The organism is Bythopirellula superficialaquae (assembly GCF_059632245.1).
Genome location: NZ_CP197426.1, coordinates 3574278 through 3631948 on the forward strand (window position 1 = coordinate 3574278; position 57671 = coordinate 3631948).

General features: G+C 54.1%; 55 protein-coding genes (1 of these 55 only partly in view). 18 read left to right on the plus strand and 37 right to left on the minus strand.

Annotated elements, in window-relative coordinates; translation table 11 throughout:
- Window positions 1-938, plus strand: partial view of a CoA-acylating methylmalonate-semialdehyde dehydrogenase gene (locus SH678x_RS14645; RefSeq protein ID WP_496919197.1) — the 3' portion only. It extends 577 nt beyond the left edge of the window; only the last 938 of its 1515 coding nucleotides appear in the window; its start codon lies beyond the left edge, outside the window; its stop codon occupies window positions 936-938.
- Between the two features lie 192 nt (window positions 939-1130).
- Window positions 1131-1661: a YcxB family protein gene (locus tag SH678x_RS14650; protein WP_496919198.1), complete on the plus strand. Its 531-nt coding sequence runs from the start codon at window positions 1131-1133 to the stop codon at window positions 1659-1661.
- Here SH678x_RS14650 and tyrS read toward each other — a convergent pair.
- Complete coding sequence (gene tyrS / locus SH678x_RS14655) at window positions 1658-2950, minus strand: tyrosine--tRNA ligase (protein ID WP_496919199.1); 1293 nt, start codon at window positions 2948-2950, stop codon at window positions 1658-1660. The genes SH678x_RS14650 and tyrS overlap by 4 nt on opposite strands.
- A 219-nt stretch (window positions 2951-3169) precedes the next feature.
- Window positions 3170-3907 carry a 2-C-methyl-D-erythritol 4-phosphate cytidylyltransferase gene (gene ispD / locus SH678x_RS14660; protein WP_496919200.1) on the minus strand — a complete coding sequence of 246 codons (738 nt, stop codon included), beginning with the start codon at window positions 3905-3907 and terminating at the stop codon, window positions 3170-3172.
- Between the two features lie 304 nt (window positions 3908-4211).
- Between ispD and SH678x_RS14665 the strand changes: the two genes are divergently transcribed.
- On the plus strand, window positions 4212-5858 hold the full coding sequence (locus SH678x_RS14665; protein ID WP_496919201.1) for a sigma-70 family RNA polymerase sigma factor: 1647 nt from the start codon (window positions 4212-4214) through the stop codon (window positions 5856-5858).
- 81 nt (window positions 5859-5939) lie between these two features.
- Here SH678x_RS14665 and SH678x_RS14670 read toward each other — a convergent pair whose 3' ends face one another.
- The 4 genes from SH678x_RS14670 to uvrA form a co-directional block, all read right to left on the minus strand.
- Entirely contained in the window at window positions 5940-6857 is a 918-nt protein-coding gene (locus SH678x_RS14670; RefSeq protein WP_496919202.1) for a serine/threonine protein kinase, read from the minus strand.
- A gap of 244 nt (window positions 6858-7101) precedes the next feature.
- Window positions 7102-8133 carry a ThiF family adenylyltransferase gene (locus SH678x_RS14675; RefSeq protein ID WP_496919203.1) on the minus strand — a complete coding sequence of 344 codons (1032 nt, stop codon included), beginning with the start codon at window positions 8131-8133 and terminating at the stop codon, window positions 7102-7104.
- Between the two features lie 7 nt (window positions 8134-8140).
- Entirely contained in the window at window positions 8141-8986 is an 846-nt protein-coding gene (locus SH678x_RS14680) for a hypothetical protein (protein WP_496919204.1), read from the minus strand.
- Between the two features lie 2 nt (window positions 8987-8988).
- A complete protein-coding gene (gene uvrA, locus SH678x_RS14685) occupies window positions 8989-11841 on the minus strand; it encodes an excinuclease ABC subunit UvrA (RefSeq protein WP_496919205.1) in 2853 nt (950 codons plus the stop codon).
- 330 nt (window positions 11842-12171) lie between these two features.
- Between uvrA and SH678x_RS14690 the strand changes: the two genes are divergently transcribed.
- The 6 genes from SH678x_RS14690 (at window position 12172) to SH678x_RS14715 (ending at window position 16230) form a co-directional block, all read left to right on the plus strand.
- Window positions 12172-12543, plus strand: coding sequence for an FxLYD domain-containing protein (locus tag SH678x_RS14690; protein ID WP_496919206.1), 372 nt, complete (start codon window positions 12172-12174; stop codon window positions 12541-12543).
- An 18-nt stretch (window positions 12544-12561) separates the two neighbouring features.
- Entirely contained in the window at window positions 12562-12858 is a 297-nt protein-coding gene (locus SH678x_RS14695; RefSeq protein ID WP_496919207.1) for a hypothetical protein, read from the plus strand.
- 2 nt (window positions 12859-12860) lie between these two features.
- Window positions 12861-13247, plus strand: coding sequence for a cupin domain-containing protein (locus tag SH678x_RS14700; RefSeq protein ID WP_496919208.1), 387 nt, complete (start codon window positions 12861-12863; stop codon window positions 13245-13247).
- Between the two features lie 80 nt (window positions 13248-13327).
- Window positions 13328-15622, plus strand: a complete 2295-nt coding sequence (gene ligA / locus SH678x_RS14705; protein WP_496919209.1) for an NAD-dependent DNA ligase LigA — start codon at window positions 13328-13330, stop codon at window positions 15620-15622.
- 88 nt (window positions 15623-15710) lie between these two features.
- Window positions 15711-15953 carry an addiction module protein gene (locus SH678x_RS14710; RefSeq protein WP_496919210.1) on the plus strand — a complete coding sequence of 81 codons (243 nt, stop codon included), beginning with the start codon at window positions 15711-15713 and terminating at the stop codon, window positions 15951-15953.
- A complete protein-coding gene (locus tag SH678x_RS14715) occupies window positions 15940-16230 on the plus strand; it encodes a type II toxin-antitoxin system RelE/ParE family toxin (protein WP_496919211.1) in 291 nt (96 codons plus the stop codon). Before SH678x_RS14710 ends, SH678x_RS14715 begins: the two co-directional genes overlap by 14 nt.
- A gap of 148 nt (window positions 16231-16378) precedes the next feature.
- On the opposite strand, the gene SH678x_RS14720 is transcribed toward SH678x_RS14715, so the two are convergent.
- The gene (locus tag SH678x_RS14720) at window positions 16379-18727 is read right to left on the minus strand and encodes a tetratricopeptide repeat protein (protein ID WP_496919212.1); all 2349 of its coding nucleotides are present in this window, start codon (window positions 18725-18727) and stop codon (window positions 16379-16381) included.
- A 299-nt stretch (window positions 18728-19026) separates the two neighbouring features.
- Between SH678x_RS14720 and SH678x_RS14725 the strand changes: the two genes are divergently transcribed.
- Window positions 19027-19899, plus strand: coding sequence for a hypothetical protein (locus tag SH678x_RS14725; RefSeq protein ID WP_496919213.1), 873 nt, complete (start codon window positions 19027-19029; stop codon window positions 19897-19899).
- Window positions 19900-19923: 24 nt separating this feature from the next.
- Here SH678x_RS14725 and SH678x_RS14730 read toward each other — a convergent pair whose 3' ends face one another.
- The 10 genes from SH678x_RS14730 to trxA all read right to left on the minus strand — a co-directional run bounded on the left by SH678x_RS14730 (window position 19924) and on the right by trxA (window position 25919).
- Window positions 19924-21603, minus strand: a complete 1680-nt coding sequence (locus SH678x_RS14730; protein ID WP_496919214.1) for a coiled-coil domain-containing protein — start codon at window positions 21601-21603, stop codon at window positions 19924-19926.
- Between the two features lie 299 nt (window positions 21604-21902).
- The gene (locus SH678x_RS14735) at window positions 21903-22160 is read right to left on the minus strand and encodes a hypothetical protein (RefSeq protein ID WP_496919215.1); all 258 of its coding nucleotides are present in this window, start codon (window positions 22158-22160) and stop codon (window positions 21903-21905) included.
- Between the two features lie 164 nt (window positions 22161-22324).
- Entirely contained in the window at window positions 22325-22522 is a 198-nt protein-coding gene (locus tag SH678x_RS14740; protein ID WP_496919216.1) for a cold-shock protein, read from the minus strand.
- Between the two features lie 313 nt (window positions 22523-22835).
- Window positions 22836-23084 carry a BON domain-containing protein gene (locus SH678x_RS14745; RefSeq protein WP_496919217.1) on the minus strand — a complete coding sequence of 83 codons (249 nt, stop codon included), beginning with the start codon at window positions 23082-23084 and terminating at the stop codon, window positions 22836-22838.
- Complete coding sequence (locus tag SH678x_RS14750; RefSeq protein WP_496919218.1) at window positions 23068-23301, minus strand: hypothetical protein; 234 nt, start codon at window positions 23299-23301, stop codon at window positions 23068-23070. Before SH678x_RS14750 ends, SH678x_RS14745 begins: the two co-directional genes overlap by 17 nt.
- A gap of 32 nt (window positions 23302-23333) precedes the next feature.
- Window positions 23334-23681, minus strand: coding sequence for a hypothetical protein (locus tag SH678x_RS14755; protein ID WP_496919219.1), 348 nt, complete (start codon window positions 23679-23681; stop codon window positions 23334-23336).
- A 320-nt stretch (window positions 23682-24001) separates the two neighbouring features.
- Complete coding sequence (locus SH678x_RS14760) at window positions 24002-24526, minus strand: hypothetical protein (RefSeq protein WP_496919220.1); 525 nt, start codon at window positions 24524-24526, stop codon at window positions 24002-24004.
- 102 nt (window positions 24527-24628) lie between these two features.
- Window positions 24629-24802 carry a hypothetical protein gene (locus SH678x_RS14765; RefSeq protein ID WP_496919221.1) on the minus strand — a complete coding sequence of 58 codons (174 nt, stop codon included), beginning with the start codon at window positions 24800-24802 and terminating at the stop codon, window positions 24629-24631.
- A gap of 133 nt (window positions 24803-24935) precedes the next feature.
- Complete coding sequence (rbp, locus tag SH678x_RS14770) at window positions 24936-25274, minus strand: RNA-binding regulator (protein WP_496919222.1); 339 nt, start codon at window positions 25272-25274, stop codon at window positions 24936-24938.
- Window positions 25275-25592: 318 nt separating this feature from the next.
- A complete protein-coding gene (gene trxA / locus SH678x_RS14775; protein WP_496919223.1) occupies window positions 25593-25919 on the minus strand; it encodes a thioredoxin in 327 nt (108 codons plus the stop codon).
- 333 nt (window positions 25920-26252) lie between these two features.
- Here trxA and SH678x_RS14780 point away from each other — a divergent pair, with 333 nt between their 5' ends.
- Entirely contained in the window at window positions 26253-26825 is a 573-nt protein-coding gene (locus SH678x_RS14780) for a thioredoxin family protein (RefSeq protein WP_496919224.1), read from the plus strand.
- 10 nt (window positions 26826-26835) lie between these two features.
- On the opposite strand, the gene SH678x_RS14785 is transcribed toward SH678x_RS14780, so the two are convergent.
- The 6 genes from SH678x_RS14785 to fliW all read right to left on the minus strand — a co-directional run bounded on the left by SH678x_RS14785 (window position 26836) and on the right by fliW (window position 34750).
- Window positions 26836-27702, minus strand: coding sequence for a menaquinone biosynthesis family protein (locus SH678x_RS14785; protein ID WP_496919225.1), 867 nt, complete (start codon window positions 27700-27702; stop codon window positions 26836-26838).
- A gap of 109 nt (window positions 27703-27811) precedes the next feature.
- A complete protein-coding gene (locus SH678x_RS14790; RefSeq protein WP_496919226.1) occupies window positions 27812-28270 on the minus strand; it encodes a flagellar export chaperone FliS in 459 nt (152 codons plus the stop codon).
- A 33-nt stretch (window positions 28271-28303) separates the two neighbouring features.
- On the minus strand, window positions 28304-31069 hold the full coding sequence (fliD, locus tag SH678x_RS14795; RefSeq protein WP_496919227.1) for a flagellar filament capping protein FliD: 2766 nt from the start codon (window positions 31067-31069) through the stop codon (window positions 28304-28306).
- 162 nt (window positions 31070-31231) lie between these two features.
- Window positions 31232-33355, minus strand: a complete 2124-nt coding sequence (locus tag SH678x_RS14800; protein WP_496919228.1) for a flagellin N-terminal helical domain-containing protein — start codon at window positions 33353-33355, stop codon at window positions 31232-31234.
- Between the two features lie 545 nt (window positions 33356-33900).
- On the minus strand, window positions 33901-34140 hold the full coding sequence (csrA, locus tag SH678x_RS14805) for a carbon storage regulator CsrA (RefSeq protein WP_496919229.1): 240 nt from the start codon (window positions 34138-34140) through the stop codon (window positions 33901-33903).
- A gap of 169 nt (window positions 34141-34309) precedes the next feature.
- Entirely contained in the window at window positions 34310-34750 is a 441-nt protein-coding gene (fliW, locus tag SH678x_RS14810) for a flagellar assembly protein FliW (protein ID WP_496919230.1), read from the minus strand.
- A gap of 442 nt (window positions 34751-35192) precedes the next feature.
- On the opposite strand from fliW, the gene SH678x_RS14815 reads away from it, so the two are divergent.
- On the plus strand, window positions 35193-36293 hold the full coding sequence (locus SH678x_RS14815) for a BBP7 family outer membrane beta-barrel protein (protein ID WP_496919231.1): 1101 nt from the start codon (window positions 35193-35195) through the stop codon (window positions 36291-36293).
- 27 nt (window positions 36294-36320) lie between these two features.
- On the opposite strand, the gene SH678x_RS14820 is transcribed toward SH678x_RS14815, so the two are convergent.
- Window positions 36321-37421 carry a DUF1559 family PulG-like putative transporter gene (locus tag SH678x_RS14820; protein WP_496919232.1) on the minus strand — a complete coding sequence of 367 codons (1101 nt, stop codon included), beginning with the start codon at window positions 37419-37421 and terminating at the stop codon, window positions 36321-36323.
- 26 nt (window positions 37422-37447) lie between these two features.
- Between SH678x_RS14820 and SH678x_RS14825 the strand changes: the two genes are divergently transcribed.
- The 6 genes from SH678x_RS14825 to SH678x_RS14850 all read left to right on the plus strand — a co-directional run bounded on the left by SH678x_RS14825 (window position 37448) and on the right by SH678x_RS14850 (window position 41429).
- Entirely contained in the window at window positions 37448-37963 is a 516-nt protein-coding gene (locus SH678x_RS14825; RefSeq protein ID WP_496919233.1) for an ArsR/SmtB family transcription factor, read from the plus strand.
- A gap of 100 nt (window positions 37964-38063) precedes the next feature.
- Window positions 38064-39482 carry a permease gene (locus tag SH678x_RS14830; protein WP_496919234.1) on the plus strand — a complete coding sequence of 473 codons (1419 nt, stop codon included), beginning with the start codon at window positions 38064-38066 and terminating at the stop codon, window positions 39480-39482.
- 18 nt (window positions 39483-39500) lie between these two features.
- A complete protein-coding gene (locus SH678x_RS14835; protein ID WP_496919235.1) occupies window positions 39501-39737 on the plus strand; it encodes a thioredoxin family protein in 237 nt (78 codons plus the stop codon).
- Between the two features lie 49 nt (window positions 39738-39786).
- Window positions 39787-40260 (plus strand): nitrophenyl compound nitroreductase subunit ArsF family protein, encoded by a 474-nt coding sequence (locus tag SH678x_RS14840; protein WP_496919236.1) that lies wholly within the window; start codon window positions 39787-39789, stop codon window positions 40258-40260.
- A gap of 39 nt (window positions 40261-40299) precedes the next feature.
- On the plus strand, window positions 40300-40752 hold the full coding sequence (locus SH678x_RS14845; protein WP_496919237.1) for a nitrophenyl compound nitroreductase subunit ArsF family protein: 453 nt from the start codon (window positions 40300-40302) through the stop codon (window positions 40750-40752).
- Complete coding sequence (locus tag SH678x_RS14850; protein ID WP_496919238.1) at window positions 40749-41429, plus strand: aromatic aminobenezylarsenical efflux permease ArsG family transporter; 681 nt, start codon at window positions 40749-40751, stop codon at window positions 41427-41429. The genes SH678x_RS14845 and SH678x_RS14850 overlap by 4 nt, the downstream gene beginning before the upstream one ends.
- Window positions 41430-41451: 22 nt before the next feature.
- Here the strand turns inward: SH678x_RS14850 and SH678x_RS14855 are convergent, their stop codons facing one another.
- The 13 genes from SH678x_RS14855 to SH678x_RS14915 form a co-directional block, all read right to left on the minus strand.
- Window positions 41452-44394: a flagellin N-terminal helical domain-containing protein gene (locus tag SH678x_RS14855; protein WP_496919239.1), complete on the minus strand. Its 2943-nt coding sequence runs from the start codon at window positions 44392-44394 to the stop codon at window positions 41452-41454.
- Between the two features lie 17 nt (window positions 44395-44411).
- Entirely contained in the window at window positions 44412-46130 is a 1719-nt protein-coding gene (flgK, locus tag SH678x_RS14860) for a flagellar hook-associated protein FlgK (RefSeq protein ID WP_496919240.1), read from the minus strand.
- Between the two features lie 65 nt (window positions 46131-46195).
- The gene (gene flgN / locus SH678x_RS14865; RefSeq protein ID WP_496919241.1) at window positions 46196-46681 is read right to left on the minus strand and encodes a flagellar export chaperone FlgN; all 486 of its coding nucleotides are present in this window, start codon (window positions 46679-46681) and stop codon (window positions 46196-46198) included.
- A 27-nt stretch (window positions 46682-46708) separates the two neighbouring features.
- Window positions 46709-47089 carry a rod-binding protein gene (locus SH678x_RS14870; protein WP_496919242.1) on the minus strand — a complete coding sequence of 127 codons (381 nt, stop codon included), beginning with the start codon at window positions 47087-47089 and terminating at the stop codon, window positions 46709-46711.
- 29 nt (window positions 47090-47118) lie between these two features.
- Window positions 47119-48168 (minus strand): flagellar basal body P-ring protein FlgI, encoded by a 1050-nt coding sequence (locus SH678x_RS14875; RefSeq protein WP_496919243.1) that lies wholly within the window; start codon window positions 48166-48168, stop codon window positions 47119-47121.
- 95 nt (window positions 48169-48263) lie between these two features.
- Window positions 48264-48935 (minus strand): flagellar basal body L-ring protein FlgH, encoded by a 672-nt coding sequence (locus SH678x_RS14880; protein WP_496919244.1) that lies wholly within the window; start codon window positions 48933-48935, stop codon window positions 48264-48266.
- A 17-nt stretch (window positions 48936-48952) separates the two neighbouring features.
- On the minus strand, window positions 48953-49957 hold the full coding sequence (gene flgA / locus SH678x_RS14885) for a flagellar basal body P-ring formation chaperone FlgA (RefSeq protein WP_496919245.1): 1005 nt from the start codon (window positions 49955-49957) through the stop codon (window positions 48953-48955).
- 77 nt (window positions 49958-50034) lie between these two features.
- On the minus strand, window positions 50035-50838 hold the full coding sequence (gene flgG / locus SH678x_RS14890; protein WP_496919246.1) for a flagellar basal-body rod protein FlgG: 804 nt from the start codon (window positions 50836-50838) through the stop codon (window positions 50035-50037).
- Window positions 50839-50865: 27 nt separating this feature from the next.
- The gene (locus SH678x_RS14895) at window positions 50866-51621 is read right to left on the minus strand and encodes a flagellar hook-basal body protein (protein ID WP_496919247.1); all 756 of its coding nucleotides are present in this window, start codon (window positions 51619-51621) and stop codon (window positions 50866-50868) included.
- Window positions 51622-52047: 426 nt separating this feature from the next.
- Window positions 52048-52572: a hypothetical protein gene (locus SH678x_RS14900; protein WP_496919248.1), complete on the minus strand. Its 525-nt coding sequence runs from the start codon at window positions 52570-52572 to the stop codon at window positions 52048-52050.
- A 297-nt stretch (window positions 52573-52869) separates the two neighbouring features.
- Complete coding sequence (locus SH678x_RS14905; protein WP_496919249.1) at window positions 52870-54939, minus strand: WD40 repeat domain-containing protein; 2070 nt, start codon at window positions 54937-54939, stop codon at window positions 52870-52872.
- Window positions 54940-55934: 995 nt separating this feature from the next.
- The gene (locus SH678x_RS14910; RefSeq protein WP_496919250.1) at window positions 55935-56372 is read right to left on the minus strand and encodes a peptidylprolyl isomerase; all 438 of its coding nucleotides are present in this window, start codon (window positions 56370-56372) and stop codon (window positions 55935-55937) included.
- A gap of 99 nt (window positions 56373-56471) precedes the next feature.
- Window positions 56472-57605 carry an LptF/LptG family permease gene (locus tag SH678x_RS14915; protein ID WP_496919251.1) on the minus strand — a complete coding sequence of 378 codons (1134 nt, stop codon included), beginning with the start codon at window positions 57603-57605 and terminating at the stop codon, window positions 56472-56474.
- Window positions 57606-57671: the final 66 nt, after the last annotated feature.

Sequence of the window (57671 nt, forward strand, 5' to 3'; positions counted from 1 at the left end):
TGGGCGAGCTCCTTGTCGAAGCAGGACTTCCCGATGGTGTGTTCAACATCGTGCACGGAAATAAGTCTTGTGTTGACGTGTTACTCACACATCCCAAGGTGGCGGCGATTTCGTTCGTTGGTTCCACGGGAATCGCCAAGTATATCTACGAAGTCGGCACAAAGAATGGCAAGCGCGTTCAAGCGGCTGGTGGTGCCAAGAATCATCTGATCATCATGCCCGATGCCGATCTCGATCAATCGGTGAAGGCCCTCTCGGCATCGGCGTTTGGTTGTGCGGGTCAGCGCTGCATGGCGGGGAGTGTGGCGGTGGCCGTGGGCAATGCCGGCGATCCGCTCGTGGACGGGCTCGTTGATTACGCCGGCAAATTCCGGGTTGGCCCCACCGATGGGAATGAAAACGTCGACATGGGTCCGTTGATTCGCCAGGACCACCTCAACCGCGTGGCTGGCTATTTGGAAGTCGCCGCTCAGGATGGTGCCCGAGTCGCTCTCGATGGTCGCCGGGAATTCGACAGCGAGGGTTTTCTGCTGGGTCCCAGCGTGATCGACCAAGTCGAGCCTTCGATGCGCGTTGCGCAGGAAGAAATTTTTGGCCCCGTGCTCTCGGTGATTCGCGTAACCGATCTGGAAAGCGCCCTCGAAGTCGGCCGCCAGTGTCCTTACGGCAACGGTGCGTCGATCTTCACGTCGAGTGGCTACGCCGCGCGAGAATTTAAGCGACACTTCAACGCGGGCATGATCGGCATCAACGTCGGGGTGCCCGCCCCCATGGCGTGGTTTCCATTCACGGGCTGGAATCAATCCTTCTTCGGCGACTTGCATATCCAGGGCACGGAAAGCGTTCATTTCTACACCCGGCAAAAGATGACGCTCACGCGCTGGTTTGCCTCGGCCCAGGAATCGCACCAAGACCCGGTGTGGAAGACGGGGCGGTAGGAGGTTAACCACGAAAGACATGAAAGACACGAATTACACGAATTACACGAAAGATAATTCTCATCGCGATTGTCATTCCGAGGGGAGTTCTACGACCAGAGGAATCTAGGTTGACCCAGACTACGATGTAGCTTGGCTTTCAGCCGAGTTTGAGCTAAGCCATCGAGATAAAGCCATCGCGGAAAGCACGTCATGTCATTTGTACTCGAGTACAAAAACACAAAGGACGATCTGCGTGCGCAATACGAGCTTCAAATGGCTAAGCACTTCAAAGCGGCAAGGCCACAATACCTTCGTACTGTTTTGTTCTCGACCGCACTGTTGGTTATGGCTAGCTATTGTGCCTATGAGGCAACTCTTTACGGATTTCTTATTGCTTTCTTAGTCTTAATGGTCAGCTACCTTTTCAAATCCCTTCCCTACTCTCGCAATTGCCAAGCATCAATTGAGAAATTCTTGACGAATCACAGCGATACGCAAATTCGACTGGAAGTGAAGGATGATGGCTTGCTAGAAACTGAGGAAGGAATACAAAGTTTCGTTCCTTGGACGTCTATCAAAAGCTTCACTGAGTTTCGCAGTACTTTGTTTATCAATCTGAATGCTGGGTTGTATGCAATGATCCCTCGCAACTCCGTTAGCACAGGCCCGATGGCAGTTGATCAGTTAATTGCCGTACTACGCGAAAAAGGCATAACAGAAGAGTTGAATGCCTCAACTTAAATAAACCGCAACAGCGCGTACTTCTTCTTCCCGCTCCGTAGCACCATCACTGTTTCGCTCGCTAAATAATCGGCCGTGAGCAGTGTGTCGATCTTTTCGATGCGGCGGTTGTTGACGTAGGCGCCCCCCTGCTCGACTGCGCGGCGGGCGTCGCCTTTGCTTTTCGCGAGGCCAGACTCGACCAGCGCGTTGACGATGTTGAGGTCGTTGCCGTCCAGCCAGGAACGACTCAGGGTCTTGCTCGGCACGTCGGCGAAGATTTCGCTGAGCTGGTTGTCGTTCAAATCACTGATCTCGGCACCGAAGAAAATCTCCGTGGCCTTTTGTGCCGTTTGCAGACCTTCGTCACCATGAACAAGCCGTGTGATTTCTTCGGCCAGGCGGCGCTGGCTGTCGCGTTTGTCGGGGTGATTCGCGCGGGCGATGTCGAGCAGTTCGATCTCTTGATGCGAAAGCTCGGTGAGCAACCGCAAGCACTTGCCCGCGTCGGCATCGTCGACGTTGATCCAGTATTGGTAGAACTGGTAGGGGCTCGTGCGATCGGGGGCCAGCCACACGGCACCGCTTTCGGTTTTGCCCATCTTCGTGCCGTCGGACTTTGTGAGCAGCGGCCAGGTCATGCCGTGAAGATGCACGCCGCGCATCCGGCGGGCGAGATCGATCCCGGCGGTGACGTTCCCCCATTGGTCACTGCCACCGGCTTGGAGTTCGCAGCCATATTTGTCGCTCAAGTACACAAAGTCGTAAGCCTGGAGCAGCATGTAGCTGAACTCGGTGTAGCTCATGCCGCCGCTACCGGCATCATCACCTCGACCGAGGCGGCTTTTGACCGAATCCTTAGCGAGCATCACATTAACGGGGAAATTCTTGCCGATGTCGCGCAAGAAATCGAGGTACGTCCAATTGCCGGTCCAATCGAAATTGTTGACGAGCAAGGCGGATTGGCTCCCCGAATCGAAATCGAGGAAGCGCGCCATTTGCCGGCCGATGGCTTCGACGTTGGCTTGCAGGTCTTCTTTGGAAAGGAGATTACGCTCGTCGCTCTTGCCGCTGGGGTCGCCGATCATGCCGGTCGCGCCACCCACCACCGCGATGGGGCGATGCCCTGCCTGTTGAAAACGCCGCAGCATGATCAGCCCCATCATGTGCCCTACGTGCAAGCTGGCCGCCGTGGGATCGAACCCGGCATAGAGAGTGCGCGGCTTCTCGGCAAGCCAAGCCTCCATGCCTTCATCGTTGGTGGTTTGATGAACGAGGCCACGCCATTGGAGATCGGAGAAAAAATTCATGACTAAATAGGAACTCAAAAAAGTGAAACCGCTAATACACGCTAATGATCGCTAATAATGAATTAGCCGACCGTCTTAAAGCAAATATCTTATCAGCGCCTATCAGCGTTTATTAGCGGTTAAGAAAAAAGAAATGGAACACAGATGATCGCAGATTCGGCGGATTTACGCAGATTTTTGTATCTGTGAGAATCTGTTCCATCAGCGTTTGTCCGCGTTTTATCTCCACAGATCATCCCCCGCGAAGGGATTCGCAAAGCCATCGAGTTTCGGCTTGGGGAGAACCTTGAGCACTTGCTCGGCTAGTTTCAAATCGTCGCGGGTCGTGATTTTGAGATTCAGGGGTGAACCCTCGACGACCGTCACAGGATGCCCCAGCTGCTCGACTAGCATCGCGTCGTCGGTGACGTTTTTTCCCGCTCGGGCGGCGTAGGCTTTCAGTAATAAGTCACGGCGAAACACCTGTGGGGTTTGAGCTTGCCAGATCGCTTCCCGGCTCACGGTCTCGATGATCTTCCCTTGAGAGACCTTTTTAAGCGTTGCAGGTTCGGGGACGGCCAGAATGGCCGCACCATCTTTCTCAGCCGCGGCAAAAACTTCGTCGATCCATTTCTCAACGAGACAGGGCCGGGCGGCATCGTGAATCGCCACCAAGTCGATATCGCTCTTCACTTTGGCGAGGGCGTTTTCTACCGAGTCGGCCCGCTCGTGTCCTCCCTTACAGACCTCAATGCCCATGATCGCGATGTTCGCGCCGAACTTGCGATTGAACTCTTCCTGGTCCTCGGGCGAGATCACCACGATCACTTGCTTCACATCGCTGCGGTTGAGGAATTTCTCCGCCGAGTGGAGCCACACGGCTCGCCCCGCCAAGGGGGCAAAGGGCTTTTTGTAGTTCTGATCGCGAAAGCGGCGACTGGCCCCCGCGGCGGGCATGATGACGGCGATTTTGGGCATGGTTGGTAGGTGGGACTTTGGACTGTAGACGGTGGACGGTGGCGAATTGTCATCCTACCAAATCCCAATTCCCTTTGCCTTAAGCCATTCCCTTGCTTGCACTTCGTGCGAATAATTCCGATTGTGACGACCGGCTAACAATTCTTCGGCTGTTGTATCGGGGCAACGTGGGTTCGTGCCGTGGGTTGAGTTTTCTCATCACCACGGCGACGAGCAAGGACTCGTGGAACTAAGCGGCTCGCGCGCAAACTGATATCGGGAAAAGAGTTAGGCATCATCGCGGCGCATTCTCTCGGCCAGCGGCATGGGCTCTGCAATCCACGGTTCAGCACTCATCCAATCACGAGCACCCGAGGAAGCAGCCGTGGCCTACAACTCTCGTACGAATTCAGGAACTTCTCCCAAGAAAACTCTTAACGGCTCGGCCAACGGATCGGCCAAAACCAATGGTGCTCCTCGCAAACCGGCCAACACCGACAACTTTGAAAACGAAATCGATGACGAGGCCTTCGATGATTTCGCTCCGGCCGAAGAAGTCGAAACCGATGACGAAGGTGCGATCGACGATCCCGTGCGGATGTATCTGATGCAGATGGGTGAAATTCCCATGCTGAGCCGCGAGCATGAAGTTTCTTCGGCCAAGCGGATTGAGCTCACTCGCACCCGCTTCCGCCGCGCACTGTTGTGCAACGACTTCATGCTTCACGGTGCGGCCGAGTTGCTGCAAAAAGTCTTCGAAGGCTCGCTGCGTCTGGATCGCACGATTGAAATCTCGGTGACCAACACGACCGAAAAGAAGCGAATCCTCAAGCGGATTGGACCGAATCTGGTGACGGTTCGCCACTTGCTTTCCCAAAATCAGGCGGACTATCGTCTGGCCGTCAGCCGTCGGGCGACCCGTGAAGAAAAGCGTGCCGCCTGGCGTCGGTTGATTACCCGCCGCAACAAGGCCGTCCGATTGGTCGAAGAGCTGAATATTCGTTTGCAGCGTTTGATGCCGCTCTGGGATCAGTTGAAGGAAATTAGCAAGCGGATGACCTCGATCAAGGACCAACTCAAGAAGCCGGAAGAGCTGCTCCATTCGGTTCTGCACCGCGAGTTCACCGAAGAGTTGCGTTATCTGATGCGGATTTCGTTGGAAACGCCGCAAACTTTGTCTCGTTTGGTTAAACGCACCGAAGGTCACAAGGTGCAATACGATGCCGCCAAGCGTGAGCTTTCCGCCGCCAACCTGCGGCTCGTGGTGTCGATTGCCAAGCGTTATCGCAACCGTGGCATGAGCTTTCTGGATCTCATCCAAGAAGGCAACACGGGCTTGATGCGGGCCGTTGATAAGTTTGAACATGCTCGTGGTTACAAATTCTCGACGTATGCCACATGGTGGATTCGCCAAGCGATCACCCGTGCCATTGCCGATCAAAGCCGCACGATTCGTTTGCCGGTTCACATGATCGACACGATGAGCAAGATTCGCACGGTTACGGCAGCGTTCGTCCAAGATTTCGGCCGCGAGCCAAACCCCGAGGAAATCGCCGAACGTGCCGGTCTCTCGTTGGAAGATGCCCGCTGTGTTCACAAGATGACTCGGCATCCGCTGTCGCTCGACCAACCGGTGGGCGATCACGAAGACAACTACTTTGGCGAATTCCTCGAAGAGCAACGCGACGACGATCCGCTGTACGATTCGAACCTGGAAGCTTTGAAGCTGAAGCTCGAAGAAGTGATGACCGATCTTTCGCACCGTGAACGCGAAATCCTGCGTTTGCGTTACGGTCTGGCCGATGGCTACACCTACACGCTCGAAGAAGTCGGCAAGATTTTCTCGGTGACTCGTGAACGTGTGCGGCAAATTGAATCGAAGGCCGTTCGCAAGTTGCAATCGCCTTATCGCAGCCGATCGTTGACGGGGTTCCTCGATGGCGTCGAGCCAGCCCCGGTCGAAGCCAATTAATCTCGCTTATCTCCTGTCGTGGGGATGCGTCGGAAATTCTCCCGCCGACGCATCCTCACTGGCTTTAAGCTTTTGAATCGCTCAATTCAGCGAGAAGCATTCGATTTCGAGCCGCATCAATTCTTCGCTCACCGATGCGGCCGAGTTGGGCCGACGGAGCGGGTCTTTCGACAGCAGACGATGAACCAAGGAAGCCACCGGCTTTGGTAATCGGGGCGACATATCACGCACGCACACCGGCTTGCTTTCGCGGTGCATGCGAACGAGCTCATCAGGCGATTTCGCGGCAAACGGCAAATGGCCGGTGAGCATTTCGTAAAGCGTCACCCCCAAGCTGTAGAGATCGCTGGTGACGTCCACGGAGAGGCTGGATGTTACTGCTTCCGGGGCAATGTAGTTGAGCGTGCCGGTGATGGGACGCGACGACCAATGACGAGCCTCGCTGATCGCATAAGCAAAGCCCAGGTCAATCAACGTGGCATGGCCTTCGGCCGAGACCAAAATATTGTTAGGTTTGACGTCGGAGTGAATCATCTTCACCGACTCGTGCAGCGCCGACAAAGCTTCGGCCACTTGGCGGGCGATCCATAAACTCATCGGCAGCGGCAAACGCGTGCCTTGCTTGAGGATCGTGGCGAGTGAGCAGCCTGCGAGTTTCGGCGTCACGAAATAAAACGGCGCTTGCTGGACGTTGGCCGACAGGACGGGTAGCAAATGCGGGTGCGAAAGTTGCCGCCCAATCCAAACCGCCCGCCGCTGCATTTCAATGGCTTGCGGATCGCGCCACCATTCTTTGCGCAGGGCCTTCACCACGTAGTTGGCGGATTGGTTTGAGGGTGCGTCGGCGGGTCGCGCCGAGTAAACGCGGGCCAATTCGCTTTCGCTCAACAGTCGCACCAACTGCCACGGGCCCATACGGCCCACGGCGGATTGTGAAGTTGAAGCGTCGGTCGCGGCAAAATTGGCAGAAACAGGAGATGAGGTTTCAGCAGTAGCCATACAAAGTTGCAGGTCTCGTGAAAAGGTTCGAGCGCGGAAGTAGCGCAAATCGATAGCTGCTCCATACGCGCACTTTTGGGTCGGCAAGGCTAAGAAGCTGGGTCAGCTGGGCTTGAGCCGCCGAAGATGCTGGGTCTAAATCTTCCATCGGCCAGACGGACCCGCCGACTCGACGAACAGTGCTTGAACTTGGGCAGACAAAATTTATGGCTGAGAATTTAGCCAAGCCGCGTGAGATTTAACGTCACGAACCGATGTATTTTGCCAGCACCGTGCGGGCAACAGCCTCATCCTCGGTGCCGCCGACAATGGCGCGGCCATCAGCAAAGACGGTGATGAGGAAATCATCGATCGCTAGTCGCAAGAGATAGGGATTGGCTGTCACGGTTCCGACTGAACGAAGCTTTTCTGCTAGCACGGCAAGATTGAGGGTGTTTGATTCGGCAGGGGAAATCTGAACCGAATTTCGCCCACAGAGTTTTGTCACGGCGGTACCACGCTCGCCCGCGAGCCAGGGAAATTGCCGCTGGCCGCAGGAGGGGCAATCTGGCCGACGGCTCGACTGCATGTTGATCGAGCGCACCTGGTTGTTCCACAAATCGAACACGGTCAGTTGCGAATTCACCGCAGCGGCGTTACCGCTGCACAGCTTGATCGCTTCCATGGCCTGATAGGCGGCCACCACGGAGACAATTGGCGCTAGCACTCCGGCCGTTTCGCAGGTGGGCATGCTCGCCGCCGGGGGTGGCTCCGGCAAAAAGCAGCTCAGGCAGCAAGACTTACCGGGTAGAATCGCCATGGTTTGGCCTTCAGCACCAACGCAGCCAGCAAAGACCCACGGCAATTCGTTGGCCACGGCGAAATCGTTGATCAGATAGCGCGTTTCAAAATTGTCGGTGCCATCGACGATCACATGCACGTCGCCGGCAAGTCGCTGAACGTTCGCGGGGCTGACGTCAGCGACAATGGGTTCAATCTCAACCGAGGAATTCACCTCCGCGAGGCGATTAGCACCGGCGACCGCCTTGGGAAGTTGGGCTTCGGCATCGGCTTCGGTGAACAAAACCTGGCGATGGAGATTGTCGCGTTCCACGAAATCACGATCAACAATTCGCACAAAGCCAACGCCAGCGCGAACGAGCAAATCGGCACTCACGCAACCGAGCGCGCCGCAACCAACCACGAGCACGCGGGCGTTGCGCAAATGGCGTTGTCCCTCTTCACCGAAAGGGGCGAAGCGTGTTTGACGGCGATAGCGATCAATGGGATTGCTCATAGCTCTATCACACAAAGTAACCAGCTAAATCAAACTCTGGTGCCAACTCTGCTTGCAGGCGATCGCAACCGGCGCGTGCCGTGGAGATTTCGCTTGCTATGTTTCTGCAGATAGCGATTACCGGTTTATCGCAGGTGGCTAACCAAGCGGGGGGCCGGTCGCCGGGATCGAGTTCGACGGCAAAGGCATCACACCCAACATCGGGTTGCGGGTCGCTGGAAGTCACACTCGCCACGACATAAGACTCGCGTGGGCGTGTCCAGGAATTGTGGCGAAGTTGCTTCACGGTGACCAGTTGCAGCATCACCGCCGGATAGAAGTCGCAATTCTCAATCTCAGCCGCTTCACGTAAATCAACAATCAACGGCACGCCAGACCGACTTGCTTCGCTGAATAATCCCTCATCGATGCCCTGCACAATGAGCGCCGTCTCGAACTTACGTGCTAGTCGCAAGTCTTCTTCGCTCGGGTAATCGCAGCTCAAACCACGCAAAACAGTTCTCTTGCCCTCGAGAAGAAAGTTCTTTCCTTCGCAGTAAAACCGTTTAAACCCGATGGGTACGATTTCTTCGCGTGTCTCACCATTTTGAAGGTTGAGCGTTAGCCGCGCGTCGTACCAAAACGGCAAACGCGGTGTCCAGTAGCACGGTTCCGTTATGGCTGTGCTTGATGAGTAGGCGTTCTCCGTCGGTCGCAACGGAAAATCGGCGGTCAAAGTTTTAGCAAACTGCGAGAACGGGCCGCGCACAACGCCCGTTATCTCTATGATTTCAGAGTTAGCGTTTGCCAAAAAAGTAAGCTGAGTACGATGCTCAGAACGTTCGCCAACGACCAGAGAGAGTTTGTCGTTCATGATCAGCCCGCCGCCAATGCTTTGGCGGTTTTCTTGAGTTCTCGGGCGAGAAATTTTCCCGTCACCGACGCGGAGTTGGCAGCAAGTTGTTCGGGGGTCCCCATCGCCACGACGCGGCCTCCTTCGTCGGCAGCGCCAGGGCCGAGGTCGATGATCCAATCCGCCGCCTGCATGATCAGCAGGTGGTGATCGACCACGACCAAGGAATGCCCCATATCGACGAGCGAATCGAAACAATCCAAAAGTTGCAACACGTCGGAATAATGGAGCCCCGTCGTCGGCTCGTCGAGAACGAACAGCGTGCGGCCGCGGCGCTCGGCGGAGATATACGTTGCCATCTTCAGGCGCTGGGCTTCACCACCGGAAAGCGTGTTGGCCGGTTGGCCCAAGCGGAGATAATCGAGCCCAACATCCATCAGGCATTTGAGCTTGGCGAGGATCTTACGATGCCCACGGAAGAACGTGAATGCTTCGCGCACGGAAAGATTCAACACTTCGGCAATGTTGTAACCACGATACTTCACATCGAGTACCTCGCGACGGAAACGCTGGCCGTGGCACTCGGGGCATTTCATATACACGTCGGCCATCAGACGCATGTCGATCTGCAAAAAGCCATCCCCCTGGCAGGCCTCGCAGCGTCCCCCTTCGACGTTAAAACTAAAGTGGCTGGCTTTGAAACCGCGTGATTGCGCTTCGGTGCTTTCGGCAAAGAGCGCGCGAATCGGATCGAAGGCCTTAACATAAGTCACCGGATTCGACCGCGGCGTGCGGCCGATGGGGCTTTGATCGATCAAGACCGCATCTTCGATTTGATGCACGCCTTTGATTTCGGTGAAAGGCTCAGGCCGTTCGACTTCTTGCCGCAGGCGTTGAGCGACGGCTGGAAACAAAGTTTGCTGCACGAGCGTGCTTTTCCCCGCGCCGCTCACACCGGTCACGACACAGAGCGTCGAGAGCGGGAAATCTACCGAGATGTCCTGCAGGTTGTTACCGCTGGCACCTTCCAAGCGAATCACGCCATGCTCGAGCGGCCGCCGTGCCGCGCGCTTGCCGATTGTCCGCCGACCCGAAAGCCAATCGCCTGTGCGGCTGTCGCGACTTTCGACCATTTCGGCGGGCGTGCCTTGGAAAACCACCTTGCCGCCGAATTCCCCGGCACCCGGGCCCAGTTCGACAACTTGATCCGCCGCTTGCAGCACAGCGCCCTCATGTTCGATGACGGCCACCGTGTTTCCTCGATCGCGAAGTTCGCGAATCGAGCTCACCAACTGCGGCACATCGGCCGGGTGCAAACCGACGCACGGTTCGTCGAGAACATACAACATGCCGACGAGATTCGAACCCAACGCCGATGTGAGCGAAACACGCTGTGACTCGCCGCCACTCAGAGTGCGCAAGGGCCGTTCCAGGGATAAGTGCCCCACGCCCACGCGGTCGAGATATTTCAATCGATTGACAACCTGATCGAGCAGCAAGCGCCCCACTTGTTGTTGCCAGGGGGTGAGATCAAGCTGAGCGAACCAGTTGAGCGCTTCGCGAATCTTCAGTCGTGATAGTTCAGCGATGTTGGCCCCGCCAATTCTTACGGCCAGCGCGGCTTGATTGAGCCGCGCCCCGCCGCATTCTTTGCACGGATAATAGCTCCGCCAGCGGCTCAAGAACACGCGGAGGTGCATTTTGTATTTCCGCCGCTCAAGCCAATTGAAAAAGCCCGTCAGCCCTCCAAACTTTTTCTCAGGCACGCCATCGCGAACAATCGCCAAATGATCGGGCGAAAGTTCGCGAAACGGAATATCGACCGGCAAGTTGTATTCTTTGGCCAGAGCCAGCAATTCTTTCAGTTCGTGCTCGTAGGCGGGCGTGTTCCAAGGAGCAATCGCCCCGTCGCGTAGGCTTTTGTTGGGATCGGGAACCACGCGGTCCATGTCGATGTCGATCACATTGCCAAAGCCTTCACACGCCGGGCAAGCCCCCAGCGGATTGTTGAAGTTCAATAGCTGCGGCTCGGGCGTGGGGTAATCGATCTTGCACGTTTCGCAACGGAAGAATTGACTAAACCGCCGACGGAGCCAAGGCTGCCCTTCGATATCGACGTGCTTACCCAAACCCTCGGGCAAAACTTCGGGATCGCGGGCATCAATCCAAACCAGCGATGTGCCGCGGCCTGCTTCTTGGGCGGCTTCGAGCGAATCGCGCAGGCGCGTCATGCCTTCACCACCAGCAGTTAACCGATCGAGCACGACCTTCACTGATTCGCGCTCGGCGAGCTCAACAACAGCAGCGGGGCTAAGTTCGACAAACTTTCCGTTGAGAACAACCCGGCGATAACCGAGTGCCACCAAATCGGCGACCCACACTTCCGTCGGCCGTTGCTGGCCGCGATGAGAAATAAACCCAACCATCATGCGCGTGCCGTCGGGAAGCTGCGACAATTTGTCTGTCGCGGATTCGGCTGAGTCTTGGCTGACCTTATGGCCACAGGTGTGACAGATCACTTCCCCCACACGAGCGAACAACAATTGTAGATGCTCGTTGATTTGCGTGGTGCTCCCCACGGTCGCGCGGCTGGAACGGCTGACGTTCTTACGCGTGACGGCAATCGACGGGGGAATGCCTTCGATGCTTTCCGCGGCGGGCTTGTCGAGTTGTTCGAGAAATTGCCGCGTGTACGTAGAAAAGCTTTCGATATAGCGGCGCTGTCCCTCGGCGTAGAGCGTGTCGAGGGCAAGGCTCGTCTTGCCGCTGCCACTCACGCCACAGAAGGCGATCAACTGCCGATGGGGCAGATCGAGATCGATTTTCTGCAGGTTGTTGACGGCAACGCCGCGCAAGGAAATGGTGGACTGCTTCACGGCGGCCTATCCAGCAAGGGCTCGTGGGTTCTGGGAAACCCCTTATCTTAGCGGAGAAAGCCGTGGTTGTACCAGTGCCTCAGTTATCACAAAAAGGAAATGCCCGGCTACGAAACTCGGACGTATTACCAGTACAATGTGATATTCTAGTGATCTACTGTCTCCTCCGAAGCCTTGATACTAGGGGAACTTATGGAACCCGAGGTCGCAACTAAAACCTGCCCCGCCTGCTACTCAGACATTCACAGCCGCGCTAAGAAATGCCCTCACTGCCTAACGCTTCAGGGCCCAGGACGGATATTGCTTCCACTCTTGTGTCTACTGATTCCTATGGGAATCATTAGCGCTCTTATTTTAACGTCAGTTCCACATCGCTCTTCTGAAAATTACGCGGAGGAAGTTGATGTGGTTGACTCCCAATTGTATTTCGCGCCAGACAGAGACGACGCATCAAATAAGCACGTAACAATAGTCGGTAAAGCAAAAAACTCCGGAAACCGTACTTTGACCAACATGTCACTCAAAGCTGAAGTGTATGACGAAGACGGAAAATTGGTAGATTTAGTGTACGGCGGAGCTTATGACGACGTGGAACCAAATCAGGAGTTTCCATTCAAACTCACCGGCGATTCCATCCACTTGCCAGAGTCGGCATATGCATCGCATAAGGTGACCGTTACCAATGCAATCCAGCCATATTGAAGTTTGCAAAGCGATAAGATGTCACTCAAAAAGTGGAAAAACCCGTTTTACACGCTGCTTATCCCCGTTGGGATGGCGTTTGTGGTCACGGTGTTTGCCTATGGTTACATGGCTTTTGTGGAAGTGAATGCCACGAATCCCGAGGTGCGCGAGCAAACGAAACAGCCATTGTTCACATGGCTCAACAAGCACGGCACACGCGTTATCTTATGGGAGTTGGGCGTGATGGGCGTGTTGACTGTGGGGGCCATCGCGACGGACAGTTGGTGGATGAGTGAAGCTCCACCCAGTAACAAAGAACTTAAGGATCAATAAAAATGAAACTGAAACGTGCGAGCGACGTCCCGCAGAAGCCGGTGGAGATGGAAGGGGCCGCGGGCTGTCAGGTGCAAATCCTTGTCGGGAATGAAGAGCAAGCCCCTAATTTTGTCATGCGGCAATTCGAGGTTGCACCTGGCGGACACACACCACGGCATTTCCACAACTACGAACATGAAATCTATGTCGTCGAAGGAAGCGGCGTGATCGTCGATGGCGATAAGGAATTGCCATTGAACAAAGGTGATGTCGTGTTTGTCGCCCCCGACGACGTGCATCAATTCAAGAACACGGGCGATGCGCCGCTCAAGTTTTTGTGCCTGATCCCCAATTCCGCGACCGGGAAGAATGTGACGGTGGTTCCCGAGTGTGGGCTTGAAGATTGAGTAAGAATATTGCTAGCCGCAGGCGGTAGCCTACGGTTGAACTTTCTCACCGTTGGCTACCGCCTGCGGCTATAAGAAATATGAGTAACGCTCGAACGGAAATCGAACAGCTGCGCGAGGAAATTCGTGCGCATGATGAGCGTTACTACGTCGACGCGAAACCGACGATTTCGGATCTCGATTATGACCGCTTGATGGAGCGGCTCAAGTTGCTTGAAGCCGAGCATCCTGAGTTGGTCACGGCAGATAGTCCCACGCAACGCGTGGGGGGTGCGCCAATTTCTGGATTTCGCACGGTTGCACACTCACAACCGATGTTTTCCATCGACAACACATACAGCGCAGAAGATCTTCGAAAATGGGCGACTCGGTCATACGAAGCAACTGATCCAGTTTTGCTTGCAATCACTGCCGAACTTAGTTCGATCAAAGGTACTGGAAAGGCATCTAACCAATTACGAGAAAAGTTACGAAAGCAATACAAAGCCAAGCTCGCCGACGCTGATCAAGCTGGGTTTCCAATTGCTGGTGGATATTTTATCGATCCGAAAGTCGATGGTGTCGCTATTAATCTGCGATACGAGTTGGGAAATCTCGTGCTGGCAACAACTCGTGGCGATGGAGAGCGAGGCGACGACGTTACACATAATGTCCGAACCATTCGCGCGATCCCACTCAAGTTACGAAAAAACAAACTCTATCCCATCCCAAATGTGCTTGAAATTCGCGGTGAAATTTACATGCCAACCGCTGAATTCGAGCGGATGAACCGCCTAGTCATTGAATCAGGAGAAGAGCCGTTTGCGAATCCACGTAACGCAACGGCCGGAACACTAAAACAACTTGACCCACGTATTGTTGCTAAACGTCGACTAAGCATGTTTGCTCACGGCAGAGGTGAGATCTCTAGGGAGCCATTTAGCACACATAGCCAGTACTTAGCTACACTGCAATCGTGGGGAATGCCAACAAATACACTTAGCAGCCAGTGCCACACGATAGATGATGTGTGGCAGTACATTGTAAACTTCAACACTAAAAGAAATTCATTGGCATATCAGATTGATGGCGTTGTAGTTCGTGTCGATCGAATCGACCTACAGAACACCATGGGATATACCAGCAAATTTCCTCGCTGGTGCATTGCATACAAATATGCTGCCGAGCAAGCACGTACCAAGCTTTTAAGCGTCGACTGGCAAGTTGGCAAATCAGGTAAGCTCACTCCCCGAGCAAATATGGAACCAGTGCGCGTCGCTGGCACTACTGTTCAACACGCCTCGCTCCACAACCTCGGCGAAGTCCGACGCAAAGACATCCGCATTGGCGACTCGGTGGTTATCGAGAAAGCTGGAGAAATTATCCCGCAGGTTATTCGTGTAATTCTTGAAGAGCGGCCACCGGGAACACCACCAATGTCGCCGCCCGAAAAGTGCACTGAATGTGGCGGCGATATCGAGATTGAGTACGACCAGCGACGAATTCACGACATTGATACTTACAACGCCAAGGTCGACCGCGAGAAGACCCGCGCCGCAAAAAAAGGCCTTGAGCCAGATATAGTACCTGCTCCTGAACCACTTAGCGAGTTGGATGAAACAGGGCGATACTGTATTAATCCCGAGTGCCCTGCACAATTTCGTGAGCGAATAATCCATTTTGCCGGTCGGGGTCAGATGGATATCGACGGCATGGGTGAAAAAGTCGTCCACCAGCTCGCGGACGCCGGGTTGCTCAATTCTTTTGGCGACATATTCAATCTACATACCCAGCGAGACGCTGTGTTAAGCCTCGAACGTATGGGTGATAAAAAGGCAGAAAATCTTTTTTCTGGCATTGAGAAATCTAAAAATCGCGGGCTAGCTCGTGTACTCGCTGGACTTGGTATTCATCATATTGGCACCACAGCAGCGCGTATTTTCGCAGAGCACTTTGGTTCTATCGACGCTCTTACTGCCGCTCCTCTCGATCAAATTAAGCTACTCAAGGTCGGCGGTGCACTTGCCGGTATAGGCTCTGAAATTGCAAATTCTCTCCATGCTTTTTTACACAGTCGTGAAGGCCAACGCGTTATTAATGAACTTCGTGACGCGGGCGTCAAACTCGACATCGAGGCAGCAACGGTTTCTGGCTCTGCAGGCTCTGTGTTTGTGGGCAAGACTTTAGTAGTTACAGGTACGCTTACAAAGTACAAACGGGAAGAAATCGAAGAGCTTATTACACGCCTCGGCGGCCGTGCGGCGGGAAGCGTCTCCAAGAACACCGACTTTCTAGTGGCTGGCGAAAGTGCCGGTAGCAAGTTGGAAAAAGCGAACAGCCTGGGCGTAAAAGTGATTAGCGAGGCCGAGTTTCAAGAAATGGTCGGCGAGAAATAGGCGATGTTGATCGCTGGGATATTCTCGACAGGCTATTTTGATTGCATCATGGTTGCAGACGGGTGATAATTGTTTCAGGAGGAATGCCATGCTCGATTATCAAAGTGTCATGAACGCGGCCAATGAGCTGCCAATTCCTGAACGATTCCAATTGATGGAAGATCTGTGGGAAAATCTGCCCCCGGAAAGTGTTCCGGCACTTAGTGAGGAATGGCTCGCCGAAATCCGCCGTCGCAGCGATGAGTTCGATTCTGGCAATATTCAGGCGATCCCCTGGGAAGAGGTCCGTGCCGCAGCGCTGCAACGGATAGGCATCAATGTTTCGCATTGATTTACTTCCGGATGCTCACACTGATTTCAATCAAGCGTTCGATTGGTACGCAAGCAGGAGTAACTCTGCTGCTGTCCGTTTCACTGACGCCATCAATAATGGTTTCGATGAGATTGCACACGATCCTGAGCGTTTTACCAAGATCGACGAGCGGCATTACGAGCGTCTTATCAAACGTTTTCCGTTTCGAATTATCTATCGGATTGTTGAGCAGCGAATTGTTATCGTGACAATCGCGCACGCCAAGCGAAATCCGGGGTACTGGCTATCCCGATAGATAGTGATTAGCGAGGCCGAGTTTCAAGAAATGGTCGGCGAGAAATAGGCTTCAATTTGATTGCCACTAAAAGCACGAAAAGTCACAAAAATCCATTCTCCATTTTTGTGTCTTTTCGTGTTTTTTGTGGTCATTGAAAAAACAGCGACTACTCAAAGCCTTGTAGCGCTTCGCGAACTTTTGCCGGCACTTTAAGGCCAAGCTTTTCTGCTCTGAGAATCAACTCCTTGGCGGAAGCCTGTTCTCCTTTTTGCAACAACAACAATCCCAAGTTGTAATTGAGTTCGCGCGAATCGGGAGATTGTTTGAGTGCGGCGCGATAAACTTTTTCGGCTTCCTCGATCATACCCAATTGGAAAAGTAACCCGCCGAAGTTGGCGCTCACGGTGGGGTCGGAGGGACGAAGATCAAGTGCTTTCTGATAGGCTTGTAGAGCCGCATCGGCTTCGCCCAACGTGTAATACGTGTTCGCCAACTGGAACTGTGCGCCGAAGTGCTTGGAATCGAGTTTGAGGGCCTTTGCCAAGGTCACCAAGGCTTGCGGATATTGACCTAGCTGAAATTGAGCGAGCCCTAGTTGATACTTAGCTTCCGCGGAATTTGGCCGCAGAAGCACTGCTTGATTGAGTGGAGCGAGCGCCTGATCAGGTTCGCCAGCCGCGTTGAGCGAAGCACCCAAGGCGAGCAGCACTCGCCAATCATTCGCATGCGCGGCTGCCAAAAAACTGGCCAACTCCACGGCCTTATGATGATCGCCCTGCCGGTTGAGCAACATGATTTTGCCAAGCTCGCCGCTAAGAGACAGTGGAAACTTTTGAGCAATCTGTTGATAAAGTTCGGCTGCTTCCGCCGTGCGATTTCGATCAAGATAAAACTCGGCCAGTTGTTCGAACGCTTCGGATTGGTTGGGGCCGAGTTCTACGGCTAGTCGAAGTTCCTTTTCGGCACGTTCGGCATTACCCAACTTGGCGAGTACCATACCCAAATCGCAATGATGCGTCCACTGATCGGGGGCAATCGTGACGGCTTCTTGGAATTGCTGCTGAGCATCCGACAAACGTCCGCTCATGAGATAGGCCAATCCCAAGTCGGAATGGGCTGTGTGCGAACTCTCACGGTTTTGCAAAGCTCTTTCAGCAAACAAGACGGCTGTTGCAGCATCGCCCCGAGCGAGTGCGTCTCGACTGAGCAAAGCATGGCACTCCGGCAGTTCGGGCGTTAGCGCGGCCAAAGCCGCCAAGCGCCGGAAATCGTTAGGGCCTGTTTCGCTCAGACGGCGTCTCTCGGCAAACAGCAAACCAGCCACAATCGCCAACAGGACGGCCCATTTGGCAGCATGAACAAGGGCAGAAACACCTATCGTGGCAGGCGCGGATTCAATAGGCTTATCAGTCAGGTTGTCTTGAGTCTTGCGTTCGCTGACTTTCCAAATGAAGCCATCGAAATAGAAATGCAAAAACGAAGATGTCACAAACAGAGCGACGAGCCATTGGTAAGCGTTTTCATTGGTGCCACTGAAAATGTAAGCGTTCGCATCGACGGTAAAATACCGAATCGAACTGTAGGCCCCAATCGCTGCCAGATACAAGCCGAGCATCGTCCAGCGGTCGCTGAATAAGAAGCCAAGCGGTCCGAACTTTTCTCCCGCGCGATTGAACAAGCGGCGGTTGTAGATCCAGACTATCGCGTAGTATTGCACCGCGTGGAAAATTTCGAACATCGCGATGCCGATCAACACGTTCACGGAAAGTCGGCCAGTGTACCAATAAAACCAACCCGTGATGCCGATCAACAAGAGCTTGATCCAGCTCACCGGCATCCCTGCGCGCGTTTGTCGGACAAGATTGAAACAGTAAGCTGTCAGCACAATCGCGGCTATCACGGCCACGCCCACTCTCGTCCACTTGAGCCAATCGGGGCCAAAGATCGGTAGCCCCGACTGCCACATCGCATTGGCTATACCGAACACGCGGGCATCGCTGAAAATCACACCCGAAGCAAACACGATCAAACAGAGCCAATGGTCGAGGCGAGCTGACCAACGATCATGAACGCCGCGTTTGACATCGTAGATCCGCATGAAGCCATACGTCTGCATCAGCCCATGCCAAGTGCCCCAAATCAGCAGGACGAGTTCAAGTCCATGAAGATGCTTCCAGGGAAGGCCAAGGTCTTCAGCGAGCCATGTGGGTGGCGAAAATAACAGCGCGATGGCGAATATCAACGGCGGGACGAGCATGAATCGCCACGGATACCGCCAGAACAGTTCACGATCGCCATAGGCCCGCATAAAGCCTGGCAGATGATGCCCCAGCGATGCAAAGGAAATTACCGCAAGCGACACCTGCTCGGGGGTGAGCACCTGGCGTACGAGAATCAGCACAACCGGCACAATCAGTAGCGGCGTAATAACCACGTACGACATGTCCCACCAAGGCGAGACAATCCAGCCTTGGGAACGGACAGGGGTCGGGGAAGTCGTGGCGGCGGCGGACACAGGTTGCGGGTTTACCCAGGAACGTGGCGGGCTTGTCGGCTGAAATAAAGTATTGCACCCTCGCCCGACCTGGATGAGCCACAGGTGCGAAATCCTGCGGGAATCTCGTAGAAAATCGTGGGGTTGGGGTCGGAAAAAGGATCCTTGGGTTCGACACCGCTGGTTTTACCTGGATTACCTGTTTTTCTTGGATTTTCACGCCGCGCAGTTTATGCTGGAGGGATAGCTGGCTGGGCCCGCCTCGTAAGAGCTGGGCCAGCTTGTCAGAGTCATTGTCATTTGAAGAGGCTAGGGAACCCATGACGTTTTTTCGATCAATAAGTTGGCACTCGACATTCGCGCTTGCGGTCCTCGCTGGCGCAGCCTTGGGATCAACGGCACTGGCCAAAGACGGTGATACCGACAAGCAACCAGTCGACGTGTTTGACGCGATTGACCAAGGCTTGGTCGATGTCAAATTCATGGCCCGAAACAGTCAAAGTGGCCGGCTCTTCGTCACGAATAAAACTTCCCAGCCGGTCGACCTGATCATTCCCGACGCCTTTGCCGGTGTTCCCGTGCTGCACCAATTCGGTGGCGGCGGCGGTGGCATGGGCGGCGGTGGTATGGGTGGCGGCGGTGGCCAACAAAGCGTTGGCGGCGGAGGCGGAGGCGGTGGACGTGGTGGCGGTGGTGGTGGGGGTCGCGGCGGTGGCGGTGGCCGTTTTAATATCGCACCTGAAGACATGACACCTATCGACGTACCATTGGTCTGCTTGGATCATGGCCTGCGCGACCCTTCGTCCAATAAGCCGTACGAAATTCGTCCGATTCAAGACGTGGTCAGCGATCCAGCAATCATCGCAGTGATCGAAGGCTACACGACAGGCGAACTTGATTCCGCGGCGACTCAAGCGGCCATCTGGCATCTTAATAGTGGAGTCAGTTGGCAGGAGCTGGCCGAGAAGCTCACCGGCACTGTACGAAACATTGTGCGTGATCCCTACTTCTCGCAGCAAGAACTTCAAACAGCCATGCAGATCGTCAACCACGCTCAGCAGAAAACGGCTGGCAAAAAGGTTGAGCCTCGCAACTGGAAGCCTGTGAGCGAACGCAAACGCGAGAACGAAAAAGAGGAAAAGGCAACCGAAACTCGCAAGGAATACAAGCCCGCAGAGACGAGCAAGCTCTAAGCTGCTTACAAACCGCACGATGGCCTAGGCAGCCGCGTTCCATTGAACGCGCTCTTGGGCCAGAAGTCGCTGCAGTTCCTGCTGATATTCGACTTGCTGGACTTGCCAGGTTTTCTCGGCGAGTTCGTAGTTCCGCTGCTGTGAATCGAGTTCGCGTTCTCGATCAACCAAACGTGCGGCACGCTGTTCGAGATCCTGCTCGCGGCGGTTGAGCCACCGTTCCAGGTCTTGTCGCTGCGATTCCAAGTGGCCGTGTTCATTTGCCAATTCTTTGCGAACACCTTCCAACTCGCGGCGTTTGTTAATGGCTTCGTCAGCAGCCAAGCGGAAGTGATCCGCCAATCGTACGCGTAGCTGGGAAATCGATCGCGACAGCGTAGCCGGGGCCAAGGCCCCTTGCAGTTGGAGCCAGGTTTCTTCGGTCGCGAGACGAATTTCCAAGACTTCACGCTGGGCAGCTCGCAGTTCTTCCTGCAATTGTTCGAGCGCGGCCTGACGTTGTTCGAGTTCTGCTTCGCGTTGATCGAGCAAATGCTCCCTTCGAGCGAGCAGTAGCCCCTGCTCTTCCTTTTCCTTGGCGAGTTGTTTGCGTTGTCTTGTGACGTGATTCTCGAACGTGTACTCCTGTTGTTCGAGTTCGCGCGAACGCTCGGCCAATTGCACGTGCTGTTCAGCCAATAGCGATTCGGCCGCGGTGAGGTTGGCACCACGCACGTCGAATTCATTGGCCAGGTGTTGGAGCTCCACCATTTTTTGTTCGGTGATGCTCAGCCGCTCAAACCGCTGCAAAGCCGTCTTGATCTCTTGTTCTCGGAAACGAATTCGACGCTCACGTTCGTCGGCATCGTGCAACCGGAATTCGACTTCCTGCTGAATCCGATTGAGTTCGGCTCGCTGAAATTCGAGTTCGCTCCCTTGCTCACCTAGCTTGAGTTCCAACGCCCGCAACTCTTCCTGGCGTTTGTTGTGCTCGCCATCGGCCGCGTTGATCCACTCAACCCGCTGTTGCAGCGAGATCTCGCTCGTGGTGAGCTGTTCCATCTGCTTGTAGACTTCGGCCTCACGAGAATCGAGTTCCCGTTGGCGATTTTCAAAATCGCGGCGAGCTTTTGTTAGTTCTTCTTGCTTGGTCTGGCAGAAGGCGTTTTGGATTTCGAGTTCACTGAGCTTTTCGGCCACTTCAGCTTGAATCAGCTCCAGCTCAGTTTGCTGTTTGAAGACCTGCCGTTCGCGTTCTTCCAGCTGCAACGACTGCGTGACGTTGGCGGTGTGCTGCTGTGAATTCGTCGGAGCGCTACCCAATTCGCTTTCACGTTGCTCGAGAGTTTCCTCACGTGAGTCGAGTTCGCTTTCGCGTTCTTCAAGCCAGAGTCGAGCACTGCGAATGCGGCTGTCGAGTTCTGCTTGCTGTCCGTTGAGCGTTGACTCCCGATGGTCGAGGTCGGCCAAGCGTGATTGCAATTTCTCGGCGAGTTCCGAAGCATGGCGTGCCAACGCTTCCACGGGGACACCCGAAGAAAACAATTGGGCTACGCCGAATTCATCGGCCACATCGTCGGCGATCTCCGCCCCTTGAGCCATCTTGATGCTCACGGGCAGCGCAAGCGGAGCTTCAGCGCGAGCAATCGGATGAGCCGGATCCACGCGCATTTCCCGCTGTGTGGCTTCGTAAGTGTCGTTCGGTTCGCGATTCTCAAACGCCATGTTGAACCAGCTTGCGTGGGCTAGAACGGCCGTGTCGATAAGGTTTGGGCAATCGATAAAGTTTGCCTAAACGTCAATTCGGCACTTGAGCACCAGGAATTGAGAATAGCTCGGCAATTTCGGTTTCATGTTGCCGTGGGTGCCAGCAGCTAGCACAACAGACATTGCCGATTGCTGATGAGAAATATGCGCACGTCATCTGTATGCTGGCAGATAACGTCCGAGGAGGTCACGTGCATGCAAATAAAGCGATTAGCAGAGGCTGCAGATTTGAGAGCAACTGGGTAAGCCAGCAACTATTAACGGTGACTTACCGTCTGGCCATATTTGTAGGTGGTTGATCGGTCTTTGATCACACCGGCGAGTTTGTCGGCATCAGCGGCGGTCTTCTTTTCGCGCTTCTGAGCTGCCAGGAATGCTTGACGCGGTGCGTCGGCCTGTTGCATCGCACATTGAGGATGGATGCCGCCCGCTGAATAGGATTTCTTACCGCAGACGGGGCACACAGTGCCTAACGAGGGGGCAACGTAGAGAGGGGCAGGCTTGCTACTATCCATGATCGTGTTGCTTTCTTCGCGACGAGGGAAGCTTCCTTGCCTGCATCACCACGATCACCCCAAGCGTGACTTGAGGCGAGTAGGAGAACCCGTCCGATAAGCGGTGCTTATCGGACGGGAGTAGTTTCCAAAGTTCGATTCGGCGTTCGACTAGGCCAAGAAGCCTAGGAAACGACCTTCACGTTCTCGGCACAAGGTCCCTTAGGACCACGGCCTTCGCTGTATTCAACAGTTTGTCCTTCACGGAGCGAATCGAATGACGACTCCACGACGGACGAGGAGTGGAAGAAAATGTCTCCCCGATCTCCCTGAATGAATCCAAAACCTTTGTCAGTAATTTTCTTAATAGTCCCTTGCGACACAACAAAACTCCTTGCACGCAACTTAAGCACTCAATGTTCAGGACGCCGTGCAGTACGTCCATGAACGACTCAAAAAAACGCCCCACTGTGGAGCGAAAACTCTAATTCAGAATCGAATCCATTTTTGGATTCTCAATGAAATGTGCCGACAAGAACATAACGAATGAAAGTACCGGCAACAGAGAGACCCTCAACTGCTGAGGACCATTTAATTATAACGATGTTTTCTCGTTCTGGGGATATTTATTTGCCCATCTAGCGAAGAAACGCCAGAATTTCGGTCGAATAAGCGCAATATGACCACTAATAAGCCTTAATGACCTTGTCCCGCGTGCTTGGAAGGGCCTTGAAGCATGTCCGTGACGCTCCTCACCCCCGGCACGCTCGACACCGATTTAACAATCGGAGTCCGCTGATTCTCATAAGCAATCTTGCCCGAAAGCGTGACGACTCCTTTTTGAATCGTCGCCGTGATGCGAGACTGCGACCCCCCGGAACGACTTAGCTTTCGATTGACCGTTTTAAGAAGCTCCTTGTCAGGAACTTCATTTCTGCTGAACATGTTTTGGTTTTCCCTTGCGAATATTCTTCGGGGGCGTCTGATGCGAGGCGTGGATTTTGCTGATTTCAGCGAGTTCTTTTTCCAGACGAAAGCGCAGTGGGCTTTCAGGGCGTAATTCCCCTAGCAATTGCTCAGCTCGGTCCAGGTTCTCGGTGGTGATGGCCTGCTGACTAAACATTTTTTGCCACAATAGCGTGACTTGCCCTTCATTGATCATAGAAATACACCTCTCTGAAAAAATGCTGAACGTTATCCTTCGCCACCCAAATCGACAACAAAATCTTCCTCGGTATTCAGGTGATCCGTCATATCCTGATCAGTGCTCGGGTGTGCCACCTTGGCTTCATCGAACATCGCTTTAACTTCGTTAAGGTCGAGAATCCCATGGGCGATAATTGCTGCCTGGAGATAACCAAGCCAGCGATGCAATTTCGTCGTGGGCCACTCGGCAGCACGCTGTTCGATTTTCTTGCACATCCACAGCAAGTGTTCGTGCTGCAAACACTTCGGTAGTTGGCGATTGCCGGTGCCCGACTTCAGCAGCAGGTCGCGGCAATGTTCGGCCATGGCAACCATTAAGAGATTGTCGTTGGTCATGAAATTCTCAATCAATGTCTTAATGGTTTGCGTTTGCTTCCGGAGCAATGCGCAAGCGCACTCCAGGTATTCCCAGCAAGAGACTTTCTAGATCACGATGGGTCAGATGTGACCCATAAGCCAAGCGAAACGTGCAGTAATCGCCAGATCCACTGACGATAAGTGGTTCGCTAGTTTTAAAGGCGAATGAGCGGCTCAAACATTTCAAGAGCCACTGAGAGTTCGCTTCGCCCTCGGCAACCACGTGGCAGGAATAATCTGCGTGTTCGATGGAAACCTTGAAATTAGGTATGTCGGATGATGTTCTCAGCGGAAGCCAACTATCTTGATTTGGATTGTTGTGGTTTCGACTTCGATAACTTCGACTTTAATGAGTCGTATCGCTCGGCCGCCGTGCGAAATGGCATACCGGTGGCGAGTTCATAGCGTTCCGCACGCAAGAACCAGAAGGCCAACCCGCCCGTGTTATGAGCTGGTGAGACCTTGCTTTTCTCGGCCCGCACGCCCAACGAACCTTTCTTGCCCGTTTTGCGCCAGCCTTTGCGTTCCATGATCATGCGCACAAGCACCCCCACGGATTGGCGAAACCGCTGCGTTTGCTTGGGATGAACTTCCGCGAGAAAGAGATTGATCTTAGGCTGTGCTTCAAATTCACGCACAACGCCCGCCAGAGGAGCTCGATCATGGTGGATTTCAGCGTCCTCCATCCGTTGCTGTCGCTCGGCGCTGCTAAAGAACGCTAGGACATCAGCAAAAGGATAGCGAGCGTCGTTATACACATCGGAAAAAGTCCGGCCTTGCCGGTCATCCGTGAAATCATCTTTCGTAATCTTGATCAGAGCCATGAATTACAGTCCAAAGATTTTTAGTGCACATTCCATTTGTGCACCTACAAATATTGTACCTGCAAACGAAGCATTTTGCAAGAGAAATACCCTTTGGAACGGCTATTGCGCGGGTTCTTCCGCTTCCGACGGCATGTCGTCGTTATAATCCGTGGGAGAAGCGGCCACTGGTCCCTCTATTTTCTTTTTCTGCCGATTCTTGCGTTTCTCATCGGCCTTGAATTTCTTTTCAACTTCACGTCGACGCTTTTCCGCGCTGTTTTGGTTCTTTGCCATAAACGTCCTGCATGTTTCTTAATCGCAAACTCAAAGGCATGCGCGCATTCAAGCCATCCCGCAAACGAATGAACGGAACATTGGCACCACGCCGTGTTAGCGCCACGCACGCCTAACAGTAAAGGCAATCGACTTAGTAGCGCCGGCCACCGCCGCCACCACCGCCGCGGTTATAACCACCACCGCCGCCTCGGCTTCCACCACCACCGCCGCCGCTACGCTCTTCACGTGGCTTGGCCTCGTTGACAGTCAGCGGCCGGCCATCCTGAGAAGCTCCATTAAGCTCTTCAATGGCCTTTTGAGCATCGCCGTCATTATCCATTTCCACAAAGCCGAAACCTTTGCTTCGACCCGTGTCACGATCCATGACGATATCGGCGCTGCGAACTGCACCAAATGGGGAAAAGAGAGATTCGAGATCCGCCTTCGTGACGCTGTAGCTAAGATTGCCACAATAAAGTTTCTTACCCATTCACCCAACTCCTGAACATAGATTGCACGCAGACTTCGCCACAGAGTACCGAAACACATGCGTCGGGATGCGAGCCTGTGAAGGAACCGGCGAAGAACGAATGGGTGCGTCGCGAAAGAACAGACAAGAAAAGGCGGCGTCGCAAACGGAGTTCGGCTGAACCAACTTCACTTAAGTGTAGGAAATCGAGCAACCGGGCGATATATGAAATCGCCAAAGATATTCAACGCCAAACGCCGAGATTCCACAGATTATCAAAAAAAGCCGCTCCCTTTGGCAGGGAGCGGCTTCTAAATTTTGACCGATTTTGAAATCGTACTACGCCTTGGCGGCGTCGATCGCGTCTTGCAAACGGGTCTTGGGCTGAACCCCAACAAAGCGGTCAACCACTTCGCCGTTCTTGAAGACCATCAACGTGGGAATGCTGCTCACGCCATAATTCTGCGCGGCCTGTGGTGCATCGTCGACGTTCAGTTTGAGAATCTTCGCCGAACCCGCGTTCTCACCGGCCAGTTGCTCGACAAGCGGCGCGATCTGGCGGCAAGGTCCGCACCAAGGAGCCCAAAAGTCGACCAAGACTGGCTCGGACGATTGAAGCACTTCGCTGTCAAAATTGGTATCATTTACTTCTGCAACGGCACCCATCTGAGTAACTCCTCGGCGGTTCGATCCGGCTCCCAGAGATTAACATTCGCCTCTCGAAATTTAGCCTGACCGATAAATCCAGTAACTTGTTGGACGGTGATTCAATACGTATCGTCTTGCTGGCTGGTTCGCGTTGACTCAATCCCGCAGCGGCCAGCGAGCAAGATTGTCGATTATTGAAATTCTACCGTTTGCTGTCAACGAACGGGGCCAAGCATTGCCGAAACGCCCGTCTTTCCAGATACTTGGGACAGATCCCATCGACTGGAACGCTGGACAATTTGGGACCAGCCACGCCGTTCTATTTAAGTAATTCCAAGGGAGAAACATCCTATGGCACGCACACCAAGCACCATGTTACCCCTGGGAACCCAGGCCCCCGATTTTTCATTGATCAACGTCGATGGACGCACGGTCTCGCTCGGCGATTTTAAGGGCGCGCCGGCGTTATTGGTCATGTTCATCTGCAACCACTGCCCCTACGTGAAGCACGTCGCCGATCAACTCGCGCAACTTGGTCACGAATACACCCAGCGCGGGGCGGCAATCGTGGCCATCAGTTCGAACGACGTGTCCAACCACCCTGCCGATTCACCCGAGCAAATGGTCGCTGAAGCGGAGGAGCGTGGTTATGTGTTTCCCTACCTGTACGACGAAACCCAAGAAGTCGCAAAGGCTTATCACGCCGCCTGCACGCCGGACTTCTTTTTGTTCGATGCGGATCAGAAACTTGCCTATCGTGGCCAACTCGATTCAAGTCGACCGGATAGCGGCATTCCCGTAACGGGCTCCGATTTGCGCGCGGCACTCGATGCGGTCCTAGCAGGCAAGAAGCCCGCCGAAGAACAAAAAGCAAGCCTGGGCTGCAACATCAAATGGAAGGCGGGCAACGAACCAGCGTATTAAAGTTGGGCTGTTATCGCACGAACTCCGGCACAACGAGTTCTGGCAGCACGCCTTGCTCGTAACCCATCGCCAAAAAGCGTGCAACGGCTTCGCGGCCCGCGTCACCGAAATCGAGCGTCGAATCGTTGACGTACATACCCACGAAGCGATCGGCCTTGGAGTAATCCAAATCGCGGCCATATTGCAATGCATAATCAAGGGCTTCGGTGCGATGATCGAGGCCATACTTGATGCTTGCGTAAAGCAGCTTTTGCACTTCCTCGATTGTCTTTTCGCCGAGATCCTTGCGGATGCCATTCGCTCCCAATGGCAATGGCAATCCTGTTAGGTCTTTCCACCAAACGCCGAGATCGACGATCAATTGCAAATCGTTGTCGCTGTAGGTGAGCTGACCTTCGTGAATGATGAGGCCCGCGTCGAGGGCTTGGCCTTGATATTCACCCCGGCAGACGGCGGGAATGATTTCGTCGAACGGCACGAGCACGTACTGAAAATCTTGACCCAAACAGAGCCGCAGCGACAGGAAAGCACTCGTGAGCTTCCCCGGCACGGCAATGACTTGATTCTTGAGATCCTTAACCGCGCATTTCTGCTTGGCCACAACCATCGGTCCATAGCCGTCGCCCATACTCGCCCCGCAGTTGCAAATCGCATAGCGGTCGTGCAGAAAAGCATAAGCGTGGATACTAATCGCCGTGAGTTCCAACTCCGAGCGAAAGGCGCGCTGATTGAGCGTTTCGATGTCGACCAGCTCATGGGTGAACATGTACCGACCAGTGTCGATGCAATCATTGGTAAGCGCGTGAAACATGAAGGCGTCGTCAGGATCGGGACTATGCCCCACGCGAATGAGCTGTCTGGTTTCGATAGCAGACACGAGTATGATCTCCAGTCGGGTCCGGCCAAATTGCCAAACCCTGGATGATAGGGTCACACTCGTGAAACCGCAAGCGACGGCCTGCGGTTAACACCATGCTATTCGGCGATTACGCTTCGAAAGAAAAGCTCTCACCGGAATAGGCCGTATCGAGATTCAAGCTTGGCGCAATCACCGCCTGCCGACTTACCGGCGCCAAGTCGTTTTTCTCACAGACCAGTTTCCACGTGTCGCGCTCAAAATCGAGCAATTTCGCACAGGTCGCCAACTTTGGCAGATCGAGCGAAAATCGCGCCGCGGCCAACTCGCGATACAAAAAGGCATATTGCTCTTCGAGCTTTTCGGAAATCTCGTTTTTCGTGCCGCTGACGCTGCGGGCTAGTTCTTCGATGATATCGAGCGCCTTGTCGATTGCCGCATAAAATTCTCCCCAATACTCGGCCCGGCCCGCTTGCTCGGCAACGCGGCATTGACGCGAAGCGCCTTCAATCAGCATCAAATGCAAACGGGGCTGTGAGGCTGTCGTGATCTTGCTTTGCAAATATTGGGCGTTTGAACGTTCAGCCATGACTTCCGACTCCATTACTCGATAACTAGTGCATTAATTATTTGATTGCGTCGCCAAAGGCGGCACAGGCGAGAACGATGCCAGCGCAGATTGGGTCGATTGAAAATCAGCCAGTATCGATTCCAGCTGAGCGTATTGCAGCAACAGACGTTCGCGTTCTCGCTCTAAGAAAGAATCCAAATCTTCGATGCGGTCGTTATTGGCATCGATGGTTGACTGCAAGCTCTCGGTGCGATTGGTCAGTAAGCCGCCATCCACACCAGCGAGTCTCTTTACGGTATTATCGAACCGTGAAACCACACCGTTGCTTTTGTCGTCGCCAAAGAATTTCTTTAATCCTTCGGGATCTGCAGCAAAGGCATCCTGAAAAACGGCCTTATCGAGAGCCAGCTTGCCTTCATCGTCGACCGTAATCCCAACTTGTGCGAGCGATTGAAACGACCCGAGCCCGAAAAATTGATCGGTCACCAAACGCGACATTTCGGTATCGACTCGCAATGCTTCGTTCGTTCCGAAGAGCAAACCGGTTGTGAGCGCATCGGGATCGAAGTCGGTGAGCTTTGCCAAATCGTCGCGCAACGAATTGTAAGCTTTCACGAATTCTTCGGCGGCGGCCACGAGGCCTGAATCGTTCGACGTAATTGCTACGTTCACCGCCGTGGTGCTGGCCTTTTGCACCGTGAGGCTCACGCCGCTCACGACTTCGCGGAACGTGTTACTGGCGGAGCTGACCAGAATGCCACCGCCCGACTGTTGCAACGAACCGAATTGCAGCAGCGCATCGTGCGCGGCTGTGGTTTCTTGAAACTGGAAGTTGGCTTCGTCGAGATCGAGCAAAATGGCGTTCGCAGCGCCGGTTTTGTTGACAGTGAGCGACAACCGGGCCCCTTGGCCGTCATTGAGAATCGAAGCCGTCACGCCGGCATTCATCGCGTTGATCTTGCTGACAACGTCGGCCAGCGTATCGTCGGCATCGATCTGTAATTCGTTGATTGTCGAACCGTCGATCACTTGCTTGGGTGTGCCGTTGAAGTTGACCGCGGTGCTGGTGCCGATGAGATTTAGATCCGTGCCGACCGTGCCACTGGCATCGGCCACGGTGATTTTCCCCGCGCCCCCGGCGGTATCAATCAAGATAATGCCGTCGCCGGAGTCATTGATTTTGGCTTCCACGCCTATGTTCGCAGAATTAATGCGGTCGATGACGTCCCCCACGGTCTTCGCGTGGTTGTCCTTGGGATCGAGATCGATCGTTCGCTTCACGCCCGCGGTGTCGGTGATCGTAATATCACCCAGAGTGGTGATGCCTTGACCACCCTTGATGTCCGAAAGCAGCGTTGCCCGGCTGAGCGTCTGGCGATTTAACGAACCGCTGCCGATTTGAGTTGTCGCAGCGTTGGTCGCAATTCCCAAATCTGCCGCAACGGTCGCACCACTGACACTTTCGACGATGAAGTTACTTGCCGTCCCGCCGCTGGCATCGTTCAGCACAATACCGCTGTGACTGGAATTGATCGAGGCCGTAACTTCGGTCGCTTGCGAATTGATCGCCGTAACCAATTCCTTGAGCGTTTCCACGCCTGTTAAATCGATCGCCGACAGCACACCATCTCGGTTGGTGATGTTGAGATTGCCGAAAGTTTGAATCCCGGCCCCGCCATTGACCGACCGCAACAGTGTATCATTGAGTCCCGACGTTAACCGTGCCCCGGTGAGCGTGCTGCCCACGGCACTCACGGTAAGACCTAAATCGTCGGCAGCCGTGCCCAGCAGCCCATTGGCCACCGAGAACGCTTCAGCACCCGATGTGAGATCGGTGAGCACCAGCCGATTGCCGTCGCTAGAAATCGCAGCAGTCACTTTGCCGGCGAGTGCCTGCGACGAGTTGATCTTATCGACAACATCGCCCAGCGTTGCCGAACCGGAGAGATCGAGCCCGATGGGCCCCGAGCCGTCCGCAAACTCAAAGATCAAATCGTCGATGGCCGTGGTGCTATTGTTGAAATCGACACCGTTGCCGTCGTTGAGTTTGCTCAGCTGCGTCCCCGCATGGAGCCGGAAGATATCGCTGCCCGTACCGGAAGTGGTGACCCCCGCGGCGGTGACCGACAGGATTCCCAAATCGGCGGCTGTGTTGCTGTTGTTGACTTCCTGGACCGAGAGCGTGCCGCTTTGGCCCGTGTTGTCGGTGAGCTTGATGGCATCGCCCACGACTTCGGCGGAGACGTTAATCGTAGTGTTTGTGTTGATGGCGTTGAGCACGTCATCGATGGTCGTCGCAAAGCGTAGGTCGATCACCGCGTCTTCGCCGCTCTTATCGGTGATACGAATCTCACCGAGCCGCACTCCCAAGCCACCGTTGAGATCTTCAAGAGAGATTCCCTTGTCGACAAAGCCCCCCGTACGGAATGAAAAGCTTTGCGCTCCCATGAGGGAATCTTTGCTCGCGAAGCGCTGGCTCACCAGTTGCTGCGCGCTGGCTGTGCGGACGGGCGTGAAAGAATAGTTGGAATTGACGGCAGTCGTTGAGTTGGTGATCGCAGCCGTGAGAACGCTCGTGTCGCTGGAAGTCGATTTCTTGGAGGCATAAAGTGCATTGCCACCCAGCTTGCCCATTTCAAATTGAATGCTGAGCAACTTGGCCGACAGCGCGCCGATGGCGGTCTGCTGCGACTGCAAATCTTTAGTGCGCGTGACGAGCGTATCGCGCGGAATCGCCGCGATATCGATCAGTTGATCGACGATCTCGGTGATGTTCAGGCCGCTGATGAGGCCGACGCCGCTGGTGATTCTGCCCATGGTGGGGACGTTCTCGAAGCCCTGGGTTGCCTCGGGCGCATAGTGCTAGCAACGCGAGGAAAACTCTACCGGTAATATCGGTCAGAAAAGAGAACGCGAACCAACAAAAAAAGCCGGCTTGGCCGCAAGGGCCAAACCGGCTCGTTATTTTCACCGTCAGAATTAACGTTGGAGCAGAGCCAACACATTCTGCGGATTCGAGTTGGCAATCTGGAGAACCGTCGTGCCCGACTGCACCAAGATTTGAGCCCGGGTCAACGCGGCCGTTTCGGCGGCGAAGTCGGCGTCGCGGATGGCGCTTTCGGCATCGGTCAGATTGGTCAACGTATCGCTCAAAGCGTTCTTGTTCGTTTCCAAGCTCGTGCGTTGGAAAGCACCCAACCGACCGCGAAGCGAAGTCACTTGGTTGATCGCTTCTTCGACGATCGCGGCAGCGACGTCGAGGTTGCCGGTCGACAGCGAGGCATCGCCACCCGTACCGAGTTGGAACAACTTGCCGCTGGAACCACCCAGGCGAGCAGTATTCACGCTGCCGATGCCCAAGCGAGCTTGTTGGTTCGAGACGACGTCGGGACCGAGTTGGAACAAAGCCCCACCACCGGTGATCGTGAAGGAAACCGTGCCTTCAAAATCGGCGGCGACTGTGGTGCTCAAGTCCAGGGTGGCGGTGTTGATCGTGAGATTGTTACCGTCACCCGTGGCGGCCACACCGTTGATCGTGGCTTCGACGTCGGCTCCCTCTTCGCGGGCACCGACACCGTCCAAGGCGGTCGTGAATGTTCCGGCAGGAGTGCTGCCCGAACCTTCTTCAATGATCTTGACGTCGACGAAGGCATTCGAGCCGTAAGCTGTCGAAGTCAACTCGAGAGTCGTACCATTGGCCGTCGCGGAGACACCTGTGGCGTCGGATACCGAATTGATGCCGCTCACCAAGTCAGCCAGCGAAGTCCCGGCTTGGAAGGAGAGAACTTCACCGCCCGTCGCACCGGCAAGTTCGATGACCAAGTCGGCCGCAAGACCGCCGGTCGTTTCAGTACCGGCAGAGGTATTGGCAACCACCGGGGGAGTTTGGGTTGTTGCGTTGTAATTGGCATCACCCGTGGTCGTGACGAGTGCGGCATCATAATCTTCGAGGGCATTAATTGCACTGGTGATTGCACTCAAAGTTGTTGTACCAGCATTGTTAACCAAGACCGTAATATTACCGCTACCATCAACTGTCGCTGTGGGAGCGGAAGTTGTGGGGGTGGCCGATTCGGTAATGGTAACCGTCTTGGCATTGCCTGCGAGTCCAGCCGATGCAGCGGTGATGGTGATCTCAGAGGAACCGGCATCGCGTCCACCGGCTAATCCTGCAATCGTTCCCGAACCACTCACCGTGTTGGCGCCAGTACCACCTGAGGCAGTAAAATCGCTGCCACCATTGATAGCCGCTTGAATATCAGCAACAGTGGCGACACCATCTGCTTGTGTGACACTCACATTAAGCGTGTTGGTACCCGCCGTATAACTTGTGGCAGCAGCACCGGCACCGTAAGTAATCGTGATTGTTGCAACGTCATTGCCCTCGGCTCCATCTGCGTCACCTGCAGCGTCAGCAGCAATTGTGAACGTCTCGGCACCTATTGTTACGGTGCCTCCCGTGGCCTGAGTGGCTGTGTTAGTAAAGGTTGCAGTCGTGCTTGCCGCAACGCCCGGCACAACGGCCGCAATACCCGTGACATCAATCTCCGCCTGTGTCGCTGCGGTGCTAACCGCAATATCCACCGCCACACTGCCGGTCGAGCCAAGGTTGGCTTGGTCGATCTTCAAGTTCGACAGGTTGGCGAAATCGTCGTCCGTCGTGGTGGTGATGAAGCCCAAGCTGCCGTCCAGCAACTTGCGACCTTGGAATGTCGTGGTTTGAGCGATACGATTCAAAGCTTCCAGCGAGGAGTCGATCTGAAGCTGGTTCGCGGCAAGCTGATCGTCACTCAGGGCACCCGTGTTGGCCGATTCGGTCACCAGACCGCGAATGTCATTGAGCAGCGAGCTTACCTGACCGAGGGCCGAGTCAGCGGTGGCAATCACCTGATTAGCACGCTCGGTGTTCGTGATCGCTTTCTTCACGCTGGTGATGTCGCTGCGAAGGTTTTCGCTGGCGATCAAACCCGCGGGATCGTCCTTACCCGTGTTGATCCGCAAACCGGTGCTCAAACGGGTCAAGGCTTGGTTCAAGCTCGCATTGGAGCGACCCAATGTATTTTGGGCAACGAGCGAGCTCACGTTTGTGTTAATACGAGTCATTGCAAACACCCCTGTCTAAATAAAACCAGTTCTTTTTTTTGGAAGACCGGATCTGGGGAGTCAGACGACTCCGGCCATAACATGTCGTCGCACGGCGCCGAGGTATCCACCTCGCCATCCACACCGCTGTCAATTCTGTTGACGGTCTCGGCATCCCTATCGATTTGTCCTGTGGTATTCGCCACGGCGAATTAACCAACTCTAGGACATGTTCCGTGCAACGCGCTACTTTTTTCCTACTCGCTCCGTTGGCGGTCCGTCTAAGGAAGGGTATCGTCGTGGGAATTTTGGGCGCTTTAAGGTCAAAACCTCATTTTCTGGTTGTTTTAGAGTCAGTTCATCTCAGCGGAAGCTTCAACCAATACACGCGCTACATTCGTTAGCCGATTTCATGGAATAATTGCTACAACCCAACTAATAAGAAGAATCTGTCGTGGCGAATGCCTCGAACAGAGCTGGAACTGCACAAGAATTGAGCGCAACAAATGGGCTGCTTGGCTTAGGTTAATAAGCGCAAGTACGACAATTGGCGTGGGATGGCGTAATTAAACGCGGTCGCTAGACATGCCCTGAGGACCCAAGAGTTGGGTGTCGTCGGGCTTGAGCAGAGTGGCTTGCCGGTTCTCGCGAAGAATGGCTTCGTAAACTTCCCGCCGGTGAACCGAGATTTCGCGGGGGGCTTCGATGCCGAGTTTGACTTTATCGCCGCGCACGTCCACGACGGTAATAACGACGTTGTCGCCGATGATAATGCTTTCGTCACGTTGTCTGGACAAAACCAACATCGCACTCTCCTCGGCGTTCGCACGTCGTTCCCGCACAGTTGGGAAACGATTTGACTTCCGTCATTCTCGACTGATTCGTCATTCCCGCGCACGCGGGAATCCAGTTCTTTGCTGTCTTCCCTTAGTACGGGAATTCTGTTTCGTTTCTCGGCGTTCTCCCTGCTAGCTCTTAAGCAATGCGTCGCAATTTCAGGTTCTGCAAGTCGAGCGGATATTGCACGGGGTGCTCGTCCTTGGCAATCACCTGGCAACCGAGCCGCTTTTCGACGTTGATCACCAGCGGGGCCCGCAAGTTCAGCGTCATTCCCTCGGTCTGGCGGCTGGCGATGACCACCACTTCGGCATCGCGAATCGTCACCAATCCCAAGGTGCGTAAATCGCTGCGATCGACGCGAAGCTGATAGTTGGGCACGAACCGCCGAGGGCTCACCACGCCAACGGCGATGTGGCCTTGCTCGAGGTTTTGCAGCCAGCCGAGCGCGCCGTTGTTGGAATCAGTCAGGACGACCCAACGCTTACAATCTTCCAACCCAATGAGGCCGTTGTCGAAAACGATTTCGTCGTGGGGCTGAATGGAGAGAACTCCAAAGCGCGTGGTAAATACGTCCATTGGTCTGCCACCTTCCTTGACCAAGCCAGTTTTCGCGTCCTAAAGCAAATTGCGAGTTCGCGTTTTTTGAGTGCCACGGGTGGCTTGCCCATCCGTGTTTCAAGGACACTGCTGGACAAGCCAGCCGTGGCACCCAGGCGCATAGCATGGCAATACGCCTGGAAGATGTATCGTCGCCGGAGGAATGGCAAAATCAGCAAAACTGGTGTCTTTGGTAAAACGGCGCAGAAATGATTTACAACAAACCTACTCAAAGCCATCAAGTCGCGGTTTGGCAAACTTTACTGTTTACACCGCGGGTTAGTAGTACAGTGAGGTTTATGCCATGGATTCTCAGCGCAATTTTTCATGTGGGTCGCCACCGATAGCAAATCTTAGTGAGAACGGCTTCTCACTTACGCAGTAAATGGCACGGCGAAGGGACTCGGCAATGGCTAGCACTATGCGGGCAGTCTACGTACTCACGCTTGTGAGCGTGTTAAATCATGCTGGACTTGCTGCCGCTCCCGTAAAGTCGCCGTGGCTGCAAAGTCCCGATATCGCTTGGATGGACCAGGGAACGCTCCCCAGCGTGACACACTCAGCTAAGTTCATTCACGACGAGCAGATACAAGTCGTGGGTGAACTTCCCGCCCCAAAATCCTTAAGCGGTCCTGCATCGGCAGATGATTGCGAGCTTTGCTCTTTCCACTCCGGAAGCTATGCCCCACGATGGAGCGTCTCGGCCGGTGCAATCTTTTTGCATCGTGCACGCCCCGACTCCGCAGCCATCGTAACACCCCCGACAGGCACGCCAGGGATTGTCATCAACGGCACCGATTTTGGCTTCGACTGGAATGTTGGTCCTGATCTGACTTTGATGCATCGCTCGGCCAGTGGCCTGATTTGGGAAGGTCGCTACTTCGGCGACTACGATGCCGACGCGAACGCAACAATTCCCAGCATCACGACAATTCGGGCAGCAGGTATCGGCATAACAATCCTCGGCGGCGGCTCGATCAACAGTTTTTATGACACAAAACTCAACAGCTCAGAGATCAATGTTCATAAATTAATTACCGATCGAATCACGATTTTAGGCGGATTTCGCTGGGTCGAGGTCGAGGATAAGTTGCGACTCAATATTGCTACGCCTGCGACATTCCTTTCCTGGGAAGAACAAAATCGGATGTACGGGGGTCAACTTGGCACGAACCTGGCTTTTACAGATGCCGCGAATCCATTTCGTTTGAACCTCTCAGCTAAGGCGGGGGCTTACGGCAACGTAATCGACAATCGCATGACGTCGACAATAGTTTCTAGTGCGTCTGACGAAGCAACCGAGTTAGCTTTCGTAGGAGAAGTAAACCTCTCTGCTAATTACAACTTGACCGAACACATCGCCATTCGCGGCGGCTACCAGGTGATGTGGCTCGACAACGTCGCGCTTGCAAGTGATGCGGCAGCGATCACCACTCAAATTGCGGGGGGCACATCAAGCCCCGTACCGCAAGGCGACTTATTTTACAACGGTGCCACGGCTGCGATTGAATTTATGTGGTAACTCAAGAATTGGCGGCACGTTAACGCATCACGGCGGCGCGGACTCTGTCTCCGCGCCGTTTCTTGATCCGAGTGCCAAGTAAATCCGCGAATCGAGCAAATCTTGCAATAAATTCACACTGCCATCCCCTCGTGCAAAGTTGACTCCCCCGGGATGACGGCTGCCGAAGGGAAGATCGTTGACGGAAATCACTCGCGGAGTCGACGCGGGAATCTCAGGACGGTCACCCAAAGCATTATCGTGCCCCTGATACGCCCCCTGATAGGGGTCATGATTGAGCGCATAAGCTGCCGTCAAGTTTTTGCTGGCAAAATGGGCCGTCGAAGGTTGTGGACCGTCCGGAGGCACATTCCGTGACTGTCCACGCGCCGTCGGAGTAAAAGCAGGAACGGCTGGGTCTACCCAGTAAGCACCGATCATCCAGGCACGTATCTGATAGGTTCGTTCGCCAATCATCAAAGTGTTGCTCAATCCATCGGTCGCTTCTTTTAATTTGACCGGCCAACCTTGAATCATTAAACCATCATGGTTGTTGGCTCCAAATAAATCGGTTACGGATTTAGCAATGCAATAGTGCTCGCTCCGCGTCGAAGGACACTGACCAGTACGACTGTAATAGGATCCAGCTACACCAGCGTAACTCATTGCGCGACGATCTGCATTACCGTACTTTTCTACTTGCAACAGCAAGTCCGGATCGCTCGGACAGATATATATAGGCATTATGAGCTTGTTAAGCTCGTCCATCGCAGAATCATAGGCATCGTCTTTATCAAGGTATTTGTCGATCGCCCCTTGGTTGACCGTACTTTGCTCAATATATGGTAAGATTTGCACGGGCCAGCCTAGACCACTGTATTGTTGAGTGACTGGATTGAGTGAACTTGGGGGCAACGCGCGTTTACTCGATTCATAGTTCAAGCAGCCCAAAGCGATGTTCTTGAGCTGATTTTGACAACTCATGCGTCGAGAAGCTTCACGAGCCGCTTGGATTGCAGGGAGCAAAAGCGCCACCAAAACGCCGATAATGGCAATCACAACCAGCAATTCCACTAAGGTGAACGCTGGTTTGCGACTTACGCCAGTTGAAAGATGGCGTGAGCCTTGAAAGATCTTAGCCAAGTTCATAAAACGACCCTCGTGATGAATGAACTATGCTCCCCTCTTCATTCACCTCGATTCTGTTCCGGGCCGACAGCTTTGATTCTAAGCACGAATTGCAAAATGCCCTACAAAATCTTGCGCAGCTCTATCTCGCTAATGCGCAGGCAAGAGACTGCATACTTGACTTAATCGCATATTTGGCTAAACTTACAAATAAGCAAGTATCGATAGAGGAATGTATGAACGCCAAAGATCGAGCAAAATACCAAGCGCGCACTAAGATTATGAAGGCTCTGGCCCATCCGGCCCGGTTGTTAATAGTCGACGTATTGGCTGCCGAGGGAGAACGTTGCGTCTGCGACCTCACTGAGCTGGTGGGGAGTGACATGTCGACCGTTTCGCGGCACTTGGCTCAACTGAAAGAGGCAGGCATCGTGGAGGACGATAAACGAGGTCAGATGGTCTTTTACAAGTTACGCGTGAAATGCCTGACGGGACTGTTCAATTGCATTGAGTCTGTCGTGAAGTGTAACGCGAACCACTCATTGGCGGTTTTGTCGAATTAATTGGTTTGTCGGTTAATTTTTTTTGGCGCCACCGCAGGGTGGCATTTTTCTCAAGCACATATTTGCATAAATAGCCAAATACGAAAGTGCGAGGCTGACTGTGTCACGCGAGTACAAGATCTTTGCCGCCTTTCTTGCGATCTTTCTGTTTGCGTATTTCCTGCCACTGACCACGCCACAATTCCCAAACTACGCCGACCCGACTGCAGCGAAGGTGACTGGGGCCATTGTCGAGGCCTTCATTCTGCTGCAATGGTATGTTCGCAACCATACCTTGGCCTGTGTAGTTCCAGCATTATTCATCGCCGGGGCGATCACCACGTTTCTCTCGAAAGAATCTGTCCTCAAACATCTAGGGCCAAAGGCAAACAAGATTGAAGCCTATACCGTCGCGTCAGTTTCCGGCACCGTCTTGGCTGTCTGTTCGTGCAGCGTGCTGCCAATGTTCGCGGGCATCTATCGAGTTGGTGCAGGACTCGGACCGGCCTCTGCGTTTCTGTACTCCGGCCCGGCAATCAACGTGCTCGCCATATTCCTCACCGCCCGCGTCCTGGGAATTGAACTTGGCATTGCCCGAGTGATTGGGACGATCGTGTTTGGCGTGCTGATCGGCATATTGATGGCGTTCATCTTCCGTCGCAGCGAAGAGACTCGCACCCAAGCTACCCTCACACTCCCTGATCCACCAGCTTCGCGACGACCACTTTGGCAAAATGCCGCCATGCTCGCTGCAATGTTGGCTTTCTTGATTTTCAGCGACTGGTTCAATCCCGGTGACAAGCATGTTGAGCTTGCCAACGGCACGCGATTCGAAGCCACGCTTCAATACGAAACGGAAGGTGCCTACGACCTGCGGCTCAAGCAAGCAGTTCTTGGGCACGAGTCTGCCGAGGTCGTGCGGTTCGCCAAATCTGAAATCACCGCGATCGACGATGTAGACACTTGGGTTACTCGAATCCATTACAACCGTTGGTATCTAGCGGGAGTGATGGGCTTGTCGGTCGTTGTTATGAGTCTGCTATGGCTCAGCAAACAAGATTTCGCCGAGTGGATGGGGAACACGTGGGAATTTCCCAAGCTCTTGATTCCCCTCTTATTCGGCGGGGTGTTTGTAGTTGGCTTTCTAGGTGCGCTCATCCCTGAAAAGCAGGTCGCTGCTTGGGTGGGAGACAATAGCTTTACCAGCAATTTGATTTCCTCGGTGATTGGCAGCTTGATGTACTTCGCCACACTGACCGAAGTGCCAATACTCGAAGCCCTCATGCGCAATGGCATGGCAAGTGGCCCCGCGCTGGCATTGCTGTTAGCTGGTCCCGCGTTGTCGCTGCCGAGCATCCTGGTGATTCGCTCGGTCGTTGGAAATACAAAAACAGCAGTTTTCGTGACTCTAGTCGTAGTGATGTCAACTTTCGCCGGCATGGGGTATGGCGCGCTCTATCCGGAGAACCCCATGTCGCAGCCAAGTTCATCTCCCACTGCAACAGTTGCTGCGGAGCCAAACTCAGTCAACATCAATTAACTTTGGAGGAGCTCTGCCATGACCAAGATTCAAGTATTAGGCACCGGCTGCAAGAAGTGCATTGCCCTCAAAGAAAACACTGAAGCCGCACTCAAGGAATTGGGCATCGATGCGGAAGTTATAAAGGTGGAAGACATCAACGAAATCGTTAATTACGGCGTGATGATGACACCCGCACTGGTGGTCAATGGCGAAGTCAAATTCGTGGGGCGTGTTGCCTCGCCACAAGAGATTGTCAATGTGCTACCCAAATAGGAACAAGTTAGGACATGTTGGTCCCACTAAGTCTGTAAGGAGCTTTCCTATGAATGTGAAAATTGTCCTCAAATACGGTCTGCTTGCCTTCCTGGCCGTGGCTGTTGTGGTCATCGCAGGCAAAGAGATGCAGCGAAGTGCCGTCAAGGAGACAGAAGCGGAGTCGACGACTGAACCACTGCCTCATGACGGACTCATCGTTTACTACTTTCATAGCAATATTCGATGTGCAACGTGCCAGAAGATTGAGTCCAATGCCGAGCAGGCGATCGCATCGCGATTTGCGGACGAGTTAGCCAGCGGTGACATCTCGTGGCGTGTTGTCAATTACGAGTCCCCTGAGAACGCTCATTTCGCTTTGGAGTACGAAATTGCTGCGCCGACAGTAGTGTTGGTTCGTCGTGAAGCTGGACAAAACTCTCAATGGCGCAGTTTATCGCGCGTGTGGGAGTTGGTAGGCGACAAATCCGCGTTTGCCGACTACGTCGTCCAGGAGGCCGATGTGCTGTTGTCCGTCAACTAACGCTCAGACGTTCCTGCAGAAACCAAAGGAGAAAGTTAAATGTTATCTCAACTAATTGTTGCGATCGCTATGGCTGTCAGTGGAACGGGTGAATCGACCGGCGAAGCGCTGTATGCGGACAAGGTGCCGCCCCATCAAGTTGTCGCCATCTATTTCCATCGCACGGTTTGGTGCCCGACTTGCAAAAGAATCGGGACTCTCGCCGAAGAGGCCGTGAAGAAGAGTTTCAGCGAGGAAATGAAAGCAGGCAGAGTTAAATTCCGATATGTGGACTTCCAGTCCGCTAAAAATGCAGACATCACAAAGGCCTACAAGATTGATGACCCGACCCTGGTGCTGCAAAGCATCGTTGATGGCAAAGTCGTGAAATGGTCACCCCTGCCAAAAGTCTGGTCACTTGCGGCCAAACCGGTGGAACTTCAAGCCTATGTGCAACAAGGTGTTAGCAGCTACTTGAAACAAGCGAAGCAAGAATCGGAGTCAACTGAATGACCGAGTTCATACTGCCTGCAGCCTCAGCCTTGTGGTTGGGTGTTCTCACATCGATCAGTCCATGTCCGCTCGCCACGAACATCGCGGCCATCAGCTATATCGGCCGACGCGTCGATAGCCCTCGCGCAGTGCTGATGTCTGGACTGCTGTATACACTCGGACGCATGGTAGCCTACTTGGGTCTAGCGTTTGTGCTTGTCAAAACGGCCCTTTCGATCCCGCAGGTGTCATTGTTCCTGCAAAAGTATATGCATTTGCTTTTGGGCCCAACGCTCGTGATTGTGGGCATGTTCTTACTGGGCCTCTTGCAGCTGAACATCGGCGGTGTGGGATTCTCGGAATCCCTTAAGAAGCGTGTCGATACCCTGGGCATTTGGGGCGCGATGCTCTTAGGGGTCGTCTTTGCCTTGGCCTTCTGCCCTACATCAGCGGCGTTATTCTTCGGAAACGTGATGAACTCGCTCAAGGCAGGGTCGAGCATCATGTTGCCCCTGCTTTACGGTGTAGGCACAGCTTTGCCAGTGTTAATTTTTGCTGTCATTATTGCATTAAGCGCTCATTCGGTGGGTAAAGCCTTCAATGTCATCCACAAAATCGAATGGTGGGCACGGATCGCCACAGGCTGGGCAATACTACTCATAGGCCTAGGGCTGATAGCGAACGTGATATTCAGATAGAATCGCGTACATTCGCTTGCCACTAAATGAAATCAAGCAGGGACAACTGCAAGATGTTCGCCGTCACTTGGAGATTCGCCTGCATTGCGATCTGGCGGGCGGTGAGTTCCGAAATCGCTTGGACGAGATCGACGTCGATTTCTTCGGAGAGCGCCGATTTGAGTTGGATCTGCTCGTCTTCAAGCGTGATTTGCGAAAGCTCCAGGCCCTTGGCGACCGCTCCGACTTCGGCCCGGGCGAAAGTCACGCGGTCGACGTCGGCATTGACATCGGCAAGCGCTCGCTCGATGGCATTCACGTCGTTATCTGTGAGCGCATCGCGTAGACGAATGAGCGTGCTGAAGACGCTGTCGTTCTCCAGAAAGTTTTGATCGGTGCTGGTGAGCTCGCCGTTGGCCGTGGCGGCGGTCTGTCCCTTGGGAATCAAACCCAAGAGTTCGGCCGTTTCACTTTCCCCTTGCCTGGTCACGGTAATCGGCCCCGAACCGGATAGCGTGATGCCGTTCCCTGTTTCAGAGAGTTGGGCCGTGAATCCCACGGCGATGGCGTTGATGCGGTCGATCACGTCATCCACGGTTTTAGCACCACTCAGATCGATGCCATAATCTTGACCGCCGAAGGTGATCGTGAAGTCGGTATAGTGATCATCGCTGCCCAGCACCGTGTTAGTAGAAGTGCTGAAGGATGCATCTCCGTTGGGCACCAGTCCGAGATACTGGGCCGCGAGGCTTCCCGCGGCGCGTATGATCGTAAAATCGTCTGCGCCAGCTGTATTGTCGACTACCTGGAGGACGTTTCCAGGCACGGCCAGTGACGCCGTGACGTCACCTCCGGTCGCATTGTTGATCGCGGTCACCACTTCGGCCAATGTCTCGCTGCCGGTAAGATCGACCGCGAATTCCTGACCATCGCTGGTGCGGATCGTGAAATCGGTCCCTGTGATCGTTGGTACTTTGAACCCTTCACCCGTGGTTACACCGACGCCATAATTGAAATCGCTAAGACTCGTTTCGCGTCCGTAGGTGCGTACGCCGAGTTGCGTGGCGGTGTCGCCGCCGTTCTCGCCGATCTGGAAATCACTGCCATTTAAACGCGAGCGAATGTTGATGCCAGTTCCCTCGGCATTGATTTCCGCCAGAACATTGGCTTCCGACGTGTTGAGGACATTGAACATGTCTTCAACCGTTTCGGCATTCTCGAACGAAACGTTATAGGTCTTGCCACCGTTGACGATCCGCAGACCAGAAGTTTGATCAAGCGTCTCCCCTGCCCCACCAGAAGTGGATGCAACGGATGCCGTAAGGCTTACAACGCCCGTACCAGCACGGTCAGCGGACGAGGAATCATTGAGATCGACCGTTGCCGTGAAAGTCCCTTCGGCGTTAATCGCCTCAATGACCTGATTGGCGGTGGTGGTGCCGGGTTCAATCCGCACATAGAGCGTTCTTGCCGCGCCGCCGGTGTTGCCGGTATTGCCTTGAATCACACCAGCGTCCGCCGCGTCAATTGTCGCCGCGGCATTGTAGGTTTCGACCGTGGTATCGGGCTGAGCGGTGAAGGTTCCCTCGGCGTTGATCGCGAGGCGGATGTCTTCCACCGTCGTGGAACCATCGTTAGCCACGGAGACAGTCAAACGCTTTGCACCGGAATCGTAAACCACGCTCTCGTTACCCGGCGTAACGCTTGTCACAACAATCTGCACGTTGTTCAGACTTGTTCCGGTGGTAGCTCCGGTGAGAATGAGATCGTTGCCCGCACTAGAAAAACTCAAGGCTGCGCTGGCTGCGCGGGCATTAGCGTCGTATTGGGCTACTTCGTCGCCGGCAATCAGTCCCCCTCCGGCGGTCAACAATTCATCGTCGACGAATTGAACCGTCACGCCGTTGAATGACGTGCCGTTGGCAGAGGCTTCCAGCAAAATGTTATTATCATTGCCTGCGGATTGAATCGTCGTGCGAGCCTTGGCTCCCAGGAGGTCATCAAGCCGTGTTGTTTTCAGAATTTTGGGACTCAGGTCCTCGCCCGTGAGTTGTGCGGTCCCCACACCCGTGGTGTTGAGAATGCCGAGTTCACGCGCCGTCGTGCCGCTGCCCACTTCGCTGACAATCAGATTCGCAGTCGTGGTGTTGCCTACGAATTGAAGCGCCAAACCGGTGGGCGTGACGTTGACTTCAATCTCGCGACCCGTCGGTGGATTCTCTTGAATAAGACGGGCGACGTCGCCAATCGTTTTGGCACCACTGATATCGATCGTGGAAATATTGTTCCCATCGGAAATCTGAATCGCGCCGCCGGGAGCAATTCCGCGCCCATTGCGCAAGCTGCTTAAACTGGTGCTCATTTCCAGTTGAGGATTCAAATCAACTGAACCGGCGACCTGAGCCGACGTTCCACCAAACACGTCTTGCCCCGAAATGCTCGCATCAAACAACACACCCAGGTCAGAATAATTCTGAATCTGCTGGCCATCTCCGTTGTAAACGACGTAACCATCAACGTACGAATAGGGCTGCGTTGACGACAGAGAACCCGAAAACAAGTAACGCCCTTGATACTGGCGGTTGGCGATGTTCACCAGCGATTCGAGGTACGTATTGATTTCCTCGATGGCCGTTTTCCGCTGTTCGTCAGTGGTGAGTGTTCCCGCCACACCGAGAGTCGAACCTTTAAGTTTTGATAACTCGGTCGCGACGTCTTGCAGCGCCGTATCGCTGGCCGCCAAATACTGCTGTCCGATACGCACGTTGGAGGTGAGTTGCGCCTTGCGGTCGATCAAGCGTTGCAGCGAGATCGCACGCAGTGCGGCGGGGCCGTCGTCGCTGGGAAGCACGATCCGCTGACCCGTGGCGATTTGTTCCTGCAAGCGAAACAAATCGAGCTGATCGGTTTGAAACTGCTGCGTCAAGCGCGAGCGGAGCAGATAGCCGCTCACTCGGTTGCTCGAAATGGGGATGACGCCTGCCATGAATAGATTGCTTTCGCTTACAGGTTGACCAAGATATCCAGCAAGTCCGACAATGTGCTGATAAACCGCGCTGACGCTTGGTAAGTTCGTTGCAACATCATCATGTCGATCGCTTCTTCATCGAGATTGACACCGCTGACACCCTGGGAAGCCGCTTCCAAGCTTCCTGAAAACACCCGCTGGCCATCGGCAACGGCCTGTGCAATGGAAGCCCCTTGCGTCGTGGAGTTGATGATGCTGTCGTAAATACCGCGGATCGAGCTGCCTTCAAGGCCGGTCAGCGATTGGTCGTACATGGCCACAAGCTTTAACACATTGCCCGTGCCGTCGTTGATCCCTTGAGTGCTGCCGGCAAACTTCGCGCTCGCCCGATCTCCTTGAGTCAGTTGTGTATTAACTCCCAGATTGCCTGATTCGGAACCGGTAAAAAATGTGTTGATTCCCAGTGCCGCGAGCACACCACTTTCATCGCTCGGCGATTCGACCTCAAAGCTGAAATCGATGCCCGAGGTCTCGGTACTCAGAACGAGCCGATTGTCGATGTTGATCGAAGCATTGAGCCCTGGAATAGCATTCAGCTGTGCGGCGAGCGAATTGAGCGTCGTGTCGTTGCCGTCCAGTCCATTGAGATCGATATTGATCTCATGACTTTTGGTCGTGCCGTCTTGTTTATTACGGATCAAAACGGTGAATTTCCCGCTCGTGGGAGTGAAATCCAAGCCGGCTTGATTCAACGCGGCCGAAGGATCAAATACGCTCGAGGCGCTTGTGAGTTGTGTGAAGCCGTCGATCCCCTGCCCTTGGCTGTAAATTTTGTTGAATTCGAATGCTAGGTTCGAGGCCAGATTATCAAGGTCATCCAGAAAACCCGCATAAACCCCATCGCGTGCTTCATAAATGCCATGCAGCTCGCCGCCACTCACGTCCAGCGTGCTCTTGTTGTCGACGAACTGAATCCGTGCGGCGTTGATGCCGTTCACTTCGGTAACTTGCGATTCAACGTTACGTTTTGTTCCTTCAAAGACCAGAATCTGACCGTTGACCGAGATATTCACCGAACCGGTGATCGTTTCGGTGGCGGTGATGTTCATCAAACCGGCCAGGTCTTTGAGGGCCTCGGATCTTTGAATCCGTAACCCACCGGCATCGCTCGCCGAAGCACCGCCGGCTTCCATCGCAACGATCTGCAAATTGAGCTTGCTGATTTTGTCGGTCAGCGTGTTGATTTCCGGAGCAATCGCTTGCACGCGAGTGCTCAGATCGGCGTGCAGTCGTTCGACACTGCGATCCAGAGTATTGAAAGCCTGGGCGAGATTGATCCCGTCTTTGATAATGAGATCGCGCACGCCCAAATTGTTGTTCGTGGCGATATCATCCAGTCCGTTGAAAAATTTGGTGATCAACGAACCAATGTTCGCTTCACCGAGCGCATCGAACTGAGCTTCCAAATCGGCATAAGCTTTTTCGAGGGCTTCGGCGCTGGCGAGATCACTGCCGGAATCGCGCAAGCGATCTTCGATGAATTTATCGATGACTTGTACGATGCCATCGACTTCCACGCCGAGGCCAAGATTGAGGTTGCCCAGCTTTTGCACGGGCGCAGGGGAATAGATGGCCCGCTCGCGGATGTAACCCGGCGTGTTGGCATTGGCAATGTTATTGCCCACGACATGCAGACCGATCTGCATGGCGTTGAGCGTATTGCCCGCCATTTGAAGTGAGCTGAAAAGCGACATCGAAGAGCGCCAGTAACTGAAGACAAGTGTTCAGTCGCCGACGAAAATCCCTCTTCCCGCGACAACTAAACGGCCTGATCCATCAGGGCACCACTACTTGTAGCCGCGCCCCCTTTTCCATATGTCGGCTTTAATTGGCCGCCAGTAGCAATAATCTCGACCATGTGGGAAAGATGCAGCATGGTTCGCTGGACGGCGACCCATTGGGCCACGCATTGATGCCGCAATAAACGCGAGCGTTTGCTCGCCTCATCTAGCGACTGTTTAAGACTTTGCGACTCGCCGCGCGGCAGCGATAGGGCCAACGAGCGAATGCTATCAGCTGGCATTCCGTCGACGGCCGCTTGCTCCAAAAGTTGCTGGCGCCGATCGTGACATGCTTGCAGTTCAGCGCACAAATGCTCTTCTTCGGGCAGCAGCGCCGATAGCGCCGCGTGATCGCGCGTGAGCAACATCTCGCGTTTGCGATCCAGCAGCCCCAACAAGCTTTGCTGCGTATCGCTGAGCCGATTCAAAAGTTGCGCTAACTCAGTTTCCCAGTGCAAGTCCATCGTGCGTGCTTTCCAGTGATTGGTGGTCTACATTCTGCGGAGCGAACTCAAGTCATTCAGGCTTAGCGTTTCTTTCTTTTCGCTTTGGGCCAGAATCCCGGCTTCTTTCGGAAATTGGCGGCGGAACATGGGGTCGGCGATTTTGTCGGCGCTGGCTGCGGTCATTTCTTCGGAGAGCACCTGATCGAGCTGACCTTGAAAGGCTTCTTCGGCTTGTCCGCCATGAAAGTAGGCTGGCTTATCGAGCGTGCTTCGCATCGATTTAAGCATTTGCCCAAAAAATGACTCGCCAACAAACTGCCGAAAGGTGTCGCGAGCTTCCTTGGCTCCTTCGACTTGTTCCTCGAAGGTCGCCACGTGACCGCGGAGTGGCTGGATGCCATTCAAGTTGTTCATGTCGATCTTCATGATCAAGTTCCTTAGCCACGCGGCATAAATTACTGTTCGATAATCAGCCGAGCATGAAGCTTGCCGCTGCGGTCGATCCCTTTGATGATTTCAATCGCGTCAGCATTGGGGACTTTGAGGGCGTTGAGTGCATCGACTAGTGCCTTGAGTTTGGCCGATTCTTGCTGCTGTTGATCAACCGCCACGAACGGTGGAATTGGCTCAACCGTGTCGATCACAATGTTCTTGTGCGAGATGACCACGTCGCCGATCTGTACGTCGCCGTCGATCACAATGCTGCCTGCGCGTTGATTGATCACAACCCGCGATTCTGGTTCCGGCTGATAGACTTGCGATTCCAACAGGTTGGAAATGAACAGCACAGGGTCTTCTTTGTAAGCGTCAGGAACTCGTACGACGATATTCGAAGCATTGACCGCTTTCACGGCCGTTTCGTCGTTTTGAAAATGTGTTTGGCTGATCGCCAAAGCGATTTCCGAAACCGTTTGGAAGTTTGCATGATTGCTGTCGAGGATCAGCGTGATGTAGCCGTCTTGAACGAACGGCGTGAACACGTCCTCTTCCATCTGGCAGCCACCGCTGATTGTTCCGATCAGGGGTTGCTCTTCGGATTGCACAAAAATCGAACCCTCGGCGAGGGCATACACCCGGCGATCCTGTGTATTAGGACCTTGCAACGCGGCGGAAACCAAACGCCCGCCGATGAGGCTCTTGCCGTTGATCGCGCTAACGTCGACGTCGAGTCTATCGCCGCGGCGGGCACCCGTGGCGGGAATCCGTGCAGACACCCAAACCAACGAAACATTCTTCACCTTGCTCAACTCGTCAAACGTGGCTGATCCCGGCATGCCGAACTGAGGAATCGGGTTCCCCATGATATCGAGGGCTCGTGCCAACGCACGCATGGTTTGGGGATCGTTGATTTCACCCGTGCCATTGAGACCTACGACCAAACCCAGACCGCGCAGAACGTTTTCTTCCTGGCCCTTCACGCGGCAGATGTTCCGCAAAATCGTGCGGGCCTGAACCTCGCTCGTGCTCAGACACATGAGTTGAGCAATGACCAGAACCAGGCTCAAAATTTTTCTTGTGCGGAACATAGGATTTATCAGTTGAGTTTGCATGAGCCGTAACGCTAGCGTCGGGTGAATATGTGATACGTTAAGATCGCTTTTTAGAACGGCTTGTACTTGTCATACCACTTCAGCAACCAGCCGCGGGCATAACCATCGCGGACCTGGCCGATTTCTTCTTTGTCGATGTTCAGATCATAGATCGCGTCGCTGCTCACGGTACGATCCGGCTGGATCGATTCGCGGCGGACAATGCCGGTGAGCGAAATCCGCCAGCGCTCGTCGTTGTTGCGGAGCGTTTGATGGCCTTCGATCACCAAGTTGCCGTTGGGTTGGATGTCGACGATCTCGGCGGCAATGCGGAACGACATCGTGTCGCGAAGTTCCAAGTCGGATTGCGAACGGTTTTGGCTATTGTTCTGCGCGGCAATCCCGGGTTCGCCGTCGTTCATGAGTGCCGGCTTCAAGTCGCCGTTGTCGAGACGCACCCACTCTTGCAGTATTGCTTGAATGTTCTGCGTCTTACGAGCCTGCCCGTTGCCTTCGCTCAAAAATCGCGAGCGATAGTCAACCACGATCGTGACAATGTCGTGAATCTTCAACTGACGAGGAAGCGACTCGGGTGGCAGTTGCTGGAACATGAACGAACTGTTTTCCAACGTCAGGCCATTGGGCGTTTGCGCGGGACGCAGAAACAAGCTGCCATCCTGGGCTCGCACGGCGTTGGCCGTGGCCATTACTACAGTCAGTGTGATTAGGCGTAAAAGCTTCATAGTATTTTTGGAGAGGCTTAACGTCGTTGTGAGGAAGGTTGATTGGCCGTCGTAACATCATTCACGGTGGTACCGGTGGGGGTGACTTCCAGTTGCTTCCAACCCGAGACCCGCGCGATGAAGCGATCTTTCTTGTCCAAAGTTTGCACTTGCACGAGATCGCCCAGCGAGCCGTTTTGCTGCACCACGGCGTAGGTGCTGACGGTGACACCCGCGGTGCGAGCAAAAACCTTGACGGTCTCGCCGCGTTGAACTTGCAAGGGAGCCCGCACAAAATTCGTTTCGACGACTTCGTCGGCTTTGAGTGAACGCAAGGCTTCTTTGCCGACGATTTGATCAATTGATTGAGCAGAGTTTGTAGAAATCTTGCCAGGTTGCAACCGAAGTTCCACGTCGGCCGCACCGACGAGATTGCCTTGTTGAATCGGCCGGAGGGCCACCACCACATAACTCATACGTTCGACGTGCGCCAGCACTGGCACGCTGCCCGGCACACCGATTCGAGCAACGGCGAAACGCTGTGTACCGATCCAAGGCGAACGGCCTTCCGTGGCTTTCAGTTCGATTCCCAACGGAGCGAGTTTGGCGAGTTCTTCGGTGTTCAAATCCACCTTGATTTCCCAATCTTGATTCCCGGTGGCGTTGATCAAATGCTGTTTGATCGCCCCTATGACTGCTTCCTGCGACTCTTCGGCGGTGACGAGTGCCAGCGGTTTCGGCGCGGGTTGAACGATTGCAATCTTCTGTGCTGCAGTAGCCTTGCCGACTTCAACCGTTCGCGCCCCCCGAATCGATAACGTGGTGACGTCGATACCGCGGCTGGCTAGCAAATCACGTACGCGTGTTGCATCGAGAAATTGTTGCGTGCCCTCGGCCGGAGCGGCAATCAAAGGCGTCGTCAGCAAGTCTTGCATTTCCGATTCGTCGGCCGCAGAAACATCAGCCACGTCGCCCAAATAGACGACCGAGCCATTGTGCGTAGCATGCGCGCGCAGCAAAATGTTGGCGGCTGGGGCCGACATCGCGAACCCAGCTACCACAAATGTTGAGGCTATCCAGAGATTGAGTAATCTTGCGAGCATTATGATTAACGAACTAGTTAAGAGAAACGACGGAGATTCGCAGCGATTTGCATGATCTGGTCACCCGCTTGCACGACCTGCGAGTTCAGTTCAAAGGCCCGCTGCGTGGTGATCAAGTCGATCAATTCCTGCACGGGCTCGACGTTGCTCGCTTCCAACGAACCTTGGCGAACCGTGCCAAAGCCCAGGTCGCCCGGTGTTCCCTCAAACGGCACGCCCGAGGCATCGGTTTCTTGATAAAGATTGTCACCCATCTTCTTGAGGCCATCAGGATTGATGAACGTCGTTAGCAACATTTGGCCTGCGGGAATGAGTTGGTTCTGATCGGCGACGCTATAGCTCACTTCCCCGTTGGTGGAAATCACAATGCCCGTGGCTTCTTGAGGAATCACGATTTCCGGATCGAGCACCCAGCCTTGTGTGGCCGATCCCATCACGATTTGGCCAACGTCGTTGAGATTGAAGTTACCCGACCGGGTGTAATAGTTGCCGTTTTGCGTGTTGACCTTAAAAAATCCCTGGCCTTCGATGGCCACGTCCAATGGTTTGTTGGTGACCTCGAAGGCCCCTTGTTCGTAGTTGGTTTGCGTGCTGGAAACCCGCGTACCAAGACCGACTTCAATGCCGGTCGCCGTGCGGTTGCCGTCGGCATCCATCGCACCAGGCAAACGATATTGACGGTAGAACAAATCTTCAAAGTTCGCCCGATCGCGCTTGAACGCCGTGGTGTTCACGTTCGCCATATTATTGGCGATCACGTCGAGCTTGGTTTCGAGGGCTTGCATGCCCGTCGCGGCGGTATAAAGGGTTTGAACGCTCATGGCTCATGTCCTAACGATTTCAGTGAATTAAGCGGTCAGCACTTTGCTAATCAGCGAGCCGACCATGCTGTCTTGATGTTGGATAAGGTTTGTGTTCGCTTCAAACGCACGCGACGTTTCGATCATCGCGTTCATTTCGCGAATCGTGCTCACGCCCGACTTTTCGAGCATCCCTTGGTGAATGTCGCGTTGGGGCGTGGGAATCACGTTTGTCGGCCCCAAGGCACGGAAGGCGTTGTTGCCGACTTTCACCAAATCGCCGAGCGATTCCGGTTTGGCAAGACCAATGGGGATCAACGCGCCCCCTTGTTCGAGGTTGCCGCCCGTGCCCAACGTCCAAGGCATGATGGGGTTGAGCGTGATCGGTTTGCCGTTGTTGTCGAGGACCGCGAATTGGCCCCCTTCGGTCAGCATGTGGCCGACCGAGTCGAGCTCGAAGTTGCCCGCACGGGTGAGGTATTCTTTGCCGTTGGCATCGGCCACGCGGAAGAAGCCGTCGCCGTTGATGGCGAAGTCGGTGGGAACGTCGGTCTTCTCAAACGTGGAACGCGAAAAGTCGACGTTCACGTCGATGAGCTTCACGCCGCCACCGACGTCGTTGATGGATTGGTCGCCGGGCACGGCCTTGCCTTGTTGAATCGCTTCGGCAAAGCGGGCTTGAAAAGTAGGGATGTCACGCTTGAAGCCGGGCGTCTCGACGTTCGCCAAATTATTGGCAACGAACTCGAGCCGCTTCGCTTGAGCATTAGCCCCTTCGGCTGACATGTACAGGCCGTACATCATGGCAGTATAGATTGCAGGTACGCCCCCCTGCGTCCGGCGATTTCACTATGCACCCCGTGTGCCGAAATCCACCAAACGAGTTTTACTCAAGAATTGCCGAGGAATCGCCACTTGTGCATCGAACACCAAGGAGACTGCTAGCGGCGGAGATTGCCGATTCAAAGATTGGGGACGGCAGGAATTGCTGCTATCGCGCAGGATGTGCCGGTATGGGGTGCTTAGTGCGATCGGGCGTCTGAGATGGCAGCGGTAAGTGCCAAACAGAGCGTCAAGAAGGTTTTAAATGGAAGCATGCACCCAGTGTACGGGTGACGCGCGAGAGTTCAAGCCGATTAGAGCCTATCTGAAATCCCCCTCCCGGTACTCCGGGAGGGGCTAGGGGAGGGCCTCTTGTTTAGGCTTTTAGCGCGGAGCAAACGCCGATTCCTACTTTGTTACTTTGGATGCCGCCGGTGCCGTCAGGGCTGGTGCTGCTTTGGCCGAAGCCGTCGCTATGGCTTTTCTGTCTAAGAACCTTCTAATTGGAATGTCATAGTAGGCTGCACCGTCTGTCTGACGCCGACGGTCGACCGTCAGCGTCAGAATCCGCACCATGGCGATGTTGAAATATTCCCTAGGGATCTGCACCTCTCCAACGGCTTGGCCATCCTTGGTCGGTTGCAACTTGATGCGTGACTTCACAAGATAAGATTGGCCGCCCGAAGCGTCCGGCCTGCTGAAAGCAACCACCGTGGCCGAATAAATGGGCTTCAATCTTCCTGCGTCAGCAAGTGTGAAGCGCACGTTCAGCGTTTTCCCATCGACGGCGGTCACCTCCAAATCGTACTTCAACCCCCATTCATCGTTCGACGGAGGAAGCATATTAAAAACCGCCCAACAGCGCTCCGACATCAGGACAACTGTCGCGACAACCAACAAACTCATCACCAACCGTGACAATCGCATGCTCATTTCACCTTCACCTTTGAAATATCTGGAAGCGCAGTCGTCGCTACGAGCGTCAGCAGCTCGACTTGTGCGCATCAAGCGAACAATTGAAGCTGCCCGTGTGAATTCGGGCAATATCAACTTGAGGGGCGGTATTCTGCTAATGCGGGCACCTTGAACGACCACTTTCTGTCATTCCCGCGCAGTGTCTGCCCTCACGATTGTTGGGGGCGGGATTGAAGAGTTCATGGCGGACGAAAACAGAAGCCGTACGCATTGCCATTGGCGGTTCTGAAATCTGAGGCAATTAATTAGTGCGCGTCAATCCGGCTTAACCAATACATGGGCAGCATTGGTATCCCATAAGAAAACTCTGCCATCTTGATGTCCGCTCGCCAGCGTTGCTGCATCATCTGAGAATTCTATCAACGCAACATCATTGGAGGCATCCAGTTGTTGGAGTAATTCGCCCGTGTACCCGTTCCAAAGTTCAATTCGATCTTTATGACGCACCGTTGCAACTAATCGCGAATCTCGCGACAGCGCAACATGGGAGAATGCTGACCAATAATCTTTGCGATCACGAGTTACCAAAAATCGTTCTTTTCCAGAGTTGATATCCGTGATCCAAAGATAAGTGGACCCTACCACCTTCGTTCTGTGAGCGCCATCCCAACTGTCGGCCGAGATAATTGCCAGGATGTTGTTGTCCGCGGCATCGGTAATAGCGTAAGGACTGTTGGCGTGAAACTTAATTCGATTTGTGACCTGCTGAGTGGTCCAGTCTTCGAGCAACAGTTCCCGACGGCCCCAATCAAACGTGCCGTCGGGCAGTTTCTTTGCTGGCTGGATATCTTCAAATCGAATAAGCCGATTGCCATGGAGCGTAAGACCGTGGAACGCATAACGGCTATAACTCTGCATTTCGTGGCGATTGCCAGGCATGTTCCAACTTTCAATGACTTTGCCAGAAAACGGATCAAATCGAACGACAGATCGTCCTCCCCTTACATCATATTGGATACCGACTGCCGACTTGCGGTCCTCAGAGAGTACAAGTTGTGTGAACTGCTTTCCTTCGTCTTCCCTCTTGATTCGACGTTTCGTGATTTCAATTAGCTGAAGTCCAAGATTATGCTCCCCAACAATTAATGCTTGATCGTTGTCCACGGCCAACGCTACAGGATTACGAGGCGAACGTGAAAGAGTCGTCTTCACTTTGCCGGTGTCGACGTCCCACGCTTGTCTCTTTTCTCTACTGCCGACCAGCAATGTCGTGCCGTCGGGTGTGAATGATAAGAATTCGATAGGAAAAGCATGATCCGGGTAATTGTGTACTAATTGCCCAGTTTTTACTTCAATCGGCGCGAAAACGACGCGTGAACCCGCGAGAAATACAAACTCTCCATCGGGACTGATCACAGGCTCGTGGCTCAGGTCCGATTCTGGCGTGGGGAAGGAATTGATCAAGTTTCCAGTTTCGACATCGAATACCGCCATTTTGCGGTCGAACACCATCTCACCATGAGAAACCCAAAACACCAGCCGCTTGCCATCCGCGGATAACGCAGCTTGATCCGGCATCCAGTCTCGCTCGCCGGTCGGTATTTTGCCACCCACGCGTTTCATTTTCAGAGGATCCCAAAATACAATTGCCCCTTCCTCCGGCGAATAGCCGGCCAGTAAAGTTCCCTCAGCATTGCCGATCATGTTTTGGAGCTTTTTATATAGTTTTGTCTGAATGACTTGTTTGTCTGTAACAACATCACGGCACTCAAGGAAGTAATTATCCCATATCGTGATTATTCCGTCGCGTGATACACGGGCATGATATCCTCCTCGTGGGCCAGGCTCCGTTCTAGGTTGAACCTTTCCGTTAGATGTGTTCCAAACTTTAATCTGCGGAGTGCGACACAGCCACTTGCCATCGTTTGATAGCCAATAGTGAGTTTCGGTCTTTGGTCGATCAGCTTCAAGTAAGACAGTTTTACGTTGTTGTTTCCCATTCAACGCGCTGAACCGATAGATGGCCATTTCTCGTTGCTCGAATGCAACAAGTTCTTTGCCGTCTTCCGAAAACGCGATACAGCGTGAGTCGATCGCATCAGAAAAGTCATGCAGCAACTTCCCGTCGGGAAATGACCAAATACGAACTTCGTCCCAGTTCGCCCCGGCAATCATTTTGCCATCGGGTGAAAAGCAGAATGGACGCTCGAACCCGTCTCGACGGGGTAAACGAAATTCCGAGCTGCCCAATTGCAGGATCGGCTTAGCTGTAGGTAATGCGGGGGCCAACTCTGCTGGTATGTTTTGTGAACAGGCCAAGAGCAGGCAAAAGGCTATCGCCGTTGCCAGCTTGAAAATTGACGAACGGATGATGAAGTACTTCATTGGAGATCCTGTTCGAACTCTTGACGCACACGTAAATTCTAACCATGTGGTTAGCGGTGGCCAACGGTTCCTGATTTTCTTGCTGATACCCCTGGACTTTGGGTGGCAGACAATCGTACTCGTGGGCATGAAATAAAACTCTCAGCAAACATGCCCACTTCGCCAGCGTTTCTGTTTGTTGGCCTCAGAGGGCATGCCACCCCGGCGTGTTTCGTTCTCGTCGATCCGGCGACGGAATTCAGCGCCAACGCCTCGAACGACGGATATCCTTGATCACCTACCAGGGGTGTCGTCGCCAAGGCTCCGAAACCGCCTGGCTATTGGCTGCCATGCCTCCGGCATTAAAGACTGTTTCTTATCAGCAGGGTAACACCGACACGACATCCGCAAATTGGACCGACGGCGTGAAAACTCGACCGGATTCGTGTCGGTGTGCGCAGCACAAGAGGTTTTCGACACGTATTACCTCTTGTCGCGAGCGACACTGATACTTGTCCTGCAAAGCCTGCCGGTAGTCACCACGTTCTCAGGACGAAGTATCAGTGCTACCCCACTCGCCGATTCGATTCGTGTGATTCGTTCGATTCGTGGTTGCCTTCCCTCCGTGTTCTCCGTGCCTCCGTGGTGCAATATCTTCACCCCGGCCAAAAATCGTTGTGGCGAAGCGCCTGGCAATCGCGATAATGGTGTTCGCCCTTGAGTAGGCATGCTCTTTGAAAACTGAAACCAACGAAAGTACTTTTGGAACGCGCGTATCATACGTTTCGACCAAAAGTCGACCCGTTTTGGCACGTGCGAATATCGCAAGGGCTTGAACGACCAACACTTGCATCATCGCCAAGTGACAAAACCCAAGACTTTCGGCGCGAAAGTTGGGACCCCAGCGCAGAAGCGAAAAATCAGGTTTGCGTGCTCAGGGGGCCGCAAACCAAGCAAAGCTCGCAAACTTCGCAAAGCAGAGGGGGCATGCCCGCCGATTAGAAACCGCGCTTAGTTTACGCTTCTTCGGTGATGACGACTTTTTCCATCTTGTCGCCCTGCTCGATCGCGTCGACCACTTTTTGGCAATCGTCGAGCACGCGGCCAAACACCGAATGCTTGCCATCCAGCCAAGGCGTGGGGACGTGCGTGATGAAGAACTGCGAGCCGTTGGTGTTGGGGCCCGCGTTGGCCATCGACAAAATGCCGGGCTTGTCGTGCTTGAGGTCTTTGTGGAATTCGTCGGCGAACGTGTAGCCGGGTCCGCCCGTGCCGGTTCCCTTGGGGCAGCCGGTTTGAACCATGAAGTCTTCGATCACGCGATGGAACTTAAGGCCGTCGTAATAACCGTCCTTGGTGAGTTTCTCGAAATTGGCAACCGTCTTGGGAACCTTGTCTTCAAAAAGTTCGAGACGGATATCACCCTTGTTGGTTGTGATTGTGGCCACCTTCATCGAAAAACTCCCTCAAGCTGGTACGAATTGGCATCGGACAAAACACCAGAATGCCACTGAGCGGCCAATTTCGCAACCCCCGGCCAGGATTTCCGGCAATCACGTGCGGAACGTATGGCCCATGGCCACCGCGATGGGCACAAACACCATCAGTGGCACCCAAGCGGCCAGCGTGGGTCGCAGGAGACTCAAGCCCCCCAGCGATTGGCAAGCGAGGCTTACCATCGAAAACGACAAGGCCGCTGCCAAGCAAATGCCAATCGACAAGAAGACATTCCGGTGACGACGCGAGAACATCAGGGGCAGCCCGAGCATTAGCATCGTCGCGTCCATAAAGGGCTGCATGATCCGCGAGTGAATCGCCACGCGCAGATCGGCGCCAGGTTCGGTGCTGGGCTGATTGAGCTCGTCGACCAACTCGGTAATTGCTGCCAGTCGGCGGTAGGAGGAACCGTTGGCCAAGAGTTCAAATCGGAGTTGCGAAACGACGAACGCTTGTTTGGGATTGAGCCAGGGGGCTTCCTTGCTCGTGATGATGATTTCCCGGTCACCTTGCTTGAGGGATTTCAATTTATCGATGTTGGATGGGATCGAAACATTATGAAGCAGATAGCCGGCGGCGTGGTCCTCGGTGGCCTCCATGTAATAGGCACTCTCGGCCACGAGTTGCTTACCGTATTTGGACAGCAGGTTGGGCAGGACGAAGGTTGGCTTGACGACGCGTTTCTCGACCGCAACGGTTTTTTCGCCGCCGATCAGAATATCTGTTTGCCCGTCGTAGCGTGCTTCGAGATCGCGGTATTGTGTGCCGCCCAAGTCCTTGGTGTCGCGAGTGATTTGATCGCGTACTTGGGGGATCACAAATTCACGATTCAACGCGGCAAGTACGCTCAACGTAATCGCCGCGAGAATAATGGGTTTCACAATACGAAACTTCGAGATCCCGGCCGCCATCATGGCCGTCATCTCTTGATGACGCTGGAGCCAGGTGACTGTGAACATGGCCGCGACCATGGCCAACATGCCGCTGGTTCGCTCGAACAGATCGAACGATTGATAGGCGTAGAACTCCGCCATGACGTTCACCAAGTTGCCATTTTCATCAGCGTAGGAGGTGAAACTGTCGAGATGTTGAAAGGCATCGATCACCACGTACAGCCCGGCGAGGCTCAAAAAACAGATCACGAAGATCTGCACGAAATGCCTCAGCATATAGCGGTCGAGAATGGTCATGGGCGAACGCGAGGACTGAGCAGGGGCGAGCGGTTTTCAGGCGGCGAAGATTAACGGCCCAATTTG

Bases quoted from the DNA above. Each gene is read 5' to 3' on its own strand.
- SH678x_RS14650 (WP_496919198.1), top strand. From the start codon at position 1,131: ATGTCATTTGTACTCGAGTACAAAAACACAAAGGACGATCTGCGTGCG.
- tyrS (WP_496919199.1), bottom strand. From the start codon at position 2,950: ATGAATTTTTTCTCCGATCTCCAATGGCGTGGCCTCGTTCATCAAACC.
- ispD (WP_496919200.1), bottom strand. From the start codon at position 3,907: ATGCCCAAAATCGCCGTCATCATGCCCGCCGCGGGGGCCAGTCGCCGC.
- SH678x_RS14665 (WP_496919201.1), top strand. From the start codon at position 4,212: ATGGGCTCTGCAATCCACGGTTCAGCACTCATCCAATCACGAGCACCC.
- SH678x_RS14670 (WP_496919202.1), bottom strand. From the start codon at position 6,857: ATGGCTACTGCTGAAACCTCATCTCCTGTTTCTGCCAATTTTGCCGCG.
- SH678x_RS14675 (WP_496919203.1), bottom strand. From the start codon at position 8,133: ATGAGCAATCCCATTGATCGCTATCGCCGTCAAACACGCTTCGCCCCT.
- SH678x_RS14680 (WP_496919204.1), bottom strand. From the start codon at position 8,986: ATGAACGACAAACTCTCTCTGGTCGTTGGCGAACGTTCTGAGCATCGT.
- SH678x_RS14690 (WP_496919206.1), top strand. From the start codon at position 12,172: ATGGGAATCATTAGCGCTCTTATTTTAACGTCAGTTCCACATCGCTCT.
- SH678x_RS14695 (WP_496919207.1), top strand. From the start codon at position 12,562: ATGTCACTCAAAAAGTGGAAAAACCCGTTTTACACGCTGCTTATCCCC.
- SH678x_RS14700 (WP_496919208.1), top strand. From the start codon at position 12,861: ATGAAACTGAAACGTGCGAGCGACGTCCCGCAGAAGCCGGTGGAGATG.
- ligA (WP_496919209.1), top strand. From the start codon at position 13,328: ATGAGTAACGCTCGAACGGAAATCGAACAGCTGCGCGAGGAAATTCGT.
- SH678x_RS14710 (WP_496919210.1), top strand. From the start codon at position 15,711: ATGCTCGATTATCAAAGTGTCATGAACGCGGCCAATGAGCTGCCAATT.
- SH678x_RS14715 (WP_496919211.1), top strand. From the start codon at position 15,940: ATGTTTCGCATTGATTTACTTCCGGATGCTCACACTGATTTCAATCAA.
- SH678x_RS14725 (WP_496919213.1), top strand. From the start codon at position 19,027: ATGACGTTTTTTCGATCAATAAGTTGGCACTCGACATTCGCGCTTGCG.
- SH678x_RS14730 (WP_496919214.1), bottom strand. From the start codon at position 21,603: ATGGCGTTTGAGAATCGCGAACCGAACGACACTTACGAAGCCACACAG.
- SH678x_RS14735 (WP_496919215.1), bottom strand. From the start codon at position 22,160: ATGGATAGTAGCAAGCCTGCCCCTCTCTACGTTGCCCCCTCGTTAGGC.
- SH678x_RS14745 (WP_496919217.1), bottom strand. From the start codon at position 23,084: ATGTTCAGCAGAAATGAAGTTCCTGACAAGGAGCTTCTTAAAACGGTC.
- SH678x_RS14750 (WP_496919218.1), bottom strand. From the start codon at position 23,301: ATGATCAATGAAGGGCAAGTCACGCTATTGTGGCAAAAAATGTTTAGT.
- SH678x_RS14755 (WP_496919219.1), bottom strand. From the start codon at position 23,681: ATGACCAACGACAATCTCTTAATGGTTGCCATGGCCGAACATTGCCGC.
- SH678x_RS14760 (WP_496919220.1), bottom strand. From the start codon at position 24,526: ATGGCTCTGATCAAGATTACGAAAGATGATTTCACGGATGACCGGCAA.
- SH678x_RS14765 (WP_496919221.1), bottom strand. From the start codon at position 24,802: ATGGCAAAGAACCAAAACAGCGCGGAAAAGCGTCGACGTGAAGTTGAA.
- rbp (WP_496919222.1), bottom strand. From the start codon at position 25,274: ATGGGTAAGAAACTTTATTGTGGCAATCTTAGCTACAGCGTCACGAAG.
- trxA (WP_496919223.1), bottom strand. From the start codon at position 25,919: ATGGGTGCCGTTGCAGAAGTAAATGATACCAATTTTGACAGCGAAGTG.
- SH678x_RS14780 (WP_496919224.1), top strand. From the start codon at position 26,253: ATGGCACGCACACCAAGCACCATGTTACCCCTGGGAACCCAGGCCCCC.
- SH678x_RS14790 (WP_496919226.1), bottom strand. From the start codon at position 28,270: ATGGCTGAACGTTCAAACGCCCAATATTTGCAAAGCAAGATCACGACA.
- fliD (WP_496919227.1), bottom strand. From the start codon at position 31,069: ATGGGCAGAATCACCAGCGGCGTCGGCCTCATCAGCGGCCTGAACATC.
- SH678x_RS14800 (WP_496919228.1), bottom strand. From the start codon at position 33,355: ATGACTCGTATTAACACAAACGTGAGCTCGCTCGTTGCCCAAAATACA.
- csrA (WP_496919229.1), bottom strand. From the start codon at position 34,140: ATGTTGGTTTTGTCCAGACAACGTGACGAAAGCATTATCATCGGCGAC.
- fliW (WP_496919230.1), bottom strand. From the start codon at position 34,750: ATGGACGTATTTACCACGCGCTTTGGAGTTCTCTCCATTCAGCCCCAC.
- SH678x_RS14815 (WP_496919231.1), top strand. From the start codon at position 35,193: ATGCGGGCAGTCTACGTACTCACGCTTGTGAGCGTGTTAAATCATGCT.
- SH678x_RS14820 (WP_496919232.1), bottom strand. From the start codon at position 37,421: ATGAACTTGGCTAAGATCTTTCAAGGCTCACGCCATCTTTCAACTGGC.
- SH678x_RS14825 (WP_496919233.1), top strand. From the start codon at position 37,448: ATGCTCCCCTCTTCATTCACCTCGATTCTGTTCCGGGCCGACAGCTTT.
- SH678x_RS14835 (WP_496919235.1), top strand. From the start codon at position 39,501: ATGACCAAGATTCAAGTATTAGGCACCGGCTGCAAGAAGTGCATTGCC.
- SH678x_RS14840 (WP_496919236.1), top strand. From the start codon at position 39,787: ATGAATGTGAAAATTGTCCTCAAATACGGTCTGCTTGCCTTCCTGGCC.
- SH678x_RS14845 (WP_496919237.1), top strand. From the start codon at position 40,300: ATGTTATCTCAACTAATTGTTGCGATCGCTATGGCTGTCAGTGGAACG.
- SH678x_RS14850 (WP_496919238.1), top strand. From the start codon at position 40,749: ATGACCGAGTTCATACTGCCTGCAGCCTCAGCCTTGTGGTTGGGTGTT.
- SH678x_RS14855 (WP_496919239.1), bottom strand. From the start codon at position 44,394: ATGGCAGGCGTCATCCCCATTTCGAGCAACCGAGTGAGCGGCTATCTG.
- flgK (WP_496919240.1), bottom strand. From the start codon at position 46,130: ATGTCGCTTTTCAGCTCACTTCAAATGGCGGGCAATACGCTCAACGCC.
- flgN (WP_496919241.1), bottom strand. From the start codon at position 46,681: ATGGACTTGCACTGGGAAACTGAGTTAGCGCAACTTTTGAATCGGCTC.
- SH678x_RS14870 (WP_496919242.1), bottom strand. From the start codon at position 47,089: ATGAAGATCGACATGAACAACTTGAATGGCATCCAGCCACTCCGCGGT.
- SH678x_RS14880 (WP_496919244.1), bottom strand. From the start codon at position 48,935: ATGAAGCTTTTACGCCTAATCACACTGACTGTAGTAATGGCCACGGCC.
- flgA (WP_496919245.1), bottom strand. From the start codon at position 49,957: ATGTCGGCCCCAGCCGCCAACATTTTGCTGCGCGCGCATGCTACGCAC.
- flgG (WP_496919246.1), bottom strand. From the start codon at position 50,838: ATGAGCGTTCAAACCCTTTATACCGCCGCGACGGGCATGCAAGCCCTC.
- SH678x_RS14895 (WP_496919247.1), bottom strand. From the start codon at position 51,621: ATGATGTACGGCCTGTACATGTCAGCCGAAGGGGCTAATGCTCAAGCG.
- SH678x_RS14900 (WP_496919248.1), bottom strand. From the start codon at position 52,572: ATGAGCATGCGATTGTCACGGTTGGTGATGAGTTTGTTGGTTGTCGCG.
- SH678x_RS14905 (WP_496919249.1), bottom strand. From the start codon at position 54,939: ATGAAGTACTTCATCATCCGTTCGTCAATTTTCAAGCTGGCAACGGCG.
- SH678x_RS14910 (WP_496919250.1), bottom strand. From the start codon at position 56,372: ATGAAGGTGGCCACAATCACAACCAACAAGGGTGATATCCGTCTCGAA.
- SH678x_RS14915 (WP_496919251.1), bottom strand. From the start codon at position 57,605: ATGACCATTCTCGACCGCTATATGCTGAGGCATTTCGTGCAGATCTTC.